General features: G+C 44.6%; 56 protein-coding genes and 1 tRNA gene (2 of these 57 only partly in view). 31 read left to right on the top strand and 26 right to left on the bottom strand.

Annotation, left to right across the window (positions count from 1 at the left end):
* The 12 genes from QE357_RS10860 to QE357_RS10805 form a co-directional block, all read left to right on the top strand.
* Positions 1-227: the 3' portion of a hypothetical protein gene (locus QE357_RS10860; protein ID WP_309707351.1), read on the top strand. It extends 97 nt beyond the left edge of the window; 227 of the gene's 324 nt are visible here — the last part of the coding sequence; its start codon lies beyond the left edge, outside the window; it ends in the stop codon at positions 225-227.
* Positions 228-275: 48 nt separating this feature from the next.
* The gene (locus QE357_RS10855; protein ID WP_309707349.1) at positions 276-599 is read left to right on the top strand and encodes a hypothetical protein; all 324 of its coding nucleotides are present in this window, start codon (positions 276-278) and stop codon (positions 597-599) included.
* The gene (locus tag QE357_RS10850) at positions 596-937 is read left to right on the top strand and encodes a hypothetical protein (protein WP_309707348.1); all 342 of its coding nucleotides are present in this window, start codon (positions 596-598) and stop codon (positions 935-937) included. Before QE357_RS10855 ends, QE357_RS10850 begins: the two co-directional genes overlap by 4 nt.
* Positions 861-1,253, top strand: a complete 393-nt coding sequence (locus QE357_RS10845) for a hypothetical protein (protein ID WP_309707346.1) — start codon at positions 861-863, stop codon at positions 1,251-1,253. The genes QE357_RS10850 and QE357_RS10845 overlap by 77 nt, the downstream gene beginning before the upstream one ends.
* Complete coding sequence (locus tag QE357_RS10840) at positions 1,250-2,095, top strand: hypothetical protein (RefSeq protein ID WP_309707345.1); 846 nt, start codon at positions 1,250-1,252, stop codon at positions 2,093-2,095. The genes QE357_RS10845 and QE357_RS10840 overlap by 4 nt, the downstream gene beginning before the upstream one ends.
* A 58-nt stretch (positions 2,096-2,153) precedes the next feature.
* On the top strand, positions 2,154-2,615 hold the full coding sequence (locus QE357_RS10835; RefSeq protein WP_309707343.1) for a hypothetical protein: 462 nt from the start codon (positions 2,154-2,156) through the stop codon (positions 2,613-2,615).
* Positions 2,612-4,678 carry a DUF5977 domain-containing protein gene (locus QE357_RS10830; RefSeq protein WP_309707341.1) on the top strand — a complete coding sequence of 689 codons (2,067 nt, stop codon included), beginning with the start codon at positions 2,612-2,614 and terminating at the stop codon, positions 4,676-4,678. Before QE357_RS10835 ends, QE357_RS10830 begins: the two co-directional genes overlap by 4 nt.
* Position 4,679: 1 nt before the next feature.
* On the top strand, positions 4,680-5,213 hold the full coding sequence (locus QE357_RS10825) for a hypothetical protein (RefSeq protein ID WP_309707339.1): 534 nt from the start codon (positions 4,680-4,682) through the stop codon (positions 5,211-5,213).
* 74 nt (positions 5,214-5,287) lie between these two features.
* Complete coding sequence (locus QE357_RS10820; RefSeq protein WP_309707337.1) at positions 5,288-10,273, top strand: phage tail tape measure protein; 4,986 nt, start codon at positions 5,288-5,290, stop codon at positions 10,271-10,273.
* Positions 10,273-11,640, top strand: coding sequence for a hypothetical protein (locus QE357_RS10815; RefSeq protein ID WP_309707335.1), 1,368 nt, complete (start codon positions 10,273-10,275; stop codon positions 11,638-11,640). Before QE357_RS10820 ends, QE357_RS10815 begins: the two co-directional genes overlap by 1 nt.
* 70 nt (positions 11,641-11,710) lie before the next feature.
* Positions 11,711-11,986, top strand: coding sequence for a hypothetical protein (locus QE357_RS10810; RefSeq protein ID WP_309707332.1), 276 nt, complete (start codon positions 11,711-11,713; stop codon positions 11,984-11,986).
* A gap of 12 nt (positions 11,987-11,998) precedes the next feature.
* Positions 11,999-12,295 (top strand): hypothetical protein, encoded by a 297-nt coding sequence (locus QE357_RS10805; RefSeq protein WP_309707331.1) that lies wholly within the window; start codon positions 11,999-12,001, stop codon positions 12,293-12,295.
* A 55-nt stretch (positions 12,296-12,350) separates the two neighbouring features.
* On the opposite strand, the gene QE357_RS10800 is transcribed toward QE357_RS10805, so the two are convergent.
* Positions 12,351-13,544, bottom strand: a complete 1,194-nt coding sequence (locus QE357_RS10800) for a tyrosine-type recombinase/integrase (RefSeq protein WP_309707329.1) — start codon at positions 13,542-13,544, stop codon at positions 12,351-12,353.
* Between the two features lie 125 nt (positions 13,545-13,669).
* A tRNA-Leu gene (locus QE357_RS10795) sits at positions 13,670-13,753 on the bottom strand.
* Between the two features lie 130 nt (positions 13,754-13,883).
* Here QE357_RS10795 and QE357_RS10790 point away from each other — a divergent pair.
* A complete protein-coding gene (locus QE357_RS10790; RefSeq protein WP_106634781.1) occupies positions 13,884-14,270 on the top strand; it encodes a DUF3127 domain-containing protein in 387 nt (128 codons plus the stop codon).
* 40 nt (positions 14,271-14,310) lie between these two features.
* Here QE357_RS10790 and elbB read toward each other — a convergent pair whose 3' ends face one another.
* Entirely contained in the window at positions 14,311-14,994 is a 684-nt protein-coding gene (gene elbB / locus QE357_RS10785) for an isoprenoid biosynthesis glyoxalase ElbB (protein WP_106634782.1), read from the bottom strand.
* Positions 14,995-15,441: 447 nt separating this feature from the next.
* Here elbB and QE357_RS10780 point away from each other — a divergent pair, with 447 nt between their 5' ends.
* The 3 genes from QE357_RS10780 (at position 15,442) to QE357_RS10770 (ending at position 18,478) form a co-directional block, all read left to right on the top strand.
* Positions 15,442-16,218, top strand: coding sequence for a hypothetical protein (locus QE357_RS10780; protein WP_106634783.1), 777 nt, complete (start codon positions 15,442-15,444; stop codon positions 16,216-16,218).
* A 132-nt stretch (positions 16,219-16,350) separates the two neighbouring features.
* Positions 16,351-16,911 (top strand): hypothetical protein, encoded by a 561-nt coding sequence (locus QE357_RS10775; RefSeq protein WP_106634784.1) that lies wholly within the window; start codon positions 16,351-16,353, stop codon positions 16,909-16,911.
* 652 nt (positions 16,912-17,563) lie between these two features.
* Entirely contained in the window at positions 17,564-18,478 is a 915-nt protein-coding gene (locus tag QE357_RS10770; RefSeq protein WP_309707326.1) for an exonuclease domain-containing protein, read from the top strand.
* A 2-nt stretch (positions 18,479-18,480) separates the two neighbouring features.
* Here the strand turns inward: QE357_RS10770 and QE357_RS10765 are convergent, their stop codons facing one another.
* The 3 genes from QE357_RS10765 to QE357_RS10755 all read right to left on the bottom strand — a co-directional run bounded on the left by QE357_RS10765 (position 18,481) and on the right by QE357_RS10755 (position 20,335).
* Entirely contained in the window at positions 18,481-19,206 is a 726-nt protein-coding gene (locus QE357_RS10765; RefSeq protein ID WP_307143028.1) for a DUF3891 family protein, read from the bottom strand.
* Between the two features lie 86 nt (positions 19,207-19,292).
* The gene (locus QE357_RS10760; protein ID WP_106634786.1) at positions 19,293-19,619 is read right to left on the bottom strand and encodes a hypothetical protein; all 327 of its coding nucleotides are present in this window, start codon (positions 19,617-19,619) and stop codon (positions 19,293-19,295) included.
* A gap of 104 nt (positions 19,620-19,723) precedes the next feature.
* Complete coding sequence (locus tag QE357_RS10755) at positions 19,724-20,335, bottom strand: deoxynucleoside kinase (protein ID WP_309707321.1); 612 nt, start codon at positions 20,333-20,335, stop codon at positions 19,724-19,726.
* 215 nt (positions 20,336-20,550) lie between these two features.
* Between QE357_RS10755 and QE357_RS10750 the strand changes: the two genes are divergently transcribed.
* Positions 20,551-21,522: a rhodanese-related sulfurtransferase gene (locus QE357_RS10750; RefSeq protein ID WP_307143027.1), complete on the top strand. Its 972-nt coding sequence runs from the start codon at positions 20,551-20,553 to the stop codon at positions 21,520-21,522.
* 39 nt (positions 21,523-21,561) lie between these two features.
* On the opposite strand, the gene QE357_RS10745 is transcribed toward QE357_RS10750, so the two are convergent.
* Positions 21,562-22,053, bottom strand: coding sequence for a GNAT family N-acetyltransferase (locus tag QE357_RS10745; protein ID WP_309707318.1), 492 nt, complete (start codon positions 22,051-22,053; stop codon positions 21,562-21,564).
* Between the two features lie 91 nt (positions 22,054-22,144).
* On the opposite strand from QE357_RS10745, the gene surE reads away from it, so the two are divergent.
* Positions 22,145-22,921 carry a 5'/3'-nucleotidase SurE gene (gene surE, locus QE357_RS10740; protein ID WP_307143025.1) on the top strand — a complete coding sequence of 259 codons (777 nt, stop codon included), beginning with the start codon at positions 22,145-22,147 and terminating at the stop codon, positions 22,919-22,921.
* 191 nt (positions 22,922-23,112) lie between these two features.
* Positions 23,113-24,690, top strand: a complete 1,578-nt coding sequence (locus QE357_RS10735; RefSeq protein ID WP_309707315.1) for a GH3 auxin-responsive promoter family protein — start codon at positions 23,113-23,115, stop codon at positions 24,688-24,690.
* Here the strand turns inward: QE357_RS10735 and QE357_RS10730 are convergent.
* The 3 genes from QE357_RS10730 to QE357_RS10720 form a co-directional block, all read right to left on the bottom strand.
* Positions 24,627-26,072: a CapA family protein gene (locus QE357_RS10730; protein WP_309707313.1), complete on the bottom strand. Its 1,446-nt coding sequence runs from the start codon at positions 26,070-26,072 to the stop codon at positions 24,627-24,629. The genes QE357_RS10735 and QE357_RS10730 overlap by 64 nt on opposite strands.
* A gap of 43 nt (positions 26,073-26,115) precedes the next feature.
* Positions 26,116-26,763 carry a LysE family translocator gene (locus QE357_RS10725; RefSeq protein ID WP_309707311.1) on the bottom strand — a complete coding sequence of 216 codons (648 nt, stop codon included), beginning with the start codon at positions 26,761-26,763 and terminating at the stop codon, positions 26,116-26,118.
* A 185-nt stretch (positions 26,764-26,948) separates the two neighbouring features.
* Positions 26,949-27,497 carry an NUDIX hydrolase gene (locus QE357_RS10720; RefSeq protein WP_106635033.1) on the bottom strand — a complete coding sequence of 183 codons (549 nt, stop codon included), beginning with the start codon at positions 27,495-27,497 and terminating at the stop codon, positions 26,949-26,951.
* 94 nt (positions 27,498-27,591) lie between these two features.
* Between QE357_RS10720 and QE357_RS10715 the strand changes: the two genes are divergently transcribed.
* Complete coding sequence (locus QE357_RS10715; protein ID WP_106635034.1) at positions 27,592-28,608, top strand: cation diffusion facilitator family transporter; 1,017 nt, start codon at positions 27,592-27,594, stop codon at positions 28,606-28,608.
* A gap of 153 nt (positions 28,609-28,761) precedes the next feature.
* Here the strand turns inward: QE357_RS10715 and folE are convergent, their stop codons facing one another.
* Complete coding sequence (gene folE / locus QE357_RS10710) at positions 28,762-29,460, bottom strand: GTP cyclohydrolase I FolE (RefSeq protein ID WP_307143020.1); 699 nt, start codon at positions 29,458-29,460, stop codon at positions 28,762-28,764.
* The gene (locus QE357_RS10705) at positions 29,414-29,839 is read right to left on the bottom strand and encodes a 6-carboxytetrahydropterin synthase (RefSeq protein ID WP_106634794.1); all 426 of its coding nucleotides are present in this window, start codon (positions 29,837-29,839) and stop codon (positions 29,414-29,416) included. Before QE357_RS10705 ends, folE begins: the two co-directional genes overlap by 47 nt.
* Before the next feature lie 400 nt (positions 29,840-30,239).
* On the opposite strand from QE357_RS10705, the gene QE357_RS10700 reads away from it, so the two are divergent.
* The 6 genes from QE357_RS10700 to uxaC all read left to right on the top strand — a co-directional run bounded on the left by QE357_RS10700 (position 30,240) and on the right by uxaC (position 36,500).
* A complete protein-coding gene (locus QE357_RS10700; protein WP_309707306.1) occupies positions 30,240-31,499 on the top strand; it encodes a sugar MFS transporter in 1,260 nt (419 codons plus the stop codon).
* A 264-nt stretch (positions 31,500-31,763) separates the two neighbouring features.
* The gene (gene ispG, locus QE357_RS10695) at positions 31,764-33,776 is read left to right on the top strand and encodes a (E)-4-hydroxy-3-methylbut-2-enyl-diphosphate synthase (protein ID WP_309707304.1); all 2,013 of its coding nucleotides are present in this window, start codon (positions 31,764-31,766) and stop codon (positions 33,774-33,776) included.
* An 83-nt stretch (positions 33,777-33,859) separates the two neighbouring features.
* The gene (locus QE357_RS10690; protein ID WP_106634796.1) at positions 33,860-34,051 is read left to right on the top strand and encodes a DUF6728 family protein; all 192 of its coding nucleotides are present in this window, start codon (positions 33,860-33,862) and stop codon (positions 34,049-34,051) included.
* A gap of 15 nt (positions 34,052-34,066) precedes the next feature.
* Positions 34,067-34,429, top strand: coding sequence for an MmcQ/YjbR family DNA-binding protein (locus QE357_RS10685; RefSeq protein ID WP_106634797.1), 363 nt, complete (start codon positions 34,067-34,069; stop codon positions 34,427-34,429).
* 4 nt (positions 34,430-34,433) lie between these two features.
* Positions 34,434-34,985, top strand: coding sequence for a tetratricopeptide repeat protein (locus tag QE357_RS10680; protein ID WP_106634798.1), 552 nt, complete (start codon positions 34,434-34,436; stop codon positions 34,983-34,985).
* Positions 34,986-35,075: 90 nt separating this feature from the next.
* On the top strand, positions 35,076-36,500 hold the full coding sequence (gene uxaC, locus QE357_RS10675; protein ID WP_106635035.1) for a glucuronate isomerase: 1,425 nt from the start codon (positions 35,076-35,078) through the stop codon (positions 36,498-36,500).
* Positions 36,501-36,550: 50 nt separating this feature from the next.
* Here uxaC and QE357_RS10670 read toward each other — a convergent pair whose 3' ends face one another.
* The 3 genes from QE357_RS10670 to QE357_RS10660 form a co-directional block, all read right to left on the bottom strand.
* On the bottom strand, positions 36,551-37,570 hold the full coding sequence (locus QE357_RS10670) for a thioredoxin family protein (protein WP_309707299.1): 1,020 nt from the start codon (positions 37,568-37,570) through the stop codon (positions 36,551-36,553).
* A gap of 99 nt (positions 37,571-37,669) precedes the next feature.
* Entirely contained in the window at positions 37,670-38,026 is a 357-nt protein-coding gene (gldC, locus tag QE357_RS10665) for a gliding motility protein GldC (protein ID WP_307143015.1), read from the bottom strand.
* 247 nt (positions 38,027-38,273) lie between these two features.
* Positions 38,274-39,050 (bottom strand): DUF4197 domain-containing protein, encoded by a 777-nt coding sequence (locus QE357_RS10660; protein ID WP_307143014.1) that lies wholly within the window; start codon positions 39,048-39,050, stop codon positions 38,274-38,276.
* A 183-nt stretch (positions 39,051-39,233) separates the two neighbouring features.
* On the opposite strand from QE357_RS10660, the gene QE357_RS10655 reads away from it, so the two are divergent.
* Complete coding sequence (locus QE357_RS10655) at positions 39,234-40,493, top strand: competence/damage-inducible protein A (protein WP_309707296.1); 1,260 nt, start codon at positions 39,234-39,236, stop codon at positions 40,491-40,493.
* Between the two features lie 57 nt (positions 40,494-40,550).
* Positions 40,551-41,873 carry a dihydrolipoamide acetyltransferase family protein gene (locus QE357_RS10650; RefSeq protein WP_309707294.1) on the top strand — a complete coding sequence of 441 codons (1,323 nt, stop codon included), beginning with the start codon at positions 40,551-40,553 and terminating at the stop codon, positions 41,871-41,873.
* Between the two features lie 627 nt (positions 41,874-42,500).
* Here QE357_RS10650 and QE357_RS10645 read toward each other — a convergent pair.
* The 5 genes from QE357_RS10645 to QE357_RS10625 form a co-directional block, all read right to left on the bottom strand.
* Entirely contained in the window at positions 42,501-43,274 is a 774-nt protein-coding gene (locus QE357_RS10645) for an acyl-CoA desaturase (protein WP_106634803.1), read from the bottom strand.
* Positions 43,275-43,393: 119 nt separating this feature from the next.
* A complete protein-coding gene (locus QE357_RS10640) occupies positions 43,394-44,017 on the bottom strand; it encodes a DUF4159 domain-containing protein (protein WP_309711360.1) in 624 nt (207 codons plus the stop codon).
* Between the two features lie 53 nt (positions 44,018-44,070).
* On the bottom strand, positions 44,071-44,784 hold the full coding sequence (locus QE357_RS10635; RefSeq protein ID WP_106634805.1) for a 16S rRNA (uracil(1498)-N(3))-methyltransferase: 714 nt from the start codon (positions 44,782-44,784) through the stop codon (positions 44,071-44,073).
* A gap of 60 nt (positions 44,785-44,844) precedes the next feature.
* Positions 44,845-45,411 (bottom strand): hypothetical protein, encoded by a 567-nt coding sequence (locus tag QE357_RS10630; RefSeq protein ID WP_106634806.1) that lies wholly within the window; start codon positions 45,409-45,411, stop codon positions 44,845-44,847.
* A 90-nt stretch (positions 45,412-45,501) separates the two neighbouring features.
* Positions 45,502-47,709, bottom strand: coding sequence for a glutamine synthetase III (locus QE357_RS10625; protein ID WP_106634807.1), 2,208 nt, complete (start codon positions 47,707-47,709; stop codon positions 45,502-45,504).
* A gap of 486 nt (positions 47,710-48,195) precedes the next feature.
* Between QE357_RS10625 and QE357_RS10620 the strand changes: the two genes are divergently transcribed.
* Together QE357_RS10620 and mtaB are read left to right on the top strand one after the other, a co-directional pair.
* A complete protein-coding gene (locus QE357_RS10620) occupies positions 48,196-49,212 on the top strand; it encodes a glutamine synthetase beta-grasp domain-containing protein (protein ID WP_106635037.1) in 1,017 nt (338 codons plus the stop codon).
* Between the two features lie 161 nt (positions 49,213-49,373).
* Positions 49,374-50,699 carry a tRNA (N(6)-L-threonylcarbamoyladenosine(37)-C(2))-methylthiotransferase MtaB gene (gene mtaB, locus QE357_RS10615; RefSeq protein WP_106634808.1) on the top strand — a complete coding sequence of 442 codons (1,326 nt, stop codon included), beginning with the start codon at positions 49,374-49,376 and terminating at the stop codon, positions 50,697-50,699.
* A gap of 112 nt (positions 50,700-50,811) precedes the next feature.
* On the opposite strand, the gene QE357_RS10610 is transcribed toward mtaB, so the two are convergent.
* The 3 genes from QE357_RS10610 to QE357_RS10600 form a co-directional block, all read right to left on the bottom strand.
* Positions 50,812-52,152: an ammonium transporter gene (locus tag QE357_RS10610; protein WP_106634809.1), complete on the bottom strand. Its 1,341-nt coding sequence runs from the start codon at positions 52,150-52,152 to the stop codon at positions 50,812-50,814.
* Between the two features lie 54 nt (positions 52,153-52,206).
* Positions 52,207-53,481, bottom strand: a complete 1,275-nt coding sequence (locus QE357_RS10605) for a porin (RefSeq protein ID WP_232793523.1) — start codon at positions 53,479-53,481, stop codon at positions 52,207-52,209.
* Between the two features lie 366 nt (positions 53,482-53,847).
* A complete protein-coding gene (locus tag QE357_RS10600; RefSeq protein ID WP_106634810.1) occupies positions 53,848-54,195 on the bottom strand; it encodes a 4Fe-4S binding protein in 348 nt (115 codons plus the stop codon).
* 124 nt (positions 54,196-54,319) lie between these two features.
* Here QE357_RS10600 and QE357_RS10595 point away from each other — a divergent pair, with 124 nt between their 5' ends.
* Positions 54,320-55,339, top strand: coding sequence for an acyl-CoA reductase (locus tag QE357_RS10595; RefSeq protein ID WP_106634811.1), 1,020 nt, complete (start codon positions 54,320-54,322; stop codon positions 55,337-55,339).
* A gap of 36 nt (positions 55,340-55,375) precedes the next feature.
* On the opposite strand, the gene QE357_RS10590 is transcribed toward QE357_RS10595, so the two are convergent.
* The 3 genes from QE357_RS10590 to QE357_RS10580 all read right to left on the bottom strand — a co-directional run.
* Positions 55,376-56,524, bottom strand: a complete 1,149-nt coding sequence (locus QE357_RS10590) for an NAD(P)/FAD-dependent oxidoreductase (RefSeq protein ID WP_309707285.1) — start codon at positions 56,522-56,524, stop codon at positions 55,376-55,378.
* A gap of 20 nt (positions 56,525-56,544) precedes the next feature.
* On the bottom strand, positions 56,545-57,150 hold the full coding sequence (locus QE357_RS10585) for a TetR/AcrR family transcriptional regulator (protein ID WP_309707283.1): 606 nt from the start codon (positions 57,148-57,150) through the stop codon (positions 56,545-56,547).
* A gap of 129 nt (positions 57,151-57,279) precedes the next feature.
* Positions 57,280-57,671 carry the 3' end of a DUF5686 and carboxypeptidase regulatory-like domain-containing protein gene (locus tag QE357_RS10580; protein WP_309707281.1) on the bottom strand. 2,179 nt of this gene lie beyond the right edge of the window, so the window shows 392 of its 2,571 coding nt (coding positions 2,180-2,571); the start codon falls outside the window, past its right edge — the gene reads right to left on this strand; its stop codon occupies positions 57,280-57,282.

The raw sequence follows: 57,671 nt of genomic DNA, 5'->3' as shown, positions 1-57,671 counted from the left end.
TTCTGGCCCTGGCTAAATGGACGCCTACGAAAGCAGATCGCTATTCGGCGACTTCCAAACGGGAACCCTGGGAGAAACACGATAGAATCGCTTACTACCGAAACGGAATTCCTTACAACCCCGAACGGATCCCACCGCCACCACCCAAACCTAGCGGCCCGCAACAGCACCAGCAAATTCAGCCACCACCCCAGCCACCTACGGAGTTTTCCAGACATGGCTGGTAAAAAAGTGCCTTTGATTTAGTCCAAACCTTACTTTTTAAATCATCTCTTATGAATAATCCCCAATTAACCTTCCGTCAGCGACTTTTCGCCCCGACGTCGCCGTTTTTCAAGCCTCTGATGTACGCGGGGGCTATTATTGCCGTGCTAGCGGGTGCCTTGTCTACCTTCCAGGATCAAATCTTAGCCGCTGGCTTACCCGTTCCTGGTTCCGTTATTATCCCCATCGTCGGCTGGGTATCGGCGGCCGTTTCGGCTGTTTCCAGTTTAACCGTGGATTTTGATAAGCTGGATAAGCTGGAACACTGGTCGCCGCTGTCTTTCGGAACGCCTTTGTCGGTCAAATTCCCAAAGGATTATCAGCCTAGCCGATGAACTGGATTTCCTGGGCGAAAAGGGCATGGCCTCTTTTCGCCCAAATTTCGCCCTACTTTTTGCCCGCCTTGCCTTTTGTGTTCTTATGGATTCAGGCCCATAAGGAACTGAAAACCTGCCAGAGAGAAACCCAAAAGCTTCAGGCGGTCGCTAACCAAGCGGCCATCGACCAAATCAACCATGCACACCAGAAAGACCTGGCTAAAAAAGACTTTATTATCAGTGAAAAAGATGCCGAAATTCTCCGTTTACGCGAAAAGAATGCTTTGGATTCTGTTAATCATTTCTCCGTTTTGCAGTCTATTCGGGCAATCAATCAGCGATACCCAAAGCGATAGTTTATCAGCCGTGGTTGATCTGGTCAAAAATGTAAAAGCCATTCACCAGGATCTAATCAGGGGCGATTTTGCCCGGCGGGAAGTCGTCGACCTACGTGGTCGGCTTCAGACCTGCCAGGTACAAAATAATGCCCTGGAAGTATCGATTCAGTCTAGCCAGAATCGCGAAACGGGCCTAACTTCAGAGCTACGGGCCTCCAAAGCTGAAACCGCCCAGGTAAAGACTGAAAAGAAAGCAGCAACCAGGGAAAACTGGATCTGGCGGGGGGTCGTTGGGTCGGGTCTTGTTATCTACGTTATCAGCCTGATCCGATGAAAAAAATAGAATTAAACGAAACTCCGTACGTTATCCCGGAATCTTGGGAAGAATGTAGCCCGAAGCTTTTAAAAGCCCTTTTACCGCTTCGCCTGGCTAATCTGGAAGCTCTTTTGCCGGGTCAACGGATACGGTTAAAATGGAATGCCGTATTGGCCATGCTGGAGGCCCCGGATACACTAACGGCACAAATTGACCCGGAAGACCGCCACCGGCTGGCCAAACTTTCCAGTTGGATCTGGCAACAGTCCGTCGTTAAGAAAAAACCGCTTGATTTCTTCGAGTTTCAGGGGGTAACGTATCACCTTCCCCAGCCCGGTTTTGCCGATACGACCGCCATTGAAATCGCGATGGCCAATATTCAGTATATCGCTTTTTGTCGGAAGGAAAACCCCAATCCAAAGGCCATTTTTCAAATCATTTCGACGCTATGTCGGCCCGTTCGAAAAGATCTTTCCGAGTTCAAAGCGTCGCCCGAATGGAACGGTGACGAGCGGGAAGAATACAACACGGTTATCGCTCAGGAACGGGCGAAAAGCTTTGAAACGGGCGAACTTCCCGTCGGTGTCGTGATGGCCGTTTTGTATTATTTCGAATGGATGAATGGGAGTTTTCTAAAGCAGTATAAGGACGTTTACAACGAAGATGACGAAGACGACGAGCCGCTGTATAAGCACGGTGAAGGGCTGGTCACGACGTTAATGGAAGTCGCGAAAACGGGCACTTTCGGCGACTTCGATAAAGTATGCAAGCAAAACGGACATACCGTCTGGATCTTTCTTCGGGATAGCAATCTGAAAATAAAGCGGGCCAACCAGCGAGCCGAACGAGCCGACGAATAGCGTCCTGGTGACGATAACAAAAGCGTTTGAACTTCCCTAAAAAACAAACGCTTTTGTTATGATTCCCGGCGATTTAGATTCTTACGTTGAATACTTCGAAACCTGGGCAACCCATCACCCAGACGTAAAATTCTTCTGTTTCGGAAGTGTAGAACTGGGCCTGGCTTACGCCCGTTCCCTTCCCGATTTTGATTATCCCTTCGTTTGGCTCGAACAGCCCGTCATTCAATCTACTGACAACGGAGCCGCCCATTTTAACGAAGTTTACCTGACGGGTATTACCGTTTTACTGCATGCCCCAGGCGACGATCCAAAAGCTCAGGTTCAAGCCTATTCGAAAGCCCTTCGCATTCTCTATCACTTGCAAACCCGGCTGAAGAAAGATCGGAAGGAAAGCCAGTTCACTTTTGACTGGAACCTTATGAAAAAGGAAACCGTCAACCAGTTATGGGCGGATAATCACTTCGGTTGGCGGCTGGAAGTACCGCTGGAATTCAACATTAACCCCCTTTTAGTATGAACAATACCCTGGCAATTTTGTCTTATTCAGCCGCTCGACTAGCCTTAAATCCTATCGTTGTCAACATTGAGGCGGCCAACCCGATAGAATACCCAGACCGAACGGGCCTTCGCTATTATTGTAAGGTGATGGTGCCATCGTCGTATTTATCCAGTGAGTATCGAGAATTAATTACATTGGAAGGGGCCGAAGTACCGCCGGCTCAGGTAGGTACTGGGCTTTCCTATCAAGGGGCGTTTTTTGAGATACAGGAACAACTGGAAGCTTTACTGGAAAGAAAAGCACCTGATTTCAATCAGGTGAAAATCGACGTTTGTTCTGGTTTAGTCACTCCGTACTATTGTGTGCTGACAATTGAAAACAACGACGAAGAAATTTATAGCTATACCCAGCCCGTTCAGTATGCCATTAAAGCAGGGGTAAACGAACGTGATTATGCCGCCTATAAGGATCTTTTCTTTACTGAATACATTGGTAAGAATCGTCGTTTTTTAACCTGGTCGAATATTACCAAAATCATCCACCCTGACCAGCCCGAATTTCTATACTGGTTAACGAATGGTTCCCCGAATCCTACTTCATTAAAGGTTTGCTACCTGGTTCGCTTTGCCGATGGTACTAACGAAACTGGGTGTAGCGAAACGCTTTCGAATGTGTACCCTTTCTCGGTGCATTGCGTGCCCGTAGGCCCGAAGGCGTTAGGATTGAACAAAAAAGAAAAGATCGTCGTTTCTTACCGGGTTTGGTTGACTAATCAGGCTGATGAACGATTAAGTGAATACCGCGAATACAAGATCGAACAGGAATACCGGCGAAACGTGCGATTTGTGATATTTGCCAATAGCTTGGGCGGATACGATACCATGTATTTAGTTGGACGTGGGGAAGAGAACCTGAAAGTTACCCGCAATATTTCCGAACGGTTTACGGGCTGGGAATACTTACCCAGTTACTCCGAACAGGTCATCAACACCACCAGGGGCACGCGTGAACTGACCATTTCTACGGGGTGGCTTAATAAGTCCGTTCTTCGCTACTTAGAAGAATTGTTACTAACCAAAGAAGCCTACCTGGTAACAGATCGGGCCTACGTGGCTTTAGTGCCTGTTTTTGATTCCCTTCGAAGCCAGGTAGACGACGAAGATTTGATCGGGCGAACGCTGACTTTTCGCTTTGGCTATCCTGAACGAAGTTTTTCTGCTTTACCTAATCCGGCAAACTTACCCATTCGCCGAACCGGCTGGCGGCCAAAAGCAATGGCCTGTCTCGTTGATGGCAATGGCAAACGGACGGGTAAGATGGCGGCTACCTTATTGGAACTTTATTACCTGGACGACAATACACGTGTACCAGGTACACCCATCAAACAAAACGTCCCTGGCCAGCCTGGTTATATCCCACCCGTGGAATCAGATGAATGTTCGGAAACAAAATTTATCAACACCGTTATAAACCGAGCCGGAACCTATAATCGTAAAACTTGTGCAAGTGGCCTTACGGGTGGGCCTGCCATGATAAACATACCCGCCGGAACATTTGGAAGCGACATCAGCCAGGCAGATGCCCAGGCAAAAGCAGAAACCGAATACAATCGAATTAATACGCAAGAGTTTGCCAATTTAAGGGGTGTATGTATTCTTAAACCAGAATTCTACGAAGTCGAAGTCCCTAACGGACATTGGCATTGGCGTATAGAGTCACCGGAAGACCCCGGCGGAATCGTTTATCGGGCCAATTCGCCGTATATGGGTAATACCTGGTTTTTACAGGGGAAACCGGGTGCTTATGTTTTCCCAATGGGAAGCAACGATCTTAATTTCCCTATTGCTATCGAAGGGCTTGACCCATCCCTATCACCTCACTTTCAGCTATTGCGTTACGGAGGTAATGGCGTAATGAATAGACTTCTAGTTTATGTCAACGGAACGCTGATTCAAGATCGTATTTTCCAAAATGATACCAATGAGGGTTTTGCCTATGTTGACATTTTCCGTAAAACGGACGGAACTACGTTTTCCCCGGTTAGTGGGGATAAGCTATACATTCAGGTAAAGACTTTATGATATGGCTATACCAGAAGAAATATTAAAAGACCTTACCCCCATCCTGGAAGATGTAATCCAGGATGGGGTCGAAAGCTTTAAACGGGCACTGGAAGAAAAAGGACTCGTACTGACAGAAGAATTAAAACAAAACTTCAGCTATCAGATGACCGAGTCGGCAACTGAACTGACGGGAACCATCAGCTTTTACGGTTATGGGCGATTTAAAGACATGTCTCGCCTTAACTATCTAAAAGTAGGGCCACCGGTTGATGACTTAGAAGAGTACGTCCAGAAGGTAGGTGTAGAACGTTTTGCTTTTGTTCCTGGCTACAAGAAAGGGAAAATTCCCACGGTCAATAAAGCAGCCATTCGTATTGCCTTCGCTTTGTCTGCTTATCGAAAAAAAGTAAAAGTCGTTTATCGCCCCTACAAAGGCACTTGGTATAATTCTACTAAAGTCAATATCGTAAATATCGCCCGTCGAAAAGTAACGGAACGTTATAGTGAACTAATTACAAAATTCATGGCTGACCTACTCGAAACTACGGCTTGATGGATTAAAATGGCGTCCTATGATAGGCTTTTGGCTTCCCTGAATTTGCAGGGAAGCCAATTTTTTTTTTAGCCATGAATACTACAGAAACCAGCCGGGTAAAGGTGGTTATTGACGGTCAGGAGGGCGAACAAACCCTGAAGTCTTTACAGGCGGAAGCCAAAGAAATTAACGCCGAATTACGCCGAATGAGAGACGCCGGCGAAGTCGGTTCCGAAGCCTGGAAAGAGCTAAAAAACAGGCAAGCCGACGTAAATGCCGAAATGAAATCCTTCAAACACAACATCGACATCAATGACGCGTCGATGGCTGAATTAACGGCCAAAAGCCGATTACTTCAGAATGAACTGAAGGATTTGAAAACGGGATCTCAGGAATGGATCGACAAAATGGACGAGATTGCTAAGGTAGACGCCAAAATGGTCGAAGTCCGCGACGAAATGTCCCGTCTCAAAAAAGAAGCTCAAGAGAATTCAGAAGCGTATCAGGAATTACAACGACGCCAGGCGGAAGTAAACGAGCAAATGACGGCGATGGTGCGAAACATCGACCTGAACGACGCTTCGATGAACCAGCTTCAGGCGAAAAGTAAGCTTTTGAACGACGAACTGAAGGATTTAAAAGTCGGTTCGGAAGCCTGGCTTCAGAAAATGGAGGAACTGGGCCAGGTCGACGGGAAAATCGCTGATTTAGGCCAGGAAATGGCCCGCGTCAAGAAAGAAACGCTGGAAGGTTCTGACGCTTACCAGGAGATGCAACGACGCCAGCACGAGGTAAACGAGCAAATGACGGCGATGGTGCGAAACATCGACCTGAACGACGCTTCGATGAACCAGCTTCAGGCGAAAAGTAAGCTTTTGAACGACGAACTGAAGGATTTAAAAGTCGGTTCGGAAGCCTGGCTTCAGAAAATGGAGGAACTGGGCCAGGTCGACGGGAAAATCGCTGATTTAGGCCAGGAAATGGCCCGCGTCAAGAAAGAAACGCTGGAAGGTTCTGACGCTTACCAGGAGATGCAACGACGCCAGCACGAGGTAAACGAGCAAATGACGGCGATGGTGCGAAACATCGACCTGAACGACGCTTCGATGAACCAGCTTCAGGCGAAAAGTAAGCTTTTGAACGATGAGCTGAAGGAATTAAAGGTCGGTTCGGAAGCCTGGATCAACAAAATGAAGGAAATCGACGAAGTCGACCGGCGTATTGAGGACGTAGGCGACGAGATGAACGAGCTTCGCGACCGAAACGACGACAATGCCCTTTCCTGGAAACGAGTAAAGGAAGCCGCCATCGGTACGTTTGCCGCCTTCAGCTTGGAAGACATTATCCAGGAAGTGATCAGTTTCGGCAAAGAAGCCGTGAATTCGGCCGCTGAAATGTCGGATGCCATGTCGGACATCGAAAAGGCTACCGACATGACCAGTAAAGAGGTCGAAGGACTCGTTGATAATATCAAGAAAATTGATACCCGAACGGCCGTCGAAGATTTGAACGACATCGCCGTCGTCGCCGGCCAGTTGGGTATCGCCAAAAACGAAGTGTTGGGCTTCGTGGAATCCGTTGACCGGGCCGTTGTTGCGTTGGGCGATGAATTCACCGGTGGGGCCGAAGAAGTAGCGGCCACCATTGGTGGGCTTCAAAAGCTTTTCAAGGAAACTAAAGATTTAGAGGCGGGAAAAGCCATAAACGATATTGGTTCGGCTCTAAATGCCCTGGGTGCAGCGGGGTCAGCGACCGCCCCCGTTGTGGCCGATTTTACTTCCCGTATGGGTCAATTGGGCGATTTATCCCCCCAAATCGGTGAAACGATGGGCTTAGGAGCCGCCTTTCAGGAATTAGGTTTGACGGCTGAAATTGCCGCTGGTGGTCTGTCTAACATTTTGTTAACGGCCGCGAAGGATACCGACGTTTTTGCGAAGCATTTAGGCATGACCGAAGCGGAGTTCAAAAAGCTTATTAACTCGTCTCCGAACGATATGATTTTAAAGCTGGCGGCCTCATTTAAGGGAATGCCGGTCGATGAAGTCACCAAGCGGCTTAGTGGTCTGGGTATCAAATCCCAGGAAGCAACAAAGGTAATGTCGCTTTTGAAAGACCAAACCGACCAGGTTGCCAAATACCAAAAGCTGGCCGCCGATGAAATGAAAAAAGGGACGTCGCTAACGGATGAGTTCAACAAAAAGAATACCAACGCGGCGGCCGAACTGGCGAAAATGGGCAAAGAGGTAAAGAATATGTCTGTTTCTTTTGGACAAGCCCTTTTACCCGTCGTTCTCAAAGTGGGCCAGGCGTTAATTGCTTTTGTTAATACTATCACTTCTATCCCTAAATTCTTAAATGATAACAAAGCCGCCCTGGCTCTTTTGACCGTGGGGCTGGTTACGTTCAACGCTCAGGCTATCTCCGCCGCCGCCGCTTCGTTGGCCGTTGCCGCCGCTGAAAAGGGACGAGCTATCGCCACAAGTGCAATGACAGTGGCCCAAAATGCCTTAAACGTGGCGATGAAAGCAAACCCCATCGGTCTAGTAATTTCGGCAATTGCCGCCCTAGCCGCTGGCTTAATTTACCTATACGATCATTCCCAAACCGTGCGAGCGTCGGTATCTGGCTTATGGAATGCCTTACAGGTTGGCTTAGGTGTATTGAAGGATTTCTGGAACGCCCTGAAGAACATGAATTTTGCCGAAGCCGCGAACATCTGGTCTTCGGGTGGAACGAAGGTTGCCCAGGCGTTCGGGGATGGTTACAAAAACAAAATAAAGAGCGAACAAGCGGCTATCGAAGGCGACCACAAAGCCCACGTCGATAAGAAAGTAAACGCTTCGAAAAAAGGGGCTGACGATGCCGCTGGCCACCAGAAAACCGCCAATAAAGGGGCATTGGATGCCATGTCAGGCGATAATGCAACCTTTCAAGTAAAGGAAGAAAAGAAAGCTGCCGACCATGCCAAAAAGGTTGCTGACGAGCATAGAAAAGCGAACGAATCCGCGTTGAAGGCCATCGAAGACATGAAGGTCAAAGCCATTGCAAACGATCTTCAACGCGAAATTGCCCAGGCTGATCTGAAATACAAAAGGGAAATCGAAGAAGTCAGAAAGTCAGTAGCCAGTACAAAGGTCAAAAAAGAACAGATCGAACTTTTAGAGGCCGAACATCTATCCGTAGTCGCCAAACTCAAAGCCGATGCTCAGGCGAAACAAGACCAGATGACCGAACGCTGGCTGGAAGATGAGTTCGTCAAAAAAGTAAAAAAGGCCCAGTTATTTGCCAATGACGAAATCAGGATCGCCCGCGAAACCATCACCGATAAAGAGAAGCTAGCTCAGGTCGAAGCCCAAATCCATAAATGGCTGAACGACGAAATTTCAGCCATCCGAAAGGATAAGGACGAAAAAGATTCGGAAAGCCGGTCGAAAAACGAAAAGGAAGAATCCGCCCAGCGACTCCGAAAAATAAAAGCTGAAAAGAACCTTTTTGATACCCAGTTCGAAGAAGCATCCGCGAACGCTGACTTGAATTTGAAGCTGGCCAAAAATAACGCCGATGCGATTTACCAGGCCAAACTGGATAAGCTGAAAGCCGAAAAGGAATACCACACCCAGAAACTCAAGAAAGAAGCCGAAGAAGAAAAGGAACGCAATAAAACCGCCATTCAGGATAAGGACGAACGGGCCGATGCTGAGCAGGCCATCGACTCAAATCTGAAAACACAACTCAAGGCGGCTGACGAAAAGTTCGAAGCGGACAAAACCCAACTGGGTAAAGAACATATCCAGAAGCGTAAAGAGAATATGGAGGGCTATTTCAACGCCCTCGAAGCCCTGGCCAAAGGCGACTATAATTCCTTTATGAACTTCCTGGGTGAAAAACTCAAAAACGACGCGGCGGCTAATAATAAAAAGCTTCAGGATTTCACCCAGAAAGGCCAGGAAACGCTGCAAGTTGCTAACCAGGTAATCGGGGGGTTGAAACAGGCTAACCAGAAATACCTGGAATCGCAACTGGCCAAAATTGAAAAGGAGAAGGCCAGCCAGATCAAAAGCTGGGATGCTCAGTACAAAGCGGGTAAAATAAATAAAGAGGACTACGAAAAGAAGATTGCCGAAATCAATGCCAACGCGGACGAAAAGGTAAAAGCCGAAAAGCTAAAGGCGTTCAAACGCGAACAAACTCTAAACATCGCATCCGCCCTGGTGAATGCCGCCCAGGCCGCCCTGAAAAGTATGGCGATGATGGGCTTTCCGCTCGGGCTGATTGGGGTGGCGGCATCGGCCGCAATGGCTGCCATTCAGATCGGGATCATAAAGAGCCAAAAGCCGCCTGCCTATGCTAAAGGAGGAACTAACTACGTAAAGAATGCAGGCGTTGTGCGTGGATCCCGTCACGGATCCCAGTACGGCCAGGCAGGTATCAGCATGGTCGACCGGGTATCGGGGCAAGAGGTTGGCGAAATGGAGGGAGACGAGCCCTTTATGATATTAAGCCGGGATACCTACAAAAACAACGGCGGTATTATTGATATGCTTTTGCATTCTTCCTTACATCGGAACGGAGCCAGAATTTTCCGAGACGGTGGCGTGGGAACCATCCCCGAAACGCCCTACAGTCAAAAAGGTTCGTATTTATTCGGTTCGAAAAAAGCCAAAAAAGCCGCTAGGGAAGCCGAAGAGCAAGCGGCCGCCGCTCAGGCTGAAGCCGAAGAACAGCAACGTCAGGCCGAAGCCGACGCAAATGCCGCCATGTCGGGATACGGGGGCGTTCCCGCTGATGGTGTAAACGTGCCAGGTTCGGATGGAGACGCGAGTGGTTACGTAGGTTCGACAAACGAGCAGATCCAGGCTAGTCAGGAAATGATGTCTACCATCGCTGAAAATACGGACGCTACGGTCAATGTTCTCAATCAGGTATTGGACGTACTGACGGGCACCCAGGCAGAAGGCAAACGCCAGACGGGCTTTTTAGGGGTAATCGCATCCAAAGACCTAAGCGTTTCCGTTCATAATGTTGTAAACGTAATGAATCAAATTAACGTCGTCGCCGGCGATTCTAACCTGAAGTAATGCTGGATATTCGTATCGAAGGCCATTCCGTGGAACTTAGCCCCGGAATGGCCCTAACCCTGGAAAAGTTTAATCCTTTACTGGATTTTGCCACCGTGCAAGGTTCACGGGTGTATGGTTTTTCATTGCCCGATACCCCCGTAAATCGTCGGATCATGGGCCATTTTTACCATCCCCAAACGGGCTATAAAAACCGACGTTTCAAATGTGAAAAATACGTCGATAGCCAGTTGGTCGAAAAGGGGTTTGTCAAGATTCAGGAAGCCACGTCGACGGGTTGGTCGCTTTACTTCACGCAAAACCTGGGCGAAATTTTTGGCGACCTTCAAACGATTAAATTATCCGAAATTGACTTTGGATCGTTACCCATTCCTGAAACAGGATCGACTGAAGCGTTTTGTTTTCCACCGATCCAGAATCCCGGATTTTACGGAAACCAGGCCGTGGCGGGTTTCGATGGCCTGGTCAATAAAGCCGGATCCAGCGTCGCCCGGGTGCCCATGTTTTTTGTAAACTGGGTACTGGATCAGTTCGGCGGGATGGTCGGCTGGCAGTTCACCGGAACTTTCTTCCAGGATCCCATCGCCGCCCAGCTAGTACTGGCGAATGTGTTTTCCCTGGATGGCCTTTCGGAAATTAAGGTGCAAAACCATTTGCCCGAACTGACTTGTGGGGAATTATTGATCGAACTTCGCAAGCTTTTAAACTTATTTCTGGACTTTGACGTCCGCCGGCGGATCTGTGACATAAGTTTCGCCGACGACGTGCTGAAAGCCCCGACCCTTCTAAACTGGACGGCTAAAGCAAACCTGAATCATACCAAAGTACCCGAAACCGTGAACCGGCTGGAACTGGCTTATGACATCGACGGGAACGATGCCCTTTTAAAGCCGATCCCGCTTTTGATGGATAAGTATATCACGCCCGAAACGGCCAGCAACGAAGGCGGATCCACGCTTCCCATTAAATCGCGATTGTCGACGTACCTGGTCGATCCGGTTTCGGGCCTGGCCAGCACCAGCCAGGCGGGCATTTCGCCCAGCAACAAAGACAGCCAGGCCAAAGGAACGCCGAAGCTTTTACTATGGGATGGTGAGAAAGCCACGGCCACCAGCGGCCCGAATTCGCTTTTTTGGAATGGCCCGAATGCCTTACCTGGACGGCGATGGGCACAAATGGAACGCTTCAAAGCGAACACGTTCCTACTTCGTAAGATTTTGTATTTAACGCCGGCGGATTTGGCCACGTTTTCGTTCAAAAACAAAGTTCACATTCGAGGGGTGAATTACTTAGTGGGGTCGCTAAAAGCTTCGCTTAATACAGATCAATCCATTATCGGCGTGGAAGTTGAACTTTGGAAGGTGTAAGCCAAATAATATTCTGAAATACGGCTACCTGGTCAGATGTATTTCAGAATATTATTCGTATTTTAATGCTATGGAACAAACCTTCGATTTAGCCCCGAAACCAACTTTTTCGACTGAAGAAGTAATCCTATATTTAGCTAATCAAGTGGATACAGAATCCGAAATGCACGAATTAGGAGATTTAATTTTGTTGGAAAAAAAACAGTATTGTTTAAATGATTTACATTATATAAAATTTATGTTTTCAGCTTGGCAAACGCGACAAATGATAATAGATTTATCTACAATCCCGGCTAGTATAACCAAAGAATATGTGCTTTGGCCATCCACTTTTCGACAATTTTAATATAGTTAAGCCATGACTACACTTACTCCTATTAAGATAACCATCTATTATTCAACCCTTCAGGCCAAAGAAAAAGCATTGACTGAACTACGTTCGGCGATGGCTTTTATTAACCGAATCCCAGAACTAGCTGACCCGGAAAAGTTTACTGATGAAGTAAAATCCGACTTGGAAGTTAGAAAAGCCCGGATTGAAGCCTTTATTTTGCAGACAGAAAATGAACGCGATGATCTTTTAGAGGCCCATAATCAGGCTATCGCTGACGGTCAATTCAAAGAATATCAGCCGGGTGGGGTTGCTACTTCTTAGTTTTGTTAAATTATTAGGGGGAATATAAAAAAAGCCTGGTCGTGCCAGGCTTTTTTTATACAAGATAATCAGGGGGCGGAAACCCAGAGAGGTCAAAATCTTCAGCATATAAACCTAAGTCCCTCAAGTACTCGTCCGTTTGTTGAATGTTAGTGTGGCCAGCCTGGTTTTGAATCAGCTTAATGTCTTTAGTAGCTCTGTATAAGGCTATTACGCCTGTATGTTTCCAGCCATATAGATCGTAATTGAAGCCAAAAAGATTTAGCTTTTTTAATACAGTGACGTGTCTTTTATAGAAATAATCCGTACTCACTGGTTTAGGGCCGGGTACGCCTTCAGCAGTGAAAACGTAATAATGTGGCGAATAAGATCTAATATTCAATTGCTGAAAAATGGCTTCCAGTCCAGGAGGGATTTTAACATGACGGGTATTAGATGTTTTCGCCCGATCCGCCCAAACGGTAATAATACTTCTTTTAATATCGCTGACTTTCAAAAGCCTTGCTTCCTCATGAGGTCGCATGAACGTAAAGTAGAGCATATTTACAAAGAACCATAACTGAACATCTTTCCGTTCTTCCAGACAAACCGTTTTGAAATCATTAATTTGTTCTACTGTAAAGGGCCGATGTTGGCTTGATTTTGTAGGTAAGGAACGAACAACAGAGAAAGGATTTTCTGTAATTAGTTTCTTCGAAATGAGGTAATTAAAAAACGAAAATATATTGTCTCTATGTTTGTTGTGGGTTCTATTGGAATGAGCGGCATCTATTTTAGACCATTCCGAAAAATTGGAAGCTATATCACTATGAAAGTCTTTTATAAGAATTCTATTCAGATTTTCTTGCTCTAAATACCTCATAAGCATCATTGCCGATTGCTTGTAAGTAGTATATGACCTACTTTTTAATTCTACCTTTTTAATTTTTAGATAGTACTCTATCGCATCAATAAGTTTAGAATACGAGAAAAGCGTTTCTTTCTTATTAGGGACAATTTGAGGCTCATTCGTTTCAAATGCCCCAGCCTTCAAAAGTTTGTTAATTTCTAGAATTGTCCTTTTAGCTTCTTTTTCTCTTTCTGCAATGGTGTCCCCTCCTATGACTATCCTTTTCCGTACCATTTTATTTTTTATCTCTGACCAGCATTTATAAGCTACGACCCATTGTTTAGACAGGCGTTCCTGGTCAGTTTCTCCTGAAGCTTTGTAAAGCTTTGCCAGTACGTAAGGATATAGTTTGTCAGACATAGATAGCTGGTAATGCTTTGCTAATGGAGACAGGATTGAGACATTATTCAGACTTTTGGTAGACATTATTGACAAAGGGGCATGAAAAAACCCGCTTAGATTGCTCCAAAACGGGTTTTTGACTGTGACGTTGGGGAGACTCGAACTCCCATGCCGGAACCGGCACTACCCCCTCAAAGTAGCGTGTCTACCAATTCCACCACAACGCCCTTTGTTTAATGTGGTGCAAAAGTATAGATTTTTAGAAGCGAATGCAAGTAGTGTATCGTATTTTTGCAGCAGCATTAGCACCAGTACCATGCTAGGTGCTGATAATCAAATCCTCTTATTGAAAAATAAATGGCATTAGAAATCGAAGGTATCCTGCAACAAGTGTTGCCCGAAGTAAATGGAACCAGCAAAACAGGTAATCCCTGGGTAAAACAGGATTTCGTAATTGAAACCACGGAAGATCAATATCCGAAAAAAGTAAACTTCTCTCTTTGGGGAGACAAAGTAGCAGATTTCAAACAGTACACAACCGGCGATAAAATCAAGGTTTCTTTTAACCTCGAATCGCGTGAGTATAACGGCCGTTGGTACACTGAAGCCAGAGCCTGGAAAGTAGAGCTGGTTGATAATAACGGATTCGTCGGCGGAGCTGGAAATCAATCTTCAGATATTCCTTCTATTCCCGCGTCTCCTCTCCTGCCTTCCGATAACGGCACGGACGATTTACCATTCTAAGTAACAAAAAGCGGTAGAGCCTTACTCTACCGCTTTTTGTTTAGATGATTTCCAGCAATTTCTGCACTGCTCGTTGGGTATTTTTTCGGATCCCTACGATGTCGGTTTCCATCATGTAACACGGAGCCGTGACTATTTTCAGTTTCTCATCAACAATGACTTCGTCGATGCCAGCTAATGCGTGCTGCGAACCTACACTTTCAATCCCCGCCGCAAAACCAGAAATGTCATAGGGTGAAGCTTCCTCGGTTGTGCCTAACGTCAGGAGTGGATGATATTCCGAACCTTCCAGTGCTTTCGCAATGACAACCGGACTCACGCAGAGGGAAGCAATGCCGACTTTATTCCGTACCGCTTTTAAAATAAGCTCTTTTACCTCCGGCAATACCTCAGCAGCCGGACCATTGAAAGCCCAGTTAGACAAATTTTTTGCTGCCCCAAATCCTCCCGGAATCAAAAGGCCATCCAGCTCTTCCAGGTTTAGCTCTTTCAAATCCTTCACCGCCCCCCGTGCAATACGAGCCGATTCGACCAGTACATTCCGCTGCTCGGACATTTCTTCTCCCGTGAGGTGATTGATTACATGATGCTGCATAATATTAGGAGCATAACACTGATAATCAGCTCCCAATTCTTTAATGGCAAGTAAAGCTAAGGTCGCTTCGTGGATTTCCGTTCCATCGTATACACCCGATCCGTGCAGAATAACTCCAATCTTCTTCATGATTACTCTTTGGTTAGTGATGCAAAGAAAAGATCAATTCATGAAGACAAAAATTAAAATACAGGTAATCTTTCCTAACTATTCTCAATCTATTCGATCATTAATTTCTTCAAACTTTATCCATTAACAAGCCAGAATCAGCTCATTGATCAAAGCTTAACTTTCCCGAAAATCTGTATTATTCATTTAATAAATATTAATTCCTATTCATTATAAAATTGGAATTTATTCAATCACAGGCTTTTGTTGATACATTAAATTGTGTCCTTACCAGTAATCTTAATAGAAGACGGCAAGGATATTATTATATCTTTTACTTATATAAATAAGACTCATTAGAGGGCCTATTATTCTAAAATTATTTAGATACTTTATATGCATAGAAACCTAATTAATTAAGTCATATATCTTAAATTCGGCGGTTTTAAATTATAAGATTTTTCACCTATGAAGTATTTTTCTATTTTCCTCCTTAGTATTTTCTCACTAACTACTTTTGCTCAGGTTGGCATCGGTACTTCCACCCCTCATTCGAGTGCTCAACTGGAGATTTCTTCCCCTAACAAAGGTTTGTTAATCCCACGGATTACAAAGCAAAACAGACCCGGAAGCCCTGGAAAAGACACCGCAGTGGCTGGTTTGATGATCTACCAGATAGATCAGGATTCGGGCTTCTATGTATATGATGGAAAGAATTGGGATCGTATGGTTCGTTCCAGTGAAGTGCCTAACAACTCGTATTTGTATGCCTGGGACAATCGGCAAGGATACGTTTTAGACTATAACAACTACAAAACTTCCAATACCAATCGTTTGAATTTAGCCATAGCTCAGAATAAAGGTTCGGCGTTTCCCGTCGCTGTGCTATTTCCTACCTACACTTCTTCGCCTGATATCAAAGCTAATTATAGTTCTGTTAGTCATGCTTATTATTCATTTCAGGTCAATAATGCAGGCTATTACCAACTTACGTTTTCTATTACTCCCGATCAAACACCCCTGGGGCTGTATTTTGCCCTGATATACATCGATAACAATCCTCTTGCCGAGTCTAGAATATCTTCTGTTAAATCCAACTATACGGTAAATTCTACTTCTATTGCTTATATACCTGCTGGAGCTATCGTAGAATTAAAGCTTACCCCTCCCCTCTCACTTCCCAATACTATCCACATTGCTGAAGGAACGCAAGGCGTTAAATTATATCTCCAACGTTTACGATAACTTCTTATAAATTAGCGATTTATAAGAACATGCTATGGATTTAAACGTAATAGAATCAGGGAAACGCAACACTGGCACGGTTTTTTGACAATTCGAGTAACGAATTTATCAGCATGATCAACCTGTTCAATTATGACTACATCGCCTACTACTCAAACCGCCCTGCCTGCTTACTTTGAACAAAAATATAATCAGGCATTCAAGGATTTATTGAATCGTCAATCGCTGTCGTCTGAATTGGATTCTCACCTGGATGAAACCATTTCTTTGCATTCACTCCATCCGGTAAATATTACCCAAACTCCCAAAATTGAGCCCGCTCACACTACCACTATGAAGGTACGGAGTACGTATGGGACCGTTCAGGAATTTGAGGTACCTCATTATAAAGTTACTTACTCTTGCTCCGGTGATCCTGAGTTATTGGTTTCTATCCCTTCCGACACCAGCCTGAACCCTGATGCCGTTTTTCTAAATACGAAGAATCGTCACCTGGGTTTTGTTATCCCACTGGAAACGGAAGACGAATCCTTGGCGAAGTCTCAGATTGATGAGTATTTTATGGATGCCTTTAAAAATATACTTCACATCAATTTTCAGATTGAAGCCTATAACCAGAGCTTAAGAGCTCGATTAAAACGAGACCTGGCTAACTGGAAAAACAAACACAAAAAGCCCGTCATTAACGACTAGTGTCTGCTCTAGTAAAAAAACCTTCCATAAAAATGGAAGGTTTTTTTATGCCCTATCGCTTCGTCTAACATGCCTCTACCTCATCAGATTCCGCCATCTTTTCCCCTGTTTATAAGCAACAGGCATAACAACCAACGGCATACCTATTCCATTAAAAGTAACTCCGCCAATGAATATACATAGACTATACGTATATTTATGCTTTGTAAACACTTGTATTTTTTAAACCCTATCTGGTTTCCGGGTAGGGTTTTTCATTGGTTATCTCTATCGACGTACTTAATCAATGTTCATCCCATTAGTCCTGATTTTCAATTGGTTTCAAAACCATTGTCCCTCTATGCTTATGGTTCAATAGCTGAATTTACCTTATAACTAATTAATCATATCGTGTAATTATTACTAGATTTTAGGGAGACTAAACTAATCATTCGTATTTTTGTAACTTAAATTGAAAAAGGATTAGTATAAACCTCATCGGCCTTGCTGATGAGGTTTTTTCATAAATAACAAGCACAACCTGAATTTACCTTTTAATAAATTCGTTACCTCTTCAACCATTTTTTACTTTTAAACCTTACATTTATTAGAGTGATGTATAGATAAGGTACTTATTTATATCTCGCGATTAGGCCCAATTGCTTAGTTTCTTATGTTAGATTTTGTTGCTATAGATTTTGAGAATGCCAATAATGCCAGATCCAGTGCTTGTTCTTTAGGCATTACCATTGTGAAAGGCGGAAAAATACAGGAAACGAAATACTGGTTAATTAAGCCTTATCCCTTCGAAATGGGGTTTTTCCAGCAACGTGTTCATAAAATTGAATTAGCTACGCTCGAAAACGAACTTACCTTCGATGAGTTATGGTCCGAGATACGCCCATATCTTGAAAATCAGACCATTCTTGCCCATAATGCTTCTTATGATTTGAACCTGTTACGTGGCCTTGTCGATCATTACGGGCTGACTATTGGAAACCTGCAATACGCCTGCACCGTTGACATGGCTAAGGTTACCTGGCCCAACGAGCCTAAACACTCACTGGGGTATTTGGCCTACTATAATCAAATCAAGTTTGTGCATCACCGGGCCGATGATGATGCCCGCGTATGTGCTATGCTAGCCCTTCGTATGGCAGAACTTCATCAGGCGGAAGACCTGGATGATCTGATTTATAAAACCAAAATCAGCAAGCGTAATCTGGACGGCAGTTTTGCCCGACTCACGCCCCGGCCCCGTCGCAAAGCTAAATCGGCCACGGTCATTCCGAATTTGTACCAAATCCCCAGTCCTGACCATCATCTGTTTGGAAAGCTGGTGGTTTTCACGGGAGATCTTGAAACGTTTAGTCGCGAAGAAGCCCAGCATCTTGTGATTCAGAAGGGAGGCGTTGCGGCGAAAAACATTTCACCTCAAACGCATTATGTGGTAGTAGGGAAACAAAATGCCTTATTGGTCGGAGAAGACCTGAAATCCACAAAAATGCGTCGAGCAGAAGAATTTATCAATCGAGGGTTTCCGCTGGTTGTTTTAACCGAAGAAGAGTTCTTAACCTTGATTCAGTAAATTTATTTTCTGAATTCCCAGCTTTTGTCTATTACGGTTGAATGCTGCATGGTATTAAACAAATCTTTATCATCCGTAAAAGTCAGTTTTTCTACCTGATAACTCTCGATTTCAACCGTAAATTTCTGTTTCTGAAAAGGCCAGGGTTCTACGCCAATGGTACCATTCTTGCGTTGAAAAACGTAAGAACATTCTCCATCGGGACTTTTGCTTATTTCCAGCCGACGTTCATCCACGGGTAACTGATTCTGACATAGAATCAAGGATAATGCATCGCACCACTGCAAAAATGCATACGCATACGTAACCTCATCCTTACCCACGTGGTAATGGTTACGCCATTTTTCCTGTAATCGGGTTTGTTCGTTGAGTAACTGGTCCAGTTCAGACGATTGGGTTCGTTTGGGTTCGTAGAGGAAAGAAATGTGCATGGAAGTCATCAGAGCATTCCAACGGCTTTTCTCCAAACCAATCTGAATGACATTAATGCATTGCGGAACTGAATACTGAATCATCTCAAAGTTGAGCGGTGCTCCTGCATCCGTGAGGTGATTTCGGTCCTCCCAGGGTTCCTGGCCATCATCATGTTCGGTTAAAGCCACCAAAGTTTCAATCCAGCGAACGGGACGCTTGTTCACTTTCCACTGCATAGCCAATTGTAACGCCAGCATGCCATGAGCCTGCTGATGAATTACTTCCCAACCATAAGGAGCCGGTAATACAATCATAAAATAGGTCGATAATTTAGGGAACATGCGTAAAAAACAATACCCGCCCCTTCTTAGGAGCGGGTATTGTTTCGTAATAATGAAGTCTAATTCTCTAATTTCTGGAGATACTCTATAGCTGCATTACCCACAAATTTCCGACCCTCATTGTTGGTATTCAACCACTCAGCGGGTGGAAATAAGTCAAATAAACCTACTTTAAATAAGGTAGGAATAGCAGCTTTTAACTCATGCTGTATTTTCTCACTTTTTGAAAGATTGTACAGATTGATGTTATGCAGTAATGTGGCAATTGTTCCCGTCTGGACGGTGGTTCCATCTTTCAATTGAACCGTTGGCAGGCTTTCTCCTTGAGCTAGTATTTTTTGATTAATACGAGCTAATTCATCGATGTTTTCAACATGCTCGCTCATGGCATTTCAGGTTTAGTTAGTGGAAAATAGTTGGTAATGATTCAATCCATTCCTGTAGAATTATCTCCCTATTCTAAAAAGCAAGTCCAGCACATTTAAGTGCATTACCCGTACAGCAGAGCCCGATCTACTTCTTTGATAATAAATTCAAAATCTTCTGTTCTATTCAGGTAATCTAAGTTATTGACATCCAGGATCAAAAGCTTTCCATCCGTATAATTACGAATAAAATCTTCGTAATGATTGTTCAAATCTGTGAGGTAATTGACACTCATATTTAATTCAAAGTCGCGTCCCCTTTTCTGAATTTGTCCCAATAATTTGGGTAAATCAGCTTTCAGGTAAATCATCAGATCGGGCGGTTTTACCACATCCATCATCGTTTGAAAAAGCGAGAAATACGTCTCATAATCCACCTGACTCATGTATCCTGAATGATACAGATTGCGGGCAAAAATGTGAGCATCCTCATAAATCGTACGATCCTGAATGATACGTTTGGTAGATTCCATGATTCGCCGGGCCTGATCAAAACGGCTTCGCAAAAAATAGATTTGTAAATGGAAAGCCCAACGTCCCATATCTCCGTAAAAATCAGCGAGATATGGGTTATTCTCTACGGCTTCATAAAAAACTTCCCAGCCAAAATGTTCGGCCAACATTCGGGCAAGTGTGGTTTTTCCGGCTCCAATATTTCCGGTTACAGCAATATGCATCTGGGAAAGAAGTAAAAAATTAAATTCATGTGGTGAACTTCTGACGAAGGTAGGAAGCAACCATCCGGGGTATCGAGTAGTTCAAAATTCAGCAAAAAAAAGTGGATTTTTTAGTTTTGAACCGCGTCTTTAAGGACCTTCTAATCTTGTCTATCTCAAAATACCTTACCTTTGCAGTTGAATGATCCACGTTACAGGTGGCTTCAAATTACTTTATGAAACCGTACCAAATCCTGCTTTATTACCTCTATACGCCCATCGAGGATACCCTGGCGTATCGGGAAGAACACCATCGTTTTTGTCTGGAGAATAATCTGTTAGGCCGCGTTATCGTCGCTCCCGAAGGACTGAACGGAACCGTTTCCGGCCTCGTTGAAGATTGTCAGAAGTACATGGACTGGCTGCATGCCGATCCTCGTTTTCAGGCAATTCAGTTTAAAATTGAGAGTCACGATCAGCACGCTTTTCACAAGCTTCATGTACGGGTTAAAGAGGAAATTGTAAATTCTGATTTACCTGTAGACCCTTTGAAGGAAACCGGAATTCATCTGGAGCCGAATGAATTCAAGGAGTTACTGAATGATCCTGACGTAGTGCTGGTCGATATGCGTTCGAACTACGAGCACAACGTCGGCAAGTTCAAAGGGGCCATTACGTTTGACATGGAAAATCTCCGCGAACTCCCCGATCACGTGGCTGAAATTGAGCATCTGAAAGGTTCCGGTAAGAAGATCATCACGTACTGTACGGGTGGTATTAAATGCGAAAAAGCTTCGGCGTATTTATTACATCAGGGTTTCGAGAATGTGTATCAGCTTCATGGCGGCATTATCCGGTATGGACTGGAAGAAGGAGGCGAGAACTTTGACGGCGAATGTTACGTCTTTGACGGTCGGGTAACCACCAGCGTGAATAACGTAAACCCGAATGTAATTTCGACTTGCCACCTCTGCGGAACGACCACGAGCCGAATGGTGAATTGTGCAAACCCAGAGTGTAATGAACACCTGCCCATTTGCGAAAATTGCGGATGGGAAATGGACGGGGCCTGTTCGGAGGCCTGTAAGGCACACCCTCGCAAACGCCCCTATAATGGCGTTGGCTATTATCCTAAAAAGACGGAAGAGTATACCCCAACCATGGGCTTTAAAAGTGCCCTGGGTAGCTTTAAGCCGGAAAAAATATAAGTGATAGATCCGGGGAATGTATTTTCCCGGATCATTTCATTACAACAGGTTTTTACGCATAACGTAATCGTTCATCCAGTAGCCATTTCCAATGTAATTATCCTCCTCCCGAACCATTTCAAAACCCAGTTTTTCGTAAAACTGACGGGCCGAATTGCTTCGATTGACGTTTAATTCCAGGTATCTGCCTCCGGCCTGAACGGCTTGTTTTGAAACCTCATCCAGTAACTGCCGCCCATACCCCCGGCCCTGGCTGATCGGTAAAAAGTAGATTTTATGGAGTTTCACAATACCCCCTTCTTTGGGCTCAAAAGCAGCAAAACCCATCGCGATGTTTTCTTCTTTTGCCAGTAGGAATACCGTATGACCCTCCATAGTTTGATGTAAGGTTTCAGAGCTATACATCCAGTCCAGCATAAAGCGGGATTGTTCTTCTGAAAGAATATGCCCGTAGGTGGGCTTCCAAGCAGTAAAGGCAATGTCCTGAATAACAGGAATATCCGCAGGCTGGGCAAGGGAGATTTGAAGCATGATTAGGGGCCAATTAATACTTATTTCTGCCTCTAAATTACATATTGAAATGGGTTATCCTAACTTGGAAATGACCCGCTTAACTAGTTTTATGTCCGACAAAAAACCAATTATTCTCGTCACCAACGACGACGATATTACCGCCAAAGGCATTAGTGTACTGGCTGAGGCCATGCAGGAATTAGGAGAAGTCATCGTCATTGCTCCCGATCGTCCACAATCGGGTCAGGGCCATGCGATTACGATTAACCATCCGATTCGTATTAAAAAAGCCCGTTTTTTTGAAAATGCTGCGGTAGCCTATGAAACTACTGGCACCCCGGCGGACTGCGTCAAAATGGGAAAACACCTCGTTCTGAAAGATCGCAAGCCCGATTTGGTTGTGAGTGGTATTAATCACGGAAGTAATACTGCCATTAGCATTTTATATTCGGGAACCATGTCGGCGGCGATGGAAGCCGCGATTGAAGGAATTCCAGCGATTGGATTTTCTCTGGCGAATTACCATCCCGAAGCCGACTTTTCTCACACCGTGGAAGCCATCCAAACGATTGCTCGTCAGGTGCTGGAAAAAGGATTACCCAAGCATGTAGCCCTGAATGTGAACTTTCCCGCGAAATCTGAAGAGCCCCTAAAGGGTATTAAAGTGTGCCGTCAGGCAGATGCTCGCTACATGGAAAGTTTCCAGCAACGCGAAGACCCTTACGGTCGTCCTTATTACTGGCTGGATGGAGATTTCGTTAATTTTGATGAAGGAACCGATACCGACGAGTGGGCTTTGGCTAATAACTATGCCTCCGTCGTTCCCTGCAAATGCGATTTAACGGCTTATTCAACCATGGAAGCCTTGAAATCCTGGGATTTATAAGCGTTTGAGAAAGTTAGCGTCTGCTTGATGGCTTTTGACGTTGTTTAAAAGTTAGAAAACGTTTTGCAGGCTATTGCCGCACTCGTTTCAAACTTTCAAACCTAACCGAAAGGCTCTAACTACGCTTTATCAAACCATCTAATCATTAAGATTAATCCGTAAAAGTTTATAGAATTCTATCCAGTTAAGTTATGGCCGTACTTGGGAGTCTATTGAAAAGAGGAATTGGGTTGACAGGAACTGTCATACGCCGTCGCCGGGTCAATGGATTAAAATCGCAGCGTAAAGCCTTTATTAAGCTATTAAATAAGGCCCGTTACACTGCTTTTGGTGAAAAATATCAGTTTGAGCGAATCCTCTCCTGGGCTCTCTTCCGCAAGGATGAGCAGTTTTATGAGGAATACAGAAAGATCGTTCCCATTCACGACTATAATAAAATGTACAGTGAATGGTGGCATCTGACCAAGGAAGGCGAAAAGAACGTTTCCTGGCCTGGTCGGGTGAAGTTTTTTGCGTTGAGTTCTGGAACTTCCGAATCGGCTTCCAAATACATTCCGGTAACCAAAGACATGGTAAAAGCCATGCAACGTACCAGTATCCGTCAGATTCTGGCATTGTCGGAATTCAAAAACCTTTCAAATGAGTTATTTGAAAAAGGATACCTCATGCTGGGTGGAAGTACCGATCTCAAGTTCAGCGGTCGGTATTTTGAAGGTGATTTGAGTGGAATTAATGCTTCACAAATTCCTTTCTGGTTCGAGCGTTTTTATAAGCCCGGCAAAGAAATCGCCCGCATTCGCGATTGGGAGCACAAACTCGAAGAGATTACCAAACAGGCAAAAGACTGGGATATTGGGTATGTAGTGGGCGTTCCGGCCTGGATTCAATTACTTCTGGAGCGGATCATTAAGCATTATAATCTCAAGCACATTCACGAAATCTGGCCGAATCTGGAAGTATTTGGTTGGGGTGGCGTTTCGTTTGAGCCTTACCGAGTTGGCTTTGAGAAGCTATTGGGAAAACCCATCACGTATATTGAGACGTATCTGGCTTCGGAAGGTTTCATGGCTTATCAGGCTCGTCCCGATGCCAAAGGAATGCAATTAGCTCTGAATCAGGGCATTTTCTTTGAATTCATTCCTTTTAATGACGAAAATTTCAACGGCGAGGGTGAAGTAAAGGCCAATGCCAAGAGTTTGATGATTTCCGATGTGGAAGAAGGCGTTGAATATGCTCTGCTGATCTCCACCTGCTCGGGAGCCTGGCGTTACCTCATTGGCGATACCGTTCGCTTTACGGATAAAAAACGTTACGAAATTACCATCACCGGACGGACCAAGCATTACCTGAGTATGTGCGGAGAACACCTTTCGGTAGACAATATGAACCGGGCTTTGGAATTAGCCTGCCATGAGCTGAAGATTTCGGTACCCGAGTTTACCGTGGCTGGTGTTCCTTACCATTCGCTGTTTGCTCACCACTGGTACATCGGTACCGACGATGCGGTGGATGTTGAAAAACTGCGGGTATTGATTGACGAAAAACTGAAGGACCTCAACGACGATTACGCCGTTGAACGTCGACACGCCCTAAAAGAGGTACTGGTAACGGTTTTACCCACCCAAACCTTTTATGACTGGATGGCGTCGAAGGGGAAAATGGGCGGTCAGCACAAATTCCCCCGGGTATTACGCAAAATGATGATTCAGGAATGGGAAGAGTTTTTATCCAAAAAAGGATACGAAGCTTCCGTCACTGCTAATAAATGATCGGCTTGCCGGGGCAGAAAATGCCGGTCACAAAACCAGTTTAAATGTCGGAGTTCTTTCACACATAAAGGACTCATGAATTCAGGAATCAGTCCGTCTTGCACCAGGCGGGCTGTTTTTTTTAGGTCCAGAAAACGCATTTCATCCGGCTGCCCAGGTTTGGCTCCCCAGTTATACACGGGTAATACCTGCACATTCGTCAGAAGCGTTTTAGGAACGCCCTGCTCAGACCCTTTTTCGATAGTTAACTTCAGTAAGGGCACCAGACGATCCCAGACGAAAATATCATACGCCACAAAATCGGCTAGCGAGTAGATAGCAAAACCCGCTTTCTTTTCACCCGAAAATGGATCGGTAAAATCCACTCGCTCCATCGGTTGAGGATTATGCGGATGGCTGCCGAGAATAATATCTACACCACATTCCCGAAAAACCCGATGATAGATTTCTACCGTATGAGCCGAAGGATAAGCCTGATAGGCATTCCCCGTATGAAATAAAAACACCACCAGATCGGCTTCCCGCTGACGTACGTTTTTGACTTGAGTACGTATGGATGATAGATCAGCTTCTGGCCGATTCAGGCGTTCGTAATTTGCAAGCCATTCTTTACCGGGCTCAGTTTCGAATTTATTCAGATTGGAAGTCCAGGAAAGAAAGGCTATCCGAATACCGTTTCGCTCCAAAATTGGCGGTTCTTCGGCCTTTTTAGCATCAGTCGCCGTTCCTACGTGGGCTACCTTTTTCTTCTTTAAGAATTCAATGGTTTTAAAAACCCCCTCTTCTCCCTGATCCAGGCTGTGGTTGTTTGCGGTACAAAGCAAATCGTACCCTTTATACGCACCATTCCCAGAAAAAATGGAAAACATTTCGTCGGAACCGTTAAAATGCATGTCGTTCAGCATCACCTCCGGCACGGCTGAGGCGGGTTTATCGGTGTCAATCGGTGTTTCCAGATTGGCTACAACTAGGTCAGCCCCAAAGAACCATTCGCCTACTTCATCCCATAAATGTTGAGTAGCGGATGGGTTTACTCGCTCATAAGGCATTAAATCGCCCCCAGCCGTAAGTGTAATACGGGACTCTGGCATAAAAGCAGGGGAAGGCGTAAAGTCCAGCGTTTGCGAACGAAAATGTTCTTCCAGATTTCCCTGAGCTTCTACCGGTGGAGCGATGTAATATTTGTACCCCAGATAAGCCGCTCCCTTGTAGGGCGACAAACGTGGGTTTTCTTCAAAATTAGGCAAGGGTTTCCGCCAGGTGTTTTTTTTCAGCCAGTACAAAGGCTTATAGGCACGAATAAGATTTCGTAGTAATCGTTCGCCCTTTTGGGTGTAGGGCATCACCGGAAACGATTGAGCGTCTGGATTAATAGCTTTCATGGGGTACACTAATAAAAGGGTAACGAGGAATCAACACAGTTTATTAGCTTGCACTAATCCAGATTTCTACCTGACGATAGAATAAATAAAGGCCAGTGCCCACAAAAACGGCCCCACTCACGCGATTTACCCAGGTAATGACCGTATTATTCAGGAAACGCTTGATTCGCTGAGCAAAGAAGGCAATCGCTACCTGCGTCATGAAAATGGCTAGCAGACAGGCTCCGAAATAGGCGATTCGCAAGTCCAATTCGTATTTGAGTACTCCCTTTACATAGGCAGATACAGATACCCAAATAATGAAATTCGCCGGGTTCGTTGCGTTAAGGGTAAAACCAATGCCGAAGAATTTCAGAAACTGAAAAAATCGTCTCTTGGGTTGCGTAGCGGGAATTTGAGCACTGGCTTTGCGAATGGTACTAATTCCCATCGCAATCAGGAAGATGGAACCTGCTATTCGTAAAAACGTATCGAAATGAGGAAAGTTTGGAATAAACGAAGTCCCCGTTAAGGCAACAAAAATGAAAATTGAATCACAAACGATGACTCCCGTAGAAATTCGTAATCCGCTTTTCCAGCCGTAGTCCAGGCTATTACGGATTAATGAAAAGAACACTGCTCCTAAAGTGATGCACATCACAAAGCCGGACGAGAATCCGAAAAAAAGAGCTTCCCAGAACTGTAAAGTCATTTAGTAGAGGATAATTTCTATAAATCGTAAGCTTATAAATGGTTTGATAAAGTTTGAGGTTGTTTGAAGAGGTTTGAAAGTCTGAAGTGAGTTTGATAGTAATCACTCCAACGAAATCTAACTTTCAAACCTCTTCAAACTTAGATCATCAAACGTGTTCAAACATTCTAACTTTTCAAACCTAATCAAACGCCTCTCAAACGAGCTACTTTTAACAAGCCGTATACACTAAGAGAATCGGTGATTTTATTATTCATGACCATTTCAACGGCTTCCGTGAGAGGTAACTTCCAGATTTGTAATACTTCCGTTTCATCAAATTCGGTTTCGCCCTGTTCCAGATTTTCTGCCACAAAAATGAAACCTTCTTCGTCCGTTACGGAGTTAGAGGTATGGATGCGACCAATCATTTCCCATTTCTGAGCCATGAGTCCGGTTTCTTCCTTCAATTCACGTTGAGCGGAAAGTAAGACGTCCACGTCGATGCTTCCGCCCCCCATGGGAATTTCCCAGGAGTATTCTTCCAGCGGGTAACGGTACTGGCCCACTAGCCAGGTGTTGCCTTCGTTGTCAATAGGAATAATACCGATGGCTTTATTTTTAAAATGAGCCACGCCATAAATGCCGGGGGTTCCGGCGGGAGTAATAACCTCTTCATGGCGAAGAGTAATCCAAGGATTATCGTAGACCTCCTTCGAAGAGACGGTTTTCCAGGGGGATAGTTCAGTTTGCATCTTGCAAAAATAGGGCATGACTGCGGTTCCGGCATTTAAATCCTTAATTTTGCACGCCCAAGTTTACGAACGGGGGCATTTTTTTGTTAAAGCCATGTCATTAAGTAAAAAACAGCAGCTCATCTGGTTATCTTTTGGGGTAAGTGTCGTTTTGATGCTACTCAAGTTTGTAGCCTGGTGGCTGACGGGTTCCAGTGCCATTTTATCGGATGCTCTGGAATCTATTGTCAACGTACTTGCCAGCGGATTTGCTACCTACAGCGTCTATCTGGCTTCCCAGCCCAGCGATTTAAATCACCCTTACGGTCACGGTAAAATTGAATTCTTCTCGGCAGGACTCGAAGGCGTTCTGATTCTGCTTGCGGGAATTTTCATCATTATTCAGGCCATTCGTCAGTGGATTTACCCTGAACCCCTTCAGGAACTCGACACGGGGATGTTACTCGTCGCCATCACGATGGTGGTTAACTATGCCGTGGGTTATTACGTTCAGAAAGAAGGCGAAAAGCAGTCCTCTCCTTCGCTTATTGCCGACGGAAAGCACTTACAGCTCGACGCGTTTTCAACTTTAATCCTGCTTTTCGGAATCGGCCTAGTTTTGTTATCCGGCTTCCTCTGGCTCGACCGCCTGATATCGATTGTGTTTGGCGTAATTCTGATTTTCAATGGATTCCAAATTGCTCGAAAATCGGCAGCGGGTTTAATGGACGAAGCAGACGATGCCACCGTGAAGCGAGTCGTAGAAATTCTGAAAGAGCACCGGAAAGAATACTGGATTGACATCCATAATCTCAGAATCCAGCATTACGGAGCCGATTTACACATTGACTGTCACCTGACCTTACCGTATTACTGGGATCTGGAAAAGGTACATACAGCCGTGCATGAAGTAGAAGCTATTATTGACCTGGAATTTAACTCCAGAGTTGAAGTGTTCATTCACGTAGACCCCTGTTTGCCCGCCTGTTGTCATCATTGTCAGTTGAAAAACTGTCCCGTACGTCAGTATCCCTGCATGAAAGAGATCAAGTGGAATCGGGAAAATCTGGTGTTAAATCAGAAGCATTTCCTTCTGGCACTGGATGAGAACAAAGCCGATAACCAGCAGTAGGTCAGAGATTAAGCCTCTGCTAATTAACAAAAAACGCCTCCAGAAAGTTAGGTACTTTTTGGAGGCGTTTTTTGTATATGAACTTCTTAGGCCACAGCTAACGAGCACACGAACACCCCGATAGGTTTGAACCTATGGTTAGCTATATAAGCATTAAAGCTGTAAGTATTTCAGGAATTCCTGCTTTTTGCTTTCTTCCTCAAACTTACCTCCGTAGAAAGAGGTAACGGTGGAAGAAGTAGGATCTTCAATACCCCGCATCGAAACGCAAAGGTGTTTGGCGTCAACGACTACCGCTACGTCTTCTGTACCTAATACACGTTGTAATTCACGAGCAATCTGCATCGTCATTCGCTCCTGAACTTGTGGACGTTTGGCGAAGTGCTGCACCAGGCGGTTCAGTTTCGAAAGACCAATGACCTTGCCGTTCGAAATATAGGCCACGTGAGCTTTTCCCATAATAGGCACAAAGTGGTGCTCACAGTTAGAATAAAACTGGATGTCCCGCTCCACCAGCATCTCCTGATAGCGGTACTTGTTATCAAAAAGCGTCGTAGAAGGGTAATTTTTAGGGTCTAAACCACTAAAAATTTCCTTTACGTACATTTTGGCTACTCGCTTGGGCGTGCCTTTCAGGCTATCATCATTCAAATCAAGACCTAACGTCAACATGATTTCGCGAAAATGCTCCTGAATCTTTTCGATTTTTTCATCATCGGACAATTCAAAGGCGTCGGCCCGAAGGGGCGTATCAACGGAGGTAGCAATGTGGTCTTCCCCCAGTTCTTCATCAGAAAACGTAATCTTAGTATCCGACAACAGGGTATTCAACGAAATTTCGTTCGGTTTCATACAGACGAATTTTTAAGTCAAGCTTTGAATCGAGCTCAGCCCGAAGCTTGTCGTAGATAACAATGGCTATATTCTCAGCCGTTGGGTTGAGTTGAGCGAATTCTTCAGTGTCCAGATTTAAGTTCTGGTGGTCAAAACGATCACTCACGTGCGTTTTGATTAAATCGGACAAATATTTTAAATCGACAACATATCCGGTTTCCGGGTCAACAGAGCCCGTCACCTGCACAATAAGTTCATAGTTGTGCCCGTGATAATTCGGATTATTGCAGAGGCCAAATACTGCTTTATTTTTTTCATCCGACCAATTGGGATTATGCAGTCGATGAGCAGCATTAAAATGTTCCTTTCGGAACACGGCAACTCTCTTTTCTTCCATAAGGTACAGGCTTCTGTCTACTAGTGTTTCTTTGAATGGGAGGCCGTCTGAAAGTTTGTCAGCAACGCCCGGCCATTCGAGGAAAGAGTAATTCTTGTGTCAAAGAAACTGAACTCTTTGAACAAATGTTCCTTTCTTTCGATAAAAAGCAAAAAAGTCTTGGGTGAAGATGAGTCAGATGAATTGTTCCAACCAGAAGGTTTTGCGAATCATTTTTCAGTAAAATTTGCCCATATCCCTTAAAAACTAATTGCTTACCCTATTTTTTGTAATAAAATCCAAACCATATTTGGTAGATCAATCATTTGGATGCAGGTAATTATTAAAATTATTTATAAATTCACGAACTTTTATCAACTGCTTAACGCACTTACACTCCCTATTCTATATCTAACTTTCTATGTCTCAAACAGCTAAACCGCAGCAGTCGTACCTGGGCCCATTGATTATTATTGGTGTACTGTTTTTTACCCTCGGTTATATTACCTGGACCAACAGCACGTTAATACCCTTCCTCCAAATCGTTTGCCAGCTCAGCGACTTTGAGGCGTTTTTTGTTACTTCGGCATTTTATATGTCGTATTTTTTTCTGGCGATTCCTTCTTCATCCATTTTGCAAAAATTCGGCTTTAAGAATGGAATCATTATCAGTTTAGGTATTGTAATCGTAGGTTCGCTCCTTTTTATTCCTGCGGCACAAAGTAGAACGTTCGGGTTATTCTTATTAGGATTATTCGTACAAGGAATGGGCCTGGCCCTGATGCAAACCGCTGTTAACCCTTACGTCAGCTTATTGGGACCTATTGAAAGTGCTGCCAAACGGATTAGCCTGGTAGGTATCGCCAACAAGATTGCCGGCATTATCAGTCCCATTATTCTCGGAGGATTGGTGTTAAAAGGTTCTGAAGAGCTTCAGGCGAAGTTAAAAACGGCAACTGGTGCTGAAATGGATGCAATTCTTCAGGAAATGAGTGACCGGGTTAACATGCCTTACATCATCCTGGCTGTGTTTTTGCTATTAGTCGCGGTGTATATTAAAATGTCTAATTTACCCGAAATTGAAGGGGAAGAAGACGAGACAACAGCCAAGAGTATCCATACCAGCGTATTTTCCTATCCCAACCTGGTTCTGGGAGTTTTTGCTATTGTTTTCTACGTAGGTGCTGAAGTAATTGCAGGAGATGGTATTGCTCAGTACGGCAAGAACATCGGTATCAGTCTCGATAAAGCCAAGTATTTCACATCTTTGACACTAGGAGCCATGCTGGTGGGCTATGTGATTGGTATCATTGCCATTCCTAAATACATCAAGCAGGAAAAGGCTCTGGTATTATCATCAGTGGCTGGGTTGATTTTTACCTTATCTGCCATCTTCACTGACGGATACACTTCCGTTTATTCAATCGCTTTGATGGGTCTGGCCAATGCTCTGATGTGGCCTTCCATTTTCCCTTTGGCGATCAAAGGTTTGGGCAAATTCACAAAGTTGGGTTCTGCTTTATTAGTGATGGGAATTGGCCCCGGTGGTGGACTCGTTACACTGGCTTATGCTGCTTTGGGTGGAGAAAGTAACCCTCAACGTGGTTTCTGGGTGATGGGTTTCTGCTACGCTTATATCTTATTTTATGCCTTGGTTGGTCATAAAAAACATTCCTGGTAGAATTCATAGGTTACCATAAGTACAGGCCGATTAGTCAGACTAATCGGCCTTTTTATTAGATAATCGCTTCATAACCAAATAAAAGTGAATATTCATTCTAGCTATTAATGAGAAAAATAAATCTGAAGAGAGGTAAAATAAGCGTAAGAATAGCCGAACAATTTGTCCAGAGCCATCGTTAAGATTCAGGTATATTTTTAGTAAATAACTCGCGGATACGCCTGCCCCCCACTACCTTTGCAGGACGAGCTTTTATCTAAGTACATGCAAGTAAAATCGGAATTTCAAATGCCTGATTCCATGGCAGCTGGCCCATCCTATAGTCAATCATTAACTTCCTATACCCGTCGACCCACCAAACAGGTTCGCGTGGGAGATCTCTGGATGGGCTCTGATTACCCCATTCGTGTTCAGTCCATGACTACTGTAGACACGATGGATACCCTGGGTTCGGTGGAACAATCCATCCGCATGATTGAAGCCGGGTGTGAACTCGTGCGTATTACCGCTCCGAGTGTGAAAGAAGCTCAGAATTTAGATAATATTCGAAAAGAACTGAATCGTCGGGGTTACCATACTCCGATTTGTGCGGATATTCACTTTACCCCCAACGCTGCCGAGTTAGCTGCTCGTCTCGTTGAAAAAGTGCGGATTAACCCCGGTAACTACGCCGATAAAAAGCGTTTCGAAATCATTGATTATACCGAACAGGCGTATCAGGATGAAATTCAGCGGATTCGCGATAAATTCATACCCCTGGTTCGGATTTGTAAGGAATACGGCACTGCCATGCGAATTGGAACCAACCATGGTTCTTTATCCGACCGGATTATGAGTCGTTACGGCGACACCCCGGTAGGAATGGTAGAGTCGGCTCTGGAATTCTTACGGATTTGTGAAGATGAGAACTTTACGAATATCGTTATCTCCATGAAGTCTTCCAATCCTCAAGTAATGGTCGAGGCATATCGCTTGTTATCCAAAAAGTTACAGGAGGAAAAACTCAACCCTTACCCACTACACTTAGGGGTAACTGAAGCTGGGGAAGGCGAAGACGGGCGTACCAAATCGGCCATGGGCATCGGTACGCTTCTCGAAGATGGTCTGGGAGATACCGTTCGGGTAAGCTTAACGGAAGATCCTGAATTTGAAATTCCCGTGGCTCGTACGCTGGTCGATCGTTATAATAACCGCAGCGAAACCGCTTCCTTCATCGAACCGATTGACGTATTACCCATCGATCCTTATAGTTACTCGCGTCGGATAACGGCTGAAGTTGAAAACTTTGGCGGGAAAAATGTACCCCGGGTAATTGCCGATTATTCTCAAATCGACATCAGCGAACCCGCTGATTTACAACCCATCGGGCATTTCTATTTACCAGCTACCGATAAATGGGCGATGAACGACCTCGGAGCCGATTATATCTATTCTGGTACCCGGCCCGTTCCTTTCATGTTACCCAATGGACTGAAAGAAATCATTGATTATACAACCTGGAATACCCTCAAGGATCAGAGTCGAACTTATCCTCTACTAACTAAAGAGGAATACCTCATTACTATTCTGAATGGCAGCGTTTTACAGGCTACTCATTTTATAAAACTACAAATCAGCGATTGCGAAGGAGATATTCTGAATTACTTACAGGAAGATCCTTACGCCATTCTGGTTATTGAAACGAAGAATAAGCACGCGATGGCCGAGCTTCGTCGTTTGTTCTTCAAATTAGCCCAACATCGCATTCATTTGCCCGTAGTAACCCAGTGGACGCAACACAGTGATTCCGTAGATCAAACTACGCTTTACGCGGCCACGGATTGTGGGGGTTTACTGGTAGATGGCTTAGGCGATGGCTTGTTATTAAAACAGACTGATTCCGCTGATCTCCAGAAAAACAACGCTAAATTTCTAAACTCACTGGCGTTTGGGATTTTGCAGGCGGCCCGTACCCGGATGAGCAAAACGGAGTATATCTCCTGCCCTTCCTGTGGACGTACGCTATTCGATTTACAGGACACTACGGCCCGAATTCGACAAAGAACAGACCACCTCAAGGGAATTAAAATCGGGATTATGGGTTGTATAGTTAACGGCCCAGGTGAAATGGCTGACGCAGATTACGGTTATGTAGGTATGGGCGTAAACAAGATTGCTCTTTATCGCGGTCAGGAAGTGGTCAAACGCTCCGTTCCTGCCGACCGGGCACTCGACGAACTTATCGAACTTATGCGTGAAGACGGCGTCTGGAAAGAACCCGAAGCCGTTTTAGAGTAAATTAAAGTAGTTTGAGGTAGCTAGTATTCTATCATTCAGAATTCTAACTCAAAACTACAAACTCAAAACACCAAACGAATTTCATGGAAAATCGCATTAAAAAACAATTTCAACTGGGCGAAGCCTTTCGTTATTTTTTTCGCGTTTTCGGAAAAAAAGACCCCTCTCGCCCCGATAGCTTCAATTTAAGACTCATGCACGGCATCAACAAGATCAGCATTGTGATGTTCCTGTTTTGTTTGATTGTGATGATTGTACGGGCTTTTACTCGTTAATAAAAATTCATCCCCGTGAATTTAGAATTGTTCCGTGAGCATTGCCTGCGTATGCAGGGCGTTACCGAAGAAACCCCTTTCGGGCCTGACACCTTGGTTTATAAGGTAATGGGAAAGGTTTTTGCCCTAACCCCACTGGATACCGAATCATTCTCCTGTAACCTCAAATGCGATCCCGAAAGGGCATTGGAGTTACGGGAGCAATATGACTGGATTCAGCCGGGGTATCACATGAATAAAAAACACTGGAATACCGTTACGAGTCCTGTGGGAAGTTCAGATACGCTCATTAAGGAATTAACCAACCATTCCTACGACTTGGTGAAATCCAGTTTACCCAGAAAATTACAGGCTGAACTAGCTCAGCTTCCCAATTGAAACTATGGAAACGATTGCCCTGATCCTGTTATTCATTCCCTACGTGATTATTCGGTATTTCACGGAAGATCATGACACGCCCGCCGATAAGGACCGGAAGCGTTTCAGTGAGGGTATTGATCTGGTAAAGAACAAGCAATACGAAGAAGCTCACGCCTACTTCTTTTTGCTGGTGGATCGTTATCCTAAATCAGCCATTGCTTACCTCTATCGGGGCATTTGTAATTATTACCTCGGCAACTATTACTCGGCCCTGTACGACTTCACTCATTCCGCTTCTTTCGATAATACCCAGTGGGAATGTTTCCTTTACAAAGGACTTTCGCATTTAGAACTCGGCGAATCAGATCAGGCCTTTCTGGAACTGGATAAGGCCGTTTGGCACTCCCGTTCAGAAAATCCAAATGTGCTCCGTTTTCGGGGTGAAGCCCGTTACCGCCTCCAGCAAATGGACGCCGCTCGTCGCGACTGGGAGCAGGCCGCTCAGTTGGGAGATGAAAACGCCGCCCATTACCTGCAATTGCATTTCGGTTCGCCTACGCGACTGAAGAAATAACCCGGATCGGGCCGATCTTCATTTATTTTGAAACTTTTTTGAGGGATAGAGTGAATTTGTCAGGTCTTGACAGAAAAGAACGCTATTCGTATGAACGCCACATTACTCTCTGTTAAGCCGTTCCTGAGCGAAGATTTCCTCCTCCAAACTGAAACCGCTCGTGTACTGTATCATGATTATGCACGAGAAATGCCCATAATCGATTACCATTGCCATCTTCCTCCCGATCAGATTGCTGCGGATAAAAGCTTTGCAAATTTGACCCAGATCTGGCTTTATGGCGATCATTATAAGTGGCGTGCCATGCGGACGAATGGGGTGGCGGAACGCTATTGCACCGGGGACGCAACCGATTTCGAAAAGTTCCAGAAATGGGCTGAAACGGTTCCTTATACCATGAGAAATCCTTTATATCACTGGACTCACCTGGAGTTACAGCGATATTTTGGAATTGATCGCGTTCTGAATGGCCAATCGGCTAAAGAGATTTATGAGGAAGCTACGGCTTTGTTGAATACGCCGGATTACACGGTGCGGAACCTGCTTCGCCGGATGAACGTCGAGACGGTTTGTACAACGGATGATCCATCGGACGATCTGAAATTTCACCAGCAATTGGCGAATGAAGGTTTTGACATCAAAGTGTTACCGACCTTCCGTCCCGATAAGGCTATGCTTTCGATTGATGATCCGTTGGATTTTAATGCTTACGTCGACAAAATCGAAGGCGTTTCCAATAGTTCAATCAGTACGTACGACGATTACGTAGCGGCTCTCCGCCAGCGTCACGACTTTTTCGCTTCTTTGGGTGGTCGCTTGTCTGACCACGGCCTGGAGCACATGTACACCGCTGAGTATACAGAATCCGAAATTCGTACGATTTTTGCTAAAGCCCGCAGCGGACAGTTACCCTCCGTAGAAGAACGTCTGAAGTTCAAATCTGCCATGTTGCTCGAATTTGCCATCATGGACTGGGAAAAGGGCTGGACGCAACAGTATCACCTCGGTGCTTTGCGGAATAACAATGCCCGGCTGCTTCGTCAGTTGGGTCCTGATACGGGTTGGGATTCCATCGGAGACTTTGGGCAGGCTCGTCCGTTAAGCACCTTCCTCGGCATGCTGGATAACGACGATAAACTGGCCAAGACCATTCTTTATAACCTCAATCCAGCCGATAACGAAGTGTTTGCGACGATGATCGGTAATTTCAACGACGGCAGCACACCCGGCAAGATTCAGTGGGGTTCGGGCTGGTGGTTTCTGGATCAAAAGGACGGCATGGAGAAGCAGATCAACGCTCTGTCTAACATGGGCCTGCTGAGTCGCTTCTTAGGAATGCTAACGGACTCCCGCAGTTTCCTATCCTACCCTCGTCACGAGTATTTCCGTCGTATTCTTTGTAATATGATTGGAAATGACGTTGAAAACGGGGAGTTACCCGCCGACACCGAATGGCTCGGCCAGATGGTTCAGAACATTTGTTACAACAATGCGAAAGAGTACTTCAAGTTTTAATTGAGAAAGAGAGTACATAACAAACGGCCCGCAGTGACGGGCCGTTTGTGTTATCTTCTCCCCCGGCTTAACAGCATAGTTGCTTTCTGTACTACCTGTGGGTTCTGTGACTTACCTTTTAAGTAATTTCCCAAATACGTAAACTCATCGGGTCCCGGACTTCCTAACTTCTCGTACTGATTGACCCGGTCAATGACCTGAGCCCATTGCTGGGTTTTGATCAAGGCATTCAGTTCAGGAATCAGTGTTCGATTTTCGATTGATTTTCTATCAAATCCCAGCGTATTTAAGTAAGACCCCAATTTCTGAATTCGTGCGGGACTCATAGTGGCCGCCCGGCTGGAGTATAGTGTCGTCATGACAATGTACTCACCGATCTTCTTTAAATCTTCGGCGGGAAATTTCGACTTATACAAGGCCAAATGGTTCATGAAGTAATCAAACAAGGGATTTTCGGCATCGAGTAATACCTTCTGGATAACCGTAAACGCGGCTTTCGACGTATACTCAGCAGGCTTGAGTGCTTTCGTATAAGCCTGCATGGCCTGAATGTTACTCACCGTATCTTTCATAATACGGCTAAAATACCCGTAGTCTGCCAGAAAACTGGGATTACGTTCTCCCTGCCGAAAACGATTCTGATAATTTTGAGCCCGTTGTTTGGAGTCTGCCACCTTACTAGCCAGAGCGACTAAGGGTTGTACTGCATTTTCAGTACTTTGAGCGTGAATGAGCTTCACGTTCGAATCAAAAAACAGAAATAAAGGTAAGGACGGAACAAACAGGTTTTGCTTCGCCAGAAAAGCCTGAGCCTCGGGCGTATTGACGTCCAGCTTATAACTCACAAACCGATCATTAAATGCTTTCCCTACGGAAGCATTTTTAAAGGTCGGAATAAAACTCTCGCAGATGTGACACGTAGGCGAATACACTTCCAGGAAAACTAATTTTCCCTTTGTCTTCGCCTGGGTGAAAGGCGTCCGAAGATTACCCGGAATAAAGTTAACGCCTTGCCCGAAGGCATAAGTACTGGTGATAAGAAAGGCTAAAACCCAACTGAGTTTCCGCATAAAGATTGGAAAATTTGATCGTTTGAAGTTTGAGAAATGAAATTAACGCTTCCATCGCTAAAGCGAAATTTATCAAACGATCAAACTACCTATTATAAATTATTTACCGCCATTTCGCTGTAACTCTTCGAGTTCAGCCTTCAGGTTACGGCTCAGAATTTTGCAAACGTCATGGATTTGCTCGGCCATTTTCTTATCGCCCGTGGCTGATATGATAGAATCTGCCACGCCTGACATGATTTCAATGTAAAATTGCTTCATGTCGCCTACTTCCATGTCTTTCGTCCATAAATCAAGCTTCATCGTTGCCCGGTGGTAACGATCCCAGGTGGCAATAGAAACGGCCTGCGTGTCATTCAGCCCTTCGTTTGGGTTGTCTGAAGCATCCCAGTAAATTTTGTTGGGAACGTTATTCTCGTCTAATTCAACGTCAAAATGGATTTCTGCTTTTTTCATAAATGAATGGCATGCGTGCCCGTTTCAAAAAATTTAATCAGGTTAGTAAAGGGCAAAAGCCTTCGATAAGTTCCTTCTTTATGGTTGTTTGTTAGTTGTTGAAAGTTGTTGGTTGGTTCTGTTTGTAGAGATTAGTTACTATTTCTCTTCCGCTGTCAGCTTTTTCGCTGGCAGCAACCAGTCAAGTATCAGGGAAGGTACTGCCAGCAAAAAAGCTGGCAGCGGATACATTAAACTAAGCACCTAACTACTGCTGGCCAAAAACTTTTTTCAGCAAATCAGTCACCCGGGCCTGTGGATTCTCGCGGATTTTCGCCTCCTCCTGTTCAACCAGTTTAAATAACCCATCAATCGCTTTACGAGTGGCGTAGTCATTCAAATCAGGGTTCAATTTCTGAGGTACCAATGGCAATTTATTATAACTCGTTACGATTGTACCGTAATATTTAGTGGCCTGCGTCTTTTCAATCGAAGTCTGAATCACTGGCGAGAATTCTTTGTAAAGAGCATCAAAGGATGTACGTTTTAGATATTCCGTCGCTGCGTTTTTCTCCCCTTTCAATATATTAATGGCATCGGGAATCGTCATTTTCGTGATCGCATCCACGAAAATAGGGAATGCTTTCTTCGACGCGTCTTCAGCTCCCCGGTTCAGGGTTAATACAAACTGATCGACTTGTTTTCCTAAACCAATTCTTCGTAACGTACTTTCAGCCTTCTGAATCTCAGGAGGTAATAAAATTTTAATCAAGGAATTTTTAAAGAAACCATCCGTCTTTGAAGCCTGATCGGAACCATTGCGAATACCGACGGTTAAAGCTTCCTTAAGACCTTTGGCAATTTCATCCGAACCTAAACCCGTTGCCGAGGAACTTTGATTCAGAATCGTTCCAGCCTTTTGAAGAATGCCGCCCCAGCCACTTTTTTTAGGAGCTGCCTGGGTAGTATCCGTCTGAGCCTGAACTATTTGTGTAGTCAATCCTAGTACTAACAGACTACCAACCCATGTTTTTACTGATTTCATAAAGATTCGTGTGGTTGATGTTTTAAATTGGGTCAAGACTTTTTATGTAGTTTTGAGCTGCAAAATTAGAGCAAAATCGAAACATACCGCCAGATATTACGATTAGCTTTATGAAGCGAAGATGATCAACGATGTTGTCATCCTCTCTCCTAGTTTCTGGTACAGACTCCTTACGTAGAAAAAATGAATACCATTACTGCTGAAATTATTACGATTGGAGACGAGATTTTGTTTGGACAAATCACGGATACCAACACCCAATGGATCGGAGCTGAGTTATCAGCCATTGGCGTTCGAACCATTCGAAAAAGCTCCGTGGGCGATCATAAGTCTGAAATCTTACGCATTCTGGCCGAGGCCGAACAACGAGCGGACATCGTTATTATCACGGGCGGACTCGGTCCCACCAAAGACGACATCACGAAAACAACCCTTTGCGAATATTTTGGAACCAGTCTGGCTATCCATGAAGAGGCTCTGGTATTTGTTACCGAATTTTTCCGGAAAAGAGGTCGCGAGATAACCGACATTAATAAGGGCCAGGCCGCCCTGCCCTTAAATGCGACGTACATCCCTAATACCCGCGGCACTGCTCCGGGCATGTGGTTTCAGGAGCGTAATACCATTTTCGTTTCCTTACCTGGCGTTCCGCATGAAATGATTGGCTTAATGACGGACGAAATCATTCCCCGCCTGAAGCAATCATTCGAATTACCCGTCATTTATCATAAAATGATCAAAACGATTGGGATTGGGGAGTCCTTTCTGGCGGAGCGAATTGAAGCCTGGGAAGACGCCCTCCCTTCGCACATCAAGCTGGCTTATCTGCCTTCCATGAGCATGGTAAAGCTGCGACTCACCGCTACGGGAACAAACGTGGATGTTCTGGAAAAAGAAGTCCAGGAACAGGTAATAAAAGTTTTACCTTTAATTTCCCCCTACGTTTTTGGCTACGATTCGGATGAGTTTGAAGACGTCGTTGCTGAGTTACTGAAAAAATCAGGACAGAGCCTCTCAGCGGCGGAAAGCTGCACTGGAGGGTACCTTTCCCACCTGATTACCAAGATTCCAGGATGTTCAGCGTATTTTGAGGGTGGCGTGGTAAGTTACTCCAACGAAGCCAAAATGCACACGCTGGGCGTTCAGGAACAAACGCTGCTTGCCCACGGAGCAGTCTCCGAAGAAACCATTCGTGAAATGGCCGAAGGCGTTCGTAAACGTTTTCAGACTACCTTTGGACTCGCAACCAGTGGAATAGCTGGCCCTGATGGCGGCACTGCCGAAAAACCCGTGGGTACCGTCTGGATTGCTCTGGCTACGCCTCAACAAACGATTACCAAAAAGCTCACCCTCGGAGGAACCCGTGAACAGAACATTCATCAGTCGGCTATTTCCCTGCTGAATGTATTAAGAAAGGTTCTGCTCAATATTCCTTTGGATTAATTGCTGAAATGACTTTGAATCAAGAATTCATCGTCGTTTTATAAACACAGTTTTCTTATGACTGAGATTCTCATGCCTGCCATGGGCGAAAGTATCCACGAAGCAACCGTATTAACCTGGCTGAAAAAGCCCGGCGATCACGTGGAAATAGATGAGCCTCTGCTGGAAGTAGCAACGGACAAAGTAGATACCGAAATTCCTTCTACGCATACAGGTATTTTGAAGGAGATTTTGATTCAGGAAGGTCAGGTTGCCGTTATTGGCAAACCCATTTGCCGCATGGAAAGTACGGGAGTGGCTACTCCTGAAGCGAAACCGGAGCCCCCTACTCTGGATGAAAACAGCAGTCCAGAGGAAGTAGCCAGTTTCCTGGAAAGTTCTGTTCACTCGGCAGCGGCTTCACTCGGCCCGCGTTTCGAAACACCCGCTACTCAGGGTCGTTACTACTCCCCTTTAGTTCTCACTATTTGCGAGAAGGAAGGTATTTCTATGGAAGAGCTCAATGCGATTCCTGGGACTGGAGCTGACGGTCGGGTAACCAAGAATGATATTCTGGATTACGTGGCCAATAGACCTGCCCAGAAGCCTACTCCTGAAACACCCCAACCCGTTGCGGCACCAACGCCAGCCCCTGCCAATGCTCCTAAACCCGTAAGCGTTAGTAGCGGTACTGTAGAGATTGTTGAAATGGATCGGATGCGGAAGATTATCGCCGAACGAATGGTGGATTCCAAACGCATCGCTCCTCACGTAAGCAGCTTCGTTGAAACGGACATGACCACGCTTTCTCGCTGGAGAGATCGGATGAAGGGTCAGTTTCAGAAAGAATACGGTGAGAATCTGACCTACACGCCTTTATTAATTGAAGCCGTGGTGAAGGCGATTAAAGATTTTCCGATGATTAACAGCTCCGTCGAAGGAGATAAAATTCTGGTCAAGAAAGCGGTTAACGTAGGTATGGCCGTTGCTCTTCCCAATGGTAATCTGATCGTTCCTGTGATTCATAACGCGGATCAATACAATCTGGTTGGCTTAACCAAGAAGATCAACGATTTGACGAAACGGGCTCGTGAGAACAAACTCAAGGCGGAAGATCTGGTAGATGGAACCTATACCGTTTCAAACATTGGTTCTTTTGGAAACATCATGGGGACACCTATCATTCTGCAACCTCAGGTAGCAATCATGGCTTTCGGCGTTATTCAGAAAAAACCAGCAGTTATCGAAACGCCCGAAGGTGATGTAATTGCGATCCGTCAAAAGATGTTTATCTCTCACTCTTATGATCACCGCATTGTTGATGGCTCACTGGGAGGTCAGTTTGTCAAACGAGTGTCAGATTATCTGGAAAACTTCGATCCAAACCGCAAGCTGATCTAAGTCAGGCTATTACTACTAGGAGGTTTTGTAGAAGAAATAGCTTAGCGTCGGTTTCTGCCATAGCTGGTGTCTCATCAGTACCCCAATCATTTGTATGCAAATAGTGATTGGTGAGACACCAACCAAGGCGTAAAAGTTAAAAAGTCGTGTTTGGCTTCTCTGCCCTGGTTGGTGTCTCACCAACCACCGTTTGCATAAAGGTTAAAATCGCGTCTGGCTCTCCCCACCATGGCTGGTGTCCCACCAGTCCACTAGTCGTTTGTACGCAAACCGAGGCTAGTGAAACACCAAGCTCGGCGTAAGGTAAAAATCGCCTCTTACCCAGACGCGATAAAGTCGCGTCTCTACTTGGAAATCCCCCGCAGTCGCTCGGCTAAAGCCGAGTGACCACCTAGCTCTAGGCCTCTGGCCGGTAGGATGCGAACCCATAATGGGCCAGATAACATCTTTCTCCAACAGAAACAGGCTGGTGAACATCGGCCAGAGGCCTACCAGTTATAGCGTCACTCGGCTAGAGCCGAGCGACTGCGTAAGGCAAATAGAAGAGTTCACTTATAACCTCTCGATTATTCCAATAAAAAAGGACGACTCATACGAATCGTCCTTTTTTTATTGGTAACTTTTTAATTAAGCTTCCACTTCCTGTAATTCTTTAGCTTTGACAGGCTTCAAGCGGATGATACGCATCCAGTGGAGCGTCTTGATTACCGGATAGGTAGGATCAAATTCAAACCATTTTGAAGCAAAGTTTACCTGGTTAGGTAACTTGTGGTGGTTGTTCTGGAATAATTCACCCATCATCAGGAAATCCAGAATCAGTGAGTTACGAGACTTATCGTTGTTATCGTAGTTCTGGTAACCGTATTTGTGACCACTCCAGTTTACGATTGCACCGTGAACGGGGCCCATCAGGAAGTGAATAGGCAACAGGAAGAAAAACGCCCAGTGCATATCAAACCAGATGAAAGCAGCAATGTAAACCAAAGAATAAGCCGTACCCCAGCCGATGCGGGAAATCCATGAATCACCGATTTTCTCAATGGTGTTCCAGTAAGGATAGTTACGATCAAATTGTGGTTCAATTTTGGTTTTACCAAAAAGAATCGCGTTATAAATGTCTTTCGTCTTCCACATCATCGTGAAAGCGTTGCTTGAGTTGTGAGGTGAGTGAGGATCTCTTGGACCATCGCTAAACGCGTGGTGCATCCGGTGAAGGATCGCATACCCTTTAGGACTCAGGTAACTCGAACCTTGCGAGATGTACGTAAGCAAGTAGAAGAAGCGTTCCCAAAACTTATTCATCGTAAACATCTTATGAGCAGAGTAACGATGCAAAAAGAAGGTCTGGCTGAACAGCGACAGGTACCAGTGAATAATAAATGTTGGAATAATTAGTTGCATTTCGGCAGAATTAAAATTGTACCAGTGACAAAGTTAAGAATCAAACTCCAGCTTTAGCAGGATAGTTGCAAATGTTTATAAAATATTCAAAAAATTTTTCATACTATACATTTCCAGAATTATAAAGTGGTCATGGCGTAATAAACCAAATTGGCTCCCATTCGCAAGGCTTGCTGCCGCACGGTTTCGGGGTCGTTATACACACTTTGATCTTCCCAGCCATTTCCTAAGTCACATTCGTAACTAAAGAAACAGACCAGTTTTCCCTGCCAGATTAATCCCCAGCCCTGCGGCGACTTGCCATCGTGTTCGTGCACTTTGGGTAAGCCCGCGGGAAAAGGAAACTTCGCCTTGTATAGGGGATGATTAAAAGGTAACTCGACAAAATTTAGCTCAGGAAAAACTTTTTTCATTTCTCTACGGACGAACTTTTCCAGTCCGTAGTTATCGTCAATATGCAGGAATCCTCCCGCTATCAGATACTTACGTATATTTTGAGCTTCGGATTCAGTGAATACTACATTCCCATGCCCAGTCATGTGCACAAAGGGGTAATTAAAGAGTTCAGGACTCCCCGGCTCAACAATATCTTCCTCCGCCGCCAGATTGGTTTTCAAGTTCTGATTGCAGAATTTGATCAGATTGGGTAATGAAGTTTTATTACCATACCAATCGCCCCCCCCCCCGTATTTCAAGCGGGCAATTCGTAGCGAAGCCTGCTGAGCCCAGGTATTCAGACTCATCAAGCAGATGATAATCAACACATTTCCAGCAATCCGTTTCAGATTCATAGGCTTTACTGATTCATCAAATCAAGCGTGTGTACGGCTATAAGGCCCGCCGTTTCGGTTCGTAAGCGACTGTTTCCTAAACTCACCGACAGAAACCCAGCCCTTTTTGCCTCTTCAATTTCCGAAGCGGTAAAGTCTCCCTCCGGTCCGATCAATATAACGTAATCTTTACCCGGAATGATTTCCGTTTTCAGCAATTTCCGGTCATCATCTTCCAGGTGAGCTATGAACTTCTGACTACCTAACCTTACCTGATTCAGAAAATCCTTCCATGGAACAAGCCCTTCTACCGCTGGTAAAGTCAAGTTCAGGGATTGTTTCAGGGCAGAAACGGCAATTTTCTGCAAGCGTTCCAGATTAATAGATTTGCCCTTCCAGTAACGTTCGTCCGTACGTTTGGTTAGAATAAAGCTTACGCGGCTAACGCCCACTTCCACGCATTTTTCCAGCATCCATTCAATCCGATCCAAATCTTTAGTTGGCGTAATCGCCAGATGGATCGAATACGGACGTGTCTCTTCCCGTTGTTCGGACCGAATCTGTACAGAGCAGCGTTTGGGATTAGGGTTTACGATTGCTGCCTCGTAAAAACTCCCTTTGCCATCAACAATTTTTATAATATCGCCCGTACCCAATCGCAATACTTTCACGGCGTGACGTGACTCTTCTTCCGATAGATACAGGTGTTCCTGAATTTCTGATTCAAAAAATAAATGCATGCTCTAGTAATCAGTGAATGATGATCAGTGTCACCATTCACTGATCCATACTAATAAGGATTATTCCTCTTCGTCCAGACTGTGGAAGGAATACAATGTAGGGTCCAGCTCTAACTGCCCTGACGTGAATTCTGAAACGAATTGCTCAATCACCTGGTCGTTCAATACCTCTACATTCAGGCAAACGTCCAGCTCAACCGTACCTTCTTCGGGGTTTACTTCCGTTTCCAAGTGCTCGGTTACTTTGATTTCCTCGTTTTCCTCAATCTCTTCAATAATTTCCGTAATCAGTAATTCCACTTCTTCGTCAATCTCATCATTAGCCTGATAGGTTTCATCACGCTGATCAATAGGAACGTAGAGTGGGTGTTCCTGCGTGGCCCGGCGTTCCGCTTCTTCGTACACCAGACTACTGTGGTGCAGGCGAAGCGTGTATAACACCGCGTCAAAAATCACTTCCTTCCCTTCATGGTTGCCAACAAATTGAAAGTGAGCATATTCATCTCCCATGGGTTCGTCCAGATCAGGGTCTTCGGTGTAAACAAAAGAATGGCCGCCCTGGCGGATTTCTTCTTTCAATTGCTGAATAGCTGATGAGTCGTAGCCGGAGTTTTCTGCAGTCGGCATATTAGTTATGCATTGGTTTGAAAGCCAAAGTACGAAAAAAAAGCCCGCAATGTCTGCGGGCTTTTTCCTATTTTTTAACTAAAAAGCGAATTAGCGAAGCATTAAAAGCTCACGGTATTTCACCAGTGGCCATTCGTCGTCATCCACGATTAGTTCCAGCTTATCGACGTTATAACGAATTTTTTCGAAGTAATCCTTCACTTCAGTTCCGTAAAGTCTGGCCTGTTCTTCGCTGTCGGTAATGGCATTTGCCTTTTTACGGGCTTCAGTCATTTCATCCACCAGAATCTGAATCTGAGCCGTATGTTCTGCAATACGTTTGATCGTTTCTACCGTTGGAGCGTAATACTTCTCTTCGATGCCGATGTCTTTCTGACCTTTCACGTTTTCCACCAGTTTGGTCTGATACTTCAGAGCCGTGGAGATAATGTGGTTAATGGCCAGATCACCAATGACGCGGGATTCAATCTGAATTTTCTTGATGTAATTCTCCAGCTCGATTTCGTAACGGGCGTGCAGTTCTTTCTCCGTAAAGATTCCGTATTTTTCAAAGAGGTCAACTACTTCTTTTCGAGTATAAACCGCCAGAGCTTCTGGAGCTGAACGAATGTTTGAGAGCCCACGACGTTCGGCTTCTACTACCCAGTCATCCGAGTAACCGTTTCCTTCGAAAATGATGCGTTTAGAAGAGGTAATGTATTTTTTCAATACTTCAACAATCGCCAGCTCTTTCTTCAGGTCGGTATTAATTAACTCATCGACATCCTTACGGAACTGAATTAACTGATCAGCAACGATCGTATTCAGAATCGTCATGGCAGACGCCGAGTTTGCCGAAGAACCTACGGCTCTGAATTCAAATTTGTTACCCGTGAAAGCGAAGGGCGACGTACGATTACGGTCGGTGTTATCGAGTAACAACGAAGGAACTTTATTAATACCCAGTTTCAGATACACGTTATCTCCTTTTTCGAGCTTGAACTCGGTCATTAGAGGCATGTTCTCGATGGTATCAATCACTCGGCTTAATTCAGAACCCAGGAATACCGACATGATGGCCGGAGGTGCTTCATTGGCTCCGAGACGGTGTTCGTTACCCGCCGTAGCAATGGTTGCCCGTAAAAGATCGGCGTGGTCGTGTACGGCCTTTACTACGCAGACCAGGAAACTAACAAAACGCAGGCTTTCTTTGGGTTTTGTGCTGGGACCCAATACGTTAATACCCGTATCTGTCGCCAATGACCAGTTATTATGTTTCCCTGAACCGTTAATTCCGGCGAATGGCTTTTCGTGGAATAACACCTTGAATTTGTGACGGGACGCAATTTTCTGCATCAGGTCCATCAATAAGGCGTTATGGTCACAAGCCAGATTTACTTCCTCAAACGTGGGAGCCACCTCAAACTGAGCGGGAGCCACTTCGTTATGACGCGTGCGAACGGGAATACCTAAACGCTGAGCTTCCACCTCGAAATCAACCATAAAGGCGTTCACGCGAGGAGGGATTGAACCGAAGTAATGATCTTCCAGTTGCTGACCTTTGGCGGGAGAATGCCCGAAAACGGTACGTCCAGCCATTAATAAGTCAGGCCGAGCATTAAACAGAGCTTCATCTACCAAGAAGTATTCCTGCTCTGCTCCCAGCGTCGGGATTGTTTTTTCGGTGTTACGGTCGAAATACTCACTCATGACTTTCGTGGCCGCTTTGTCAATGAGTTCAATCGACTTCAGTAATGGTGTTTTGTAATCCAGAGCTTCGCCCGTATAGGCTACAAATACACTGGGGATACAAAGTGTAGACGTACCTGCGGAGTTTTCCAGAATGAAAGCAGGCGACGAAGAGTCCCAGGCTGAATACCCACGGGCTTCAAATGTACTGCGAATACCACCGTTCGGGAATGAACTGGCATCCGGTTCCTGCTGAACCAGAGCGGAGCCTTTGAATTTCTCAATGGCTTTACCCGTTCCGGGAACAATATCAAAGAAAGCATCGTGCTTTTCGGCAGTAGTTCCGGTCAGAGGCTGAAACCAATGGGTATAGTGAGAAGCTCCTTTCGACAAGGCCCATGACTTCATGGCGGCGGCCACTTCATCGGCGGTATCGCGGTCTATTTTGTGTCCTTCTTTAATCGACTTCGTGATCCTTTGAAAAGTTTCCGGACTCAACAGAGACCGCATGGCTTCTTCATTGAAGGTTAAGCTGCCAAAATACTCCGTAACTTTTTCAGAGGGTACCTTTACCGTGGGCAACTGTCGGGACTGAGCAAGGCTTAATGCTTTAAAACGTGCTAATGCCATAGAATGGTAATTAGAGTCGGGGTATTACATTATAAAGAGGTTTCAACCTGGCTCTAAATAAATTAGGAACGGTGGCTGAAATGCAAATCTGCAAAAAATTAATTCTTCCTTACCTATCCTCTTGGTAAAATACAATTTCACTCTTGCACTAAGAGCATAGTTACTAAATTCATCTATTAAAAAATGGAGAGTGACTTTTTAATGCCTAACCCTTAAAAAGTGGGGTATTTTGTTAAAAACAGGTTAAAATTTAATGGATTTACCCAAAAATTCATCCATTTGATGATTTTTTCTAGAAAAATGAGGTGTAATGAAAAATATATATTAACAAAATAAAGATATTATTGTACATTTCAAATAATTCAAAACATTTTAACATAAAAAGTAAGAATATGCCAAATAATGATTTGGAAAAGTACTCATTATCGACTTAGATTTGACCCGTCAATCGAACGAATCGTTTCATACTACTTATATAACAAAACCATGGCAAAAGCTAAATTGGAGTATATCTGGCTCGACGGATACAAGCCCATGCAAAGCCTCCGCAGCAAGACTAAAATTGTTGATGATTTTTCAGGCAAACTAGAAGACCTCGATATGTGGTCTTTCGATGGCAGCTCCACCGAACAGGCTCCAGGTCGCTCTTCTGATTGTTTGCTTAAGCCAGTATTTGTTTGCAAGGATCCTGCCCGTTTAGGTGGCAATGGTTGGTTGGTAATGTGCGAAGTCTTGAATGCAAATGGTACTGCACACGAGTCTAACGGTCGTGCTACGATCGATGACGATGATAATGATTTCTGGTTCGGTTTCGAGCAGGAATACTTCCTGTGGGATCCCGAAACTAACAAACCTCTGGGCTTCCCAGCAGGTGGATACCCAGCTCCTCAAGGCCCATACTATTGCAGCGTAGGTGCTGGTAAGGCCGTAGGTCGCGAGATTATCGAAGAACACCTTGAGCTTTGCCTTGAGGCTGGTCTGAACGTAGAAGGTATCAACGCAGAGGTAGCTTTAGGTCAGTGGGAATTCCAGGTATTCGCCAAAGGTGCTAAACAAGCTGGTGATGAAACGTGGGTGGCTCGTTACCTGCTGGAACGCGTAGGTGAAAAATATAACGTAGTGATCAACTGGCATTGCAAACCCCTGGGAGCTCTGGATTGGAACGGTTCAGGTATGCACGCTAACTTCTCTAACACGTTACTTCGTACCGCAGGTAGCCGCGAAGCTTACGAAACAGTACTCGAAGCTTTCCGTCCTGTAGTGAAAGAGCACGTAGCGGTATACGGTCCTGATAACCACCTGCGTTTGACTGGTAAGCACGAAACAGCTGCCATCAACAAATTCTCTTGGGGTATCTCTGACCGTGGTTCTTCGATCCGTGTCCCCATCGCTACGGTTGAACGTGGTTGGAAAGGCTGGTTAGAAGATCGTCGTCCAAACTCAGCAGCAGATCCTTACAAAGTAGCTGCCCGTATCATCAAAACGGTTAAAAGTGCAGAATAATCTGCTTTGATATAGATTACCGAAAGCCTCCGACTCACATCGGAGGCTTTTTTATTAGCTCAAACTGAACAAATTAGGTATTTTTGCAACTTATATGAGCAACCAGCGGAACTCGTCAGGAGTTTTACGCCTTTTATTCTTCCCATAAGCGGGATGATTCCATGAAAAAAGTAGCATTTTATACCTTAGGTTGTAAACTTAACTTTTCTGAAACGTCGACCATTGCCCGGAATTTCGAAGAGAAAGGGTATCAACGCGTCGAGTTCAATCAGAATCCAGATATCTTCATTATTAATACTTGTTCCGTTACCGATAACGCGGACAAGAAGTGTAAGAAAATCGTTCGCGAAGCTCAACGGATTAATCCCGACGGTTACGTGGCGATTGTGGGTTGTTATGCCCAGTTGAAACCGCAGGAAATTGCTACCATTCCTGGTGTAGATGCTGTTTTGGGTGCTGCCGAAAAATTTCGGCTGGTAGAATTACTCGACGAATTTCAGAAAGAACCTACGGGTGAGGCTCGGGTTTATAACTCGAATATCGAAGAAGTGGTGGATTATCACGCCAGCTATAGTCTGAACGATCGTACCCGTACGTTCCTCAAAGTACAGGACGGTTGCGATTACCCTTGCTCCTATTGCACCATTCCCCTGGCTCGCGGGGCTAGCCGTAGTGATACCATTGAGAATGTATTGAAGGCAGCCCACGAAATTGCCGAACGTGGCGTGAAAGAAATCGTACTAACGGGTGTTAATATTGGTGACTTTGGTATTCAGAACGGTATTCGCCATGAGCGATTTGCTGATTTGGTAAAAGCTCTGGATGACGTAGAAGGGATTGACCGTTTCCGTATTTCATCCATCGAACCCAATTTATTGACCGACGAAATTCTGGAATTCATCAGTACCTCCAAACGTTTTGTTCCACACTTTCACGTTCCTCTTCAGTCGGGCAGTAACAAAGTGCTCGGCTACATGAAACGTCGCTACAAACGTGAACTATATGCTGATCGGGTGGCAAAAATTAAAGAATTAATGCCCCAAGCCTGTATTGGCGTTGATGTAATTGTGGGACATCCCGGCGAAACCCAGGAGTTATTTCTGGAAACGTATCAGTTCTTACAGGAGTTACCCATTTCTTACTTACATGTATTTACGTACTCCGAACGTCCCAATACGACTGCATTAACGATTAAGCCCGCCGTACCCGGTTCTCAACGAGCGGAGCGTTCGAAAATGCTTCATATTCTATCCGATAAAAAACGTCGGGCCTTCTACGAAACCCAATTAGGGAATACGTTACAGGTTCTTTTCGAAGAGGAAATTGAAAACGGTCAGATGCAGGGCTGGACCGAGAATTACGTCCGCATCACCGCTCAATACGATCCCTTGCTGATTAATGAGATCAAGACCGTTCAATTAACTACCATTGCTGAAAATGGCCTGGTGGAAGTGGAAGAACCCCAGATGATTGAAGCTCACTATTAATACTGATTTTCTGGCAATTATATAAAAAGGGAGCCCCGCAATGCAGGGCTCCCTTCGTATTCTATGCAACAAAACCACCGGAAAACCGGTGGATTTGCTGGGGGTATGAGGACTAAGCCTCGATTAAAAATTCATCGTGTTGGCTTACGTCCAGACCTGTTTTCTCATCTTCTTCCGTTACACGCAGAGGAAGGATTTTATCCGTTACCCATAACAGGAAGTAAGAAACTACAAAAGCAAATACTGATACGATCACCAGTGCAATCATGTGAGCTTTAAACGTGTCGAAAGGACCATACGCCAGACCATCTACTGCTACTGCGGAGTTCACCGATTTCGTAGCGAAGATACCCGTCATGATCATACCAACCATACCACCAATACCGTGGCAAGGGAATACGTCAAGTGTATCATCCAGAGCACCTTTAGCTTTCAGGTGAGCGAAGTAGTTAGAAACAATACCTGCTACAGTACCAATGAACAGAGCTACAGGAACCGTCACGAAACCAGCCGCAGGCGTAATAGCTACCAGACCTACTACCGCACCAATACAGAAACCTAAGGAAGATACTTTCTTACCTTTCGCTGCATCGAATAATACCCAGGCTAAACCAGCAGTTGCAGCAGCAAAGTTAGTAGTGGCGAAAGCTGAAACGGCTAAAGGTGAAGCGGCTACCGCTGAACCAGCGTTGAAACCAAACCAACCTACCCATAACAGAGCCGTACCTAACAGTACGAATGGGATGTTTGCGGGAGGAAGGAAATTTGCTTCCATGTGTGACTTGCGGCGTTTCAGGTAGATGGCTCCTGCTAAAGCAGCCCAACCTGCCGACATGTGTACAACAGTACCGCCGGCGAAATCCAGAACACCTAATTTAGCCAGGAAGCCTTCGGGGTGCCAGGTCATGTGTGCCAGAGGGCTGTACACGAAAACGCTAAACAAGATCATGAACAGCACGTAGCTACGGAAGTTAATCCGCTCAGCCATGGAGCCTGTTACCAGTGCCGGAGCAATAACGGCAAACTTCAACTGGAATAATGCAAACAAAGCCAGCGGAATGGTTGGTGCCAGTGACCAGGGCTTGCCGTCCAGAACACCCTTCCACATAAAGAAGGTAGCGGGGTTACCAAAAAAACCGTAATCGCCAATTTTTACTGAGTCTCCAAAGGCAATACTAAAGCCAACGACCACCCAGAGTACCGAAATTACCCCCATGCCAATGAAACTCTGGAACATGGTAGAGATTACGTTTTTGGCATTTACCATTCCGCCGTAAAAATACGCCAGACCAGGAGTCATCAGCAATACAAATGCCGAAGCAACGATCATCCAGGCAATGTCGCCAGTATCAAGTCCTTCCGTGTGAATCTGCGTAGGCAAATTCGGCATAAAAGCTCCCAATAAACTGACTGCGGCCAGTATAATCAATGGAACGTACGATGGTTTTTGCATAGAAGTTAGGAAATAAATGTTTGATGAGTATTAGTAAACGATGAGAGAAAGGGTTTAAAATTTAACAATGGCATGCACGGCAATGGTTGATTGACTGCTTTTGGTATAATTGCCGTCACTATCTTCAAATTTTTGAACCGATCCGGGAGCTTTAGGATACGCATCCATGCGGAACTCTGGTTTCAGTAATAAGTGTCCATCAGCTAAAGTGAAGTTACCGGTTACGGTGAATGAATTTACCGACGTACCTAACCCATCCCCATTAACCAATGCACGATCACCTTTGGTATTGTCAAAGTGCTCATAACGAACACCCAAGCCAAATTTATCACTAAATGCATAGTTACTATACACGGCTACACCACCCCATTTGGGAGTTGAAGTTGCTTTTGTAACTGGAATTGTGGTTTTATTAGTACCATAGGCCGCATTTAACCCTAAAAAGAAACGCTCAGTAATTTGGTAGGTTGTTGCCAAATCGAACAAAGAATAAAAATTTCCTTTGGCCGGAGCCCCAACATTCGAATATTCATTACTGCCAATCCAGTTCAAATATACATTAAAATTGGTTGCAGGTGAGAAGAAAAATTGAGATATAATTCCCTTAGCTTTATTATTATCGTTGATATTATCAATATTATTAACCACGCCAGCCATCAAATAGGCTTTATCACTGAAAGAGTACTGTGCTTTTGCACCTACGTGGTAAAAAGGACCATTATTGAAAAGGTTAGACAACGAGTAGTTATAGTTTACCGGGGCATCAATAACTTCATAGCCAATGTGGGTACCGAATTGACCCGCTGTTACCGAAAACTTACCCGAAAATTTATAAGTCAGATACGCCTGCTTAATAGCTAATGCCGTAGAACCAGCTCCTAACGGGCCAACATAGTTACCATAGTTAGCAATGTCCGAGTTAGGACCAAACGTAATATCTGCTACGGCATCGAGCTTGTCACTGGTGTAGGCAACTTTCGTCTGAATCAAACCCAGGGAGAACTGACCTGATTTCTGATCGAACGCCCGGGCATTACCAACTTTAGGCGTTCCATTTTCATCCAAACCGGACGTTCCGAGGTTACTGCGAGAAGCCGGATTGTTCAGGTTAGCCATGTAATACGTATCAATGTATCCTGAAAAGGTCAGCTTTCCTTCTTCCTTCGTTTCTTTTCCCTCTTCTGCTAACGGGGCTTTCTTCGTAGTATCCGTAGTGACGGTTTGAGCGGATTTTTTGGGCTTTAATAACTTTTTCGTTTCTGGGGAAACTTCAGCAAATGCTGGGTACATCGAAAACAAAGAAAAGATTGAAAGTACGGCCTTTTTCATTATATAATTTTGTTTACATGAATAATAATGGAGGTTTAAATATGGATCAAATATTATGTCAAAATGTAAAAAATGCAAATTTTAGGTTTTTATTTCTCATAAAAACAGAATAAAAATCTCACATTCTTATTATATACATATTTTTTATAGTTTAAGTATAACAAAATTTTAAAAATAGTATGTTTGCATATTATTCTGTATTTAGGCCAATTTACAAAATATTTTAAAAATTGACTTGTGTTATCACATCCCAGATAAGTACAAAAAAAAAGGACGAGCAATGCTCGTCCTTTAAATTTTCCAAGACTGTATATGAGGTCTTAACTCTGATGGTGCTTTTGGTTATCTACACCACCTATTAAAACTCTATTCGTCGTGCAACCAGGCCTTTTTGGCCATCAGGGTGTCTTCATCTTCCTCGTTTTCCGGATCAGGTACACAGCAATCTACTGGGCAAACCGCTGCACACTGGGGTTCTTCGTGGAAGCCAATGCATTCGGTACACTTATCGGTAACAATATAATAGAATTCTTCAGAAAAGGGCGTTTGAGCTTCTTTAGCACTCACCACGGTCCCGTCGCCTAATTCGACGTCGACCAATGCCGTACCTCCTGCAAAGTTCCAGGACACCCCGCCTTCATAAATAGCAGTATTGGGACATTCAGGTTCGCAGGCACCGCAATTGATGCACTCGTCGGTAATCATGATGGCCATGTCAGTCGTGTTTAGTAATTTCGTAGCCTATTTATCCAATCGGATAACAAATGTAACTAAATAAAGTTCGGGGCTCAAAAAAATCTGAATAATCACCCCAGCATATTATTTATAAAGGAAACTCATGTTAGTAAACCATAGAATACAAGCTCTTTCCCAATTAGGAAACTGGCTTACAGATGAATTAAATGCGGAGGAAATACAGGAATGGGCTGAATTTGCAAACCGTAAAAACGGCTGGTTTACCCCAGAATTAGTTCAGCTAAGCCTGAAAGAAATCGCTCGTAATTTTCTTACGACCGATGCTTTACAGGAATGGGCCCAGCGTTATCCCGCATTGAACGCAACGGTTTCGCCTAAAAAAATCGGACTAGTACTGGCTGGTAACCTCCCCGCCGTTGGTTTTCACGACATTTTATGCGTTCTGATTTCGGGGCATCATGCCTTTATTAAGCCTAGTTCGCAAGACGAAGTGTTGATTCGGGCTTTGTTGAAAAAGCTGGTTGACTTAGAGCCTGCCTTTGCAGAACAGATTACGTTTACCGAGTTAATGAAGGAAGTGGATGCGATGATTGCTACGGGTTCGGACAACTCGGCTCGTTATTTCCATTATTACTTCGCTAAAAAACCACACATCATTCGCAAAAACCGTACTTCGGTAGCCATTCTCACTGGAACGGAAACGACTGAAGAACTCTTCAAGCTGGGTCAGGATATTCTGACTTATTATGGACTGGGTTGCCGTAATATTTCAAAAGCTTACGTTCCGAATGATTACGACTTTACGCCATTTTTTGAAGCCATTGCTTCGCTAGAAGCGGTAAGTAACAATCATAAATACGTTCATAATTACGATTACAACCGCTCGATTTACCTCGTCAATCGTACGCCGTTTCTTGATAATGGCTTTCTTTCGGTTACTGAAAACGAATCGCTGGTATCTCCACTTTCGGTTCTTTTCTATGAACGTTACGATAATTTGGACGCGTTAAAATCCAAGATTCAGGCTCAACAAGAGAAAATTCAATGCATGGTGAGTAAGGATTTTCCGGGAAGCATTCCGTTTGGCACCACCCAGTCACCTCAGCTCTGGGATTACGCCGACGGAGTGGATACCCTTCAATTCTTAACTGAACTTCAGTAATATGAAAGGCCGGAATTTGATTCCGGCCTTTCGTAATCATGCCTGACTAAACATTTCCAGCATTCGACTCAACCCATCTGGAGCGTGCATGGATTCGGTTTGCTCCAAGGTGGTCTGTGCCATTTCTCCGGCCCTTCGACACATATTCTTTTCATAAAACGCAAGGGCCGACTGCGTATCCTGAAAATCTTCGTTAGTTAGGGCATGGGCTAATTCCAGAGCATCAAGCATGGCCATATTCACGCCTTCGCCCGCATACGGCGGCATGAGGTGAGCGGCATCACCCAGCATGGTTACATTTGCCAACGCTTCCCATTGCTGGTCAGGCGGCATGCAGTATTGGGGTCTAGGGATGAACGTAGATTCAGCCTTTTCAAACAGCTCCGTCCACAGTGGATTCCAGTCTGCAAATGCAGTATTAAACCAGTTGAGTACTTCCCGTTTATTCGTGAAATCAATTCCACTAGTTTTATACCAGAATTCATCGGTCTTACAGCCGGTATAAAATACTACACTCCCGTCACCTTTAGAGCTAACAATCAATGTTTTGGAATCACCCAACGCAAAAATTTTACCGCCCTGAAGTAACTCATAAAGGACCGGAATCGTCGTTTCTGACTGATGAACAGCTCCTTCAACAATCGTTATTCCAGCATAAAATGGACGAATGGGGGTAATGAGCGGACGGATTTTTGAATTCGCACCATCGGCCGCAATCACAAGATCGGCATAGGCCGTAGCACCGTTATGAAACTGCAAATTCCAGCCATTCCCTTCGGGACTCATGGCTTTGAAATGACTATCCCAACTAACGGTTCCGGGTATTAACGAATCCAGCAAAATTTTACGCAGCGGTCCCCGGTCAATTTCAGGGCGGAAGAGCTCTTCACGGTCATTGACAGCTTCGTCCATGAGAATGGTGGCATTTTTATCGACGATCCGCATATGATCGGCACCAGGACGATAGTTAGCTTTAAAGGCTGCGGTTAATCCGGCTTCTTCCAATGCTTTCAATCCCGACTCATGGTGTAAATCCAGGGTAGCTCCCTGCACCCGAACGTGCTCATTTTCGTCTCGTTCATAGATGTTAACCCTTACCCCCTTCATTTGTAAAAGTCGGGCTAGCGTTAACCCACCGGGACCGCCACCGATGATGGCAATAGTTTTGTTTTGTATTGAATTCATGGCTTTTTATTAGGTATGCGTTAATCGTTAGGTATCCTCATGCCTTTGATAACCGACTGGCAACTTTGAATGATCCTCTCCTCATTAATAATCTGTTGAGGACGGTTCAGGTGTTCAAAGTATTCATTAACAAGGTCCAAGACTGGAGCAAATAGCAAGGCTCGCTGCACTTCAAAAGGTAGATTAACGATCATTCCTTCCTGGGTATGACGCTTGAGAAAGCGATGCACCGGAGCGAAAAACTGGCCTTCTTTAATATTCTTTTCCTGAAAGGATTGATTCAATAAGGGCGACGATTTGCCGTATTGCATCAACACAAAAGCTGAACGATTGGCCACGAAGTAATGAAAGACATTAAGCCATATCTTCTGTACGCCTTCGGCAAAGCCCATCGCTTCGTTAAAGTCCTGTAATACCGCAGCTTCGTAAGATCCTATTACTTCATCAATGAAGAGTTTTACCAGTAAATCTTCTTTATTCTCGTACTTGAGGTAAATCGTTCGCGGCGAAATATTGGCCTCTTTCGCTAATTTCTGCATGCTAAGATTTTCCAGTCCTTCCTCCGCAATGATTCGCATGGCCGTTGTACGAATCGCTTCCTCCTTCTCAATATTCTTAGGTCTCATCGTCTAGATCGTTATAGATACTTCAAAAGTAAATAAACGTTTACTTATTAAATAGTTTTTTAAAAATTAATTCATAAAAAAAGGCTTATCAGTACGATAAGCCTTTGATAATCAATAAAGATAAATTTCTTAAAATGCGGATCGGATTCGGAAGCCCATCCCTTGAAATCGATTACTCTGGAAATTGCTGATGACCTCCGCTCCTAATACTTTCAGGATGCCTTCAAAGCCATACCCTACTTCCAGATGCCCTACATTGTTCGTTTTAAGATAATTAACGAACACATTTTCCCGAATTCCGTAAAGTCTGACGGGCGTAATCTGAGTTAACAAAAACTTACGGAAGTTATAACTTCCGTGGGCCTGCAAGTACCCCGATGCAGTACTGTATGAGTAATAAGGAAGCATTCTGAAATTCATCAGCCCCGGACTTTGGAAGATCGTTTCATTGCCATTAAAGTGCTTGAAATCCATGAAATACGTGGGACCCTTGATAAAACCTCCCGCTTGCACTGCATAAC

This window comes from Siphonobacter sp. SORGH_AS_0500, from assembly GCF_031453245.1.
Classification (GTDB): Bacteria; Bacteroidota; Bacteroidia; order Cytophagales; family Spirosomataceae; genus Siphonobacter.
Note: the sequence above shows the minus strand (reverse complement) of the source record. Positions and strands in the feature narration are given on the sequence as shown.

Coding starts and splice junctions, on each gene's coding strand:
- QE357_RS10855 (WP_309707349.1), top strand. CDS start 276: ATGAATAATCCCCAATTAACCTTCCGTCAGCGACTTTTCGCCCCGACG.
- QE357_RS10850 (WP_309707348.1), top strand. CDS start 596: ATGAACTGGATTTCCTGGGCGAAAAGGGCATGGCCTCTTTTCGCCCAA.
- QE357_RS10845 (WP_309707346.1), top strand. CDS start 861: ATGCTTTGGATTCTGTTAATCATTTCTCCGTTTTGCAGTCTATTCGGG.
- QE357_RS10840 (WP_309707345.1), top strand. CDS start 1,250: ATGAAAAAAATAGAATTAAACGAAACTCCGTACGTTATCCCGGAATCT.
- QE357_RS10835 (WP_309707343.1), top strand. CDS start 2,154: ATGATTCCCGGCGATTTAGATTCTTACGTTGAATACTTCGAAACCTGG.
- QE357_RS10830 (WP_309707341.1), top strand. CDS start 2,612: ATGAACAATACCCTGGCAATTTTGTCTTATTCAGCCGCTCGACTAGCC.
- QE357_RS10825 (WP_309707339.1), top strand. CDS start 4,680: ATGGCTATACCAGAAGAAATATTAAAAGACCTTACCCCCATCCTGGAA.
- QE357_RS10820 (WP_309707337.1), top strand. CDS start 5,288: ATGAATACTACAGAAACCAGCCGGGTAAAGGTGGTTATTGACGGTCAG.
- QE357_RS10815 (WP_309707335.1), top strand. CDS start 10,273: ATGCTGGATATTCGTATCGAAGGCCATTCCGTGGAACTTAGCCCCGGA.
- QE357_RS10810 (WP_309707332.1), top strand. CDS start 11,711: ATGGAACAAACCTTCGATTTAGCCCCGAAACCAACTTTTTCGACTGAA.
- QE357_RS10805 (WP_309707331.1), top strand. CDS start 11,999: ATGACTACACTTACTCCTATTAAGATAACCATCTATTATTCAACCCTT.
- QE357_RS10800 (WP_309707329.1), bottom strand. CDS start 13,544: ATGTCTGACAAACTATATCCTTACGTACTGGCAAAGCTTTACAAAGCT.
- QE357_RS10790 (WP_106634781.1), top strand. CDS start 13,884: ATGGCATTAGAAATCGAAGGTATCCTGCAACAAGTGTTGCCCGAAGTA.
- elbB (WP_106634782.1), bottom strand. CDS start 14,994: ATGAAGAAGATTGGAGTTATTCTGCACGGATCGGGTGTATACGATGGA.
- QE357_RS10780 (WP_106634783.1), top strand. CDS start 15,442: ATGAAGTATTTTTCTATTTTCCTCCTTAGTATTTTCTCACTAACTACT.
- QE357_RS10775 (WP_106634784.1), top strand. CDS start 16,351: ATGACTACATCGCCTACTACTCAAACCGCCCTGCCTGCTTACTTTGAA.
- QE357_RS10770 (WP_309707326.1), top strand. CDS start 17,564: ATGTTAGATTTTGTTGCTATAGATTTTGAGAATGCCAATAATGCCAGA.
- QE357_RS10765 (WP_307143028.1), bottom strand. CDS start 19,206: ATGATTGTATTACCGGCTCCTTATGGTTGGGAAGTAATTCATCAGCAG.
- QE357_RS10760 (WP_106634786.1), bottom strand. CDS start 19,619: ATGAGCGAGCATGTTGAAAACATCGATGAATTAGCTCGTATTAATCAA.
- QE357_RS10755 (WP_309707321.1), bottom strand. CDS start 20,335: ATGCATATTGCTGTAACCGGAAATATTGGAGCCGGAAAAACCACACTT.
- QE357_RS10750 (WP_307143027.1), top strand. CDS start 20,551: ATGAAACCGTACCAAATCCTGCTTTATTACCTCTATACGCCCATCGAG.
- QE357_RS10745 (WP_309707318.1), bottom strand. CDS start 22,053: ATGCTTCAAATCTCCCTTGCCCAGCCTGCGGATATTCCTGTTATTCAG.
- surE (WP_307143025.1), top strand. CDS start 22,145: ATGTCCGACAAAAAACCAATTATTCTCGTCACCAACGACGACGATATT.
- QE357_RS10735 (WP_309707315.1), top strand. CDS start 23,113: ATGGCCGTACTTGGGAGTCTATTGAAAAGAGGAATTGGGTTGACAGGA.
- QE357_RS10730 (WP_309707313.1), bottom strand. CDS start 26,072: ATGAAAGCTATTAATCCAGACGCTCAATCGTTTCCGGTGATGCCCTAC.
- QE357_RS10725 (WP_309707311.1), bottom strand. CDS start 26,763: ATGACTTTACAGTTCTGGGAAGCTCTTTTTTTCGGATTCTCGTCCGGC.
- QE357_RS10720 (WP_106635033.1), bottom strand. CDS start 27,497: ATGCAAACTGAACTATCCCCCTGGAAAACCGTCTCTTCGAAGGAGGTC.
- QE357_RS10715 (WP_106635034.1), top strand. CDS start 27,592: ATGTCATTAAGTAAAAAACAGCAGCTCATCTGGTTATCTTTTGGGGTA.
- folE (WP_307143020.1), bottom strand. CDS start 29,460: ATGAAACCGAACGAAATTTCGTTGAATACCCTGTTGTCGGATACTAAG.
- QE357_RS10705 (WP_106634794.1), bottom strand. CDS start 29,839: ATGGAAGAAAAGAGAGTTGCCGTGTTCCGAAAGGAACATTTTAATGCT.
- QE357_RS10700 (WP_309707306.1), top strand. CDS start 30,240: ATGTCTCAAACAGCTAAACCGCAGCAGTCGTACCTGGGCCCATTGATT.
- ispG (WP_309707304.1), top strand. CDS start 31,764: ATGCAAGTAAAATCGGAATTTCAAATGCCTGATTCCATGGCAGCTGGC.
- QE357_RS10690 (WP_106634796.1), top strand. CDS start 33,860: ATGGAAAATCGCATTAAAAAACAATTTCAACTGGGCGAAGCCTTTCGT.
- QE357_RS10680 (WP_106634798.1), top strand. CDS start 34,434: ATGGAAACGATTGCCCTGATCCTGTTATTCATTCCCTACGTGATTATT.
- uxaC (WP_106635035.1), top strand. CDS start 35,076: ATGAACGCCACATTACTCTCTGTTAAGCCGTTCCTGAGCGAAGATTTC.
- QE357_RS10670 (WP_309707299.1), bottom strand. CDS start 37,570: ATGCGGAAACTCAGTTGGGTTTTAGCCTTTCTTATCACCAGTACTTAT.
- gldC (WP_307143015.1), bottom strand. CDS start 38,026: ATGAAAAAAGCAGAAATCCATTTTGACGTTGAATTAGACGAGAATAAC.
- QE357_RS10660 (WP_307143014.1), bottom strand. CDS start 39,050: ATGAAATCAGTAAAAACATGGGTTGGTAGTCTGTTAGTACTAGGATTG.
- QE357_RS10655 (WP_309707296.1), top strand. CDS start 39,234: ATGAATACCATTACTGCTGAAATTATTACGATTGGAGACGAGATTTTG.
- QE357_RS10650 (WP_309707294.1), top strand. CDS start 40,551: ATGACTGAGATTCTCATGCCTGCCATGGGCGAAAGTATCCACGAAGCA.
- QE357_RS10645 (WP_106634803.1), bottom strand. CDS start 43,274: ATGCAACTAATTATTCCAACATTTATTATTCACTGGTACCTGTCGCTG.
- QE357_RS10640 (WP_309711360.1), bottom strand. CDS start 44,017: ATGAGTCTGAATACCTGGGCTCAGCAGGCTTCGCTACGAATTGCCCGC.
- QE357_RS10635 (WP_106634805.1), bottom strand. CDS start 44,784: ATGCATTTATTTTTTGAATCAGAAATTCAGGAACACCTGTATCTATCG.
- QE357_RS10630 (WP_106634806.1), bottom strand. CDS start 45,411: ATGCCGACTGCAGAAAACTCCGGCTACGACTCATCAGCTATTCAGCAA.
- QE357_RS10625 (WP_106634807.1), bottom strand. CDS start 47,709: ATGGCATTAGCACGTTTTAAAGCATTAAGCCTTGCTCAGTCCCGACAG.
- QE357_RS10620 (WP_106635037.1), top strand. CDS start 48,196: ATGGCAAAAGCTAAATTGGAGTATATCTGGCTCGACGGATACAAGCCC.
- mtaB (WP_106634808.1), top strand. CDS start 49,374: ATGAAAAAAGTAGCATTTTATACCTTAGGTTGTAAACTTAACTTTTCT.
- QE357_RS10610 (WP_106634809.1), bottom strand. CDS start 52,152: ATGCAAAAACCATCGTACGTTCCATTGATTATACTGGCCGCAGTCAGT.
- QE357_RS10605 (WP_232793523.1), bottom strand. CDS start 53,481: ATGAAAAAGGCCGTACTTTCAATCTTTTCTTTGTTTTCGATGTACCCA.
- QE357_RS10600 (WP_106634810.1), bottom strand. CDS start 54,195: ATGGCCATCATGATTACCGACGAGTGCATCAATTGCGGTGCCTGCGAA.
- QE357_RS10595 (WP_106634811.1), top strand. CDS start 54,320: ATGTTAGTAAACCATAGAATACAAGCTCTTTCCCAATTAGGAAACTGG.
- QE357_RS10590 (WP_309707285.1), bottom strand. CDS start 56,524: ATGAATTCAATACAAAACAAAACTATTGCCATCATCGGTGGCGGTCCC.
- QE357_RS10585 (WP_309707283.1), bottom strand. CDS start 57,150: ATGAGACCTAAGAATATTGAGAAGGAGGAAGCGATTCGTACAACGGCC.